General features: G+C 39.1%; 45 protein-coding genes (1 of these 45 running past the window's edge). 16 read left to right on the top strand and 29 right to left on the bottom strand.

Going from position 1 to position 57671, the window contains the following annotated elements; genetic code table 11:
- The 8 genes from L659_RS0110210 to L659_RS0110175 form a co-directional block, all read left to right on the top strand.
- Positions 1-887, top strand: the 3' portion of a protein-coding gene (locus tag L659_RS0110210) for an alkaline phosphatase family protein (RefSeq protein WP_024590473.1). The gene continues 241 nt to the left of window position 1, outside the view; only the last 887 of its 1128 coding nucleotides appear in the window; the start codon falls outside the window, past its left edge; its stop codon occupies positions 885-887.
- Positions 884-1945 carry an alkaline phosphatase D family protein gene (locus L659_RS0110205; protein ID WP_024590472.1) on the top strand — a complete coding sequence of 354 codons (1062 nt, stop codon included), beginning with the start codon at positions 884-886 and terminating at the stop codon, positions 1943-1945. Before L659_RS0110210 ends, L659_RS0110205 begins: the two co-directional genes overlap by 4 nt.
- 160 nt (positions 1946-2105) lie before the next feature.
- Positions 2106-5405, top strand: a complete 3300-nt coding sequence (gene recC / locus L659_RS0110200) for an exodeoxyribonuclease V subunit gamma (protein WP_024590471.1) — start codon at positions 2106-2108, stop codon at positions 5403-5405.
- A complete protein-coding gene (gene recB, locus L659_RS0110195; protein WP_024590470.1) occupies positions 5392-8970 on the top strand; it encodes an exodeoxyribonuclease V subunit beta in 3579 nt (1192 codons plus the stop codon). The genes recC and recB overlap by 14 nt, the downstream gene beginning before the upstream one ends.
- Complete coding sequence (recD, locus tag L659_RS0110190; protein WP_024590469.1) at positions 8967-11021, top strand: exodeoxyribonuclease V subunit alpha; 2055 nt, start codon at positions 8967-8969, stop codon at positions 11019-11021. The genes recB and recD overlap by 4 nt, the downstream gene beginning before the upstream one ends.
- A 188-nt stretch (positions 11022-11209) precedes the next feature.
- Positions 11210-12535, top strand: coding sequence for a methyl-accepting chemotaxis protein (locus tag L659_RS0110185; protein ID WP_007585625.1), 1326 nt, complete (start codon positions 11210-11212; stop codon positions 12533-12535).
- A 562-nt stretch (positions 12536-13097) separates the two neighbouring features.
- Positions 13098-14168 (top strand): hypothetical protein, encoded by a 1071-nt coding sequence (locus tag L659_RS0110180; RefSeq protein ID WP_024590468.1) that lies wholly within the window; start codon positions 13098-13100, stop codon positions 14166-14168.
- 55 nt (positions 14169-14223) lie between these two features.
- Entirely contained in the window at positions 14224-15285 is a 1062-nt protein-coding gene (locus L659_RS0110175) for a hypothetical protein (RefSeq protein WP_024590467.1), read from the top strand.
- 68 nt (positions 15286-15353) lie between these two features.
- Here the strand turns inward: L659_RS0110175 and ttcA are convergent, their stop codons facing one another.
- The 12 genes from ttcA to ccoN all read right to left on the bottom strand — a co-directional run bounded on the left by ttcA (position 15354) and on the right by ccoN (position 27112).
- On the bottom strand, positions 15354-16268 hold the full coding sequence (gene ttcA / locus L659_RS0110170; RefSeq protein WP_007585631.1) for a tRNA 2-thiocytidine(32) synthetase TtcA: 915 nt from the start codon (positions 16266-16268) through the stop codon (positions 15354-15356).
- A 170-nt stretch (positions 16269-16438) separates the two neighbouring features.
- Positions 16439-17365 (bottom strand): universal stress protein UspE, encoded by a 927-nt coding sequence (uspE, locus tag L659_RS0110165; protein WP_007585634.1) that lies wholly within the window; start codon positions 17363-17365, stop codon positions 16439-16441.
- A gap of 356 nt (positions 17366-17721) precedes the next feature.
- The gene (locus L659_RS0110160) at positions 17722-18873 is read right to left on the bottom strand and encodes a right-handed parallel beta-helix repeat-containing protein (RefSeq protein WP_024590466.1); all 1152 of its coding nucleotides are present in this window, start codon (positions 18871-18873) and stop codon (positions 17722-17724) included.
- A 237-nt stretch (positions 18874-19110) separates the two neighbouring features.
- Positions 19111-19848 carry an FNR family transcription factor gene (locus L659_RS0110155; protein WP_007585636.1) on the bottom strand — a complete coding sequence of 246 codons (738 nt, stop codon included), beginning with the start codon at positions 19846-19848 and terminating at the stop codon, positions 19111-19113.
- Positions 19849-19915: 67 nt separating this feature from the next.
- On the bottom strand, positions 19916-20587 hold the full coding sequence (locus L659_RS0110150) for a sulfite exporter TauE/SafE family protein (RefSeq protein WP_007585638.1): 672 nt from the start codon (positions 20585-20587) through the stop codon (positions 19916-19918).
- Positions 20580-20747, bottom strand: coding sequence for a cbb3-type cytochrome oxidase assembly protein CcoS (gene ccoS / locus L659_RS0110145; RefSeq protein WP_002963071.1), 168 nt, complete (start codon positions 20745-20747; stop codon positions 20580-20582). The genes L659_RS0110150 and ccoS overlap by 8 nt, the downstream gene beginning before the upstream one ends.
- Positions 20744-23119: a heavy metal translocating P-type ATPase gene (locus tag L659_RS0110140; RefSeq protein WP_024590465.1), complete on the bottom strand. Its 2376-nt coding sequence runs from the start codon at positions 23117-23119 to the stop codon at positions 20744-20746. Before L659_RS0110140 ends, ccoS begins: the two co-directional genes overlap by 4 nt.
- Before the next feature lie 8 nt (positions 23120-23127).
- Entirely contained in the window at positions 23128-23619 is a 492-nt protein-coding gene (locus tag L659_RS0110135; protein WP_010554059.1) for a FixH family protein, read from the bottom strand.
- A gap of 149 nt (positions 23620-23768) precedes the next feature.
- Entirely contained in the window at positions 23769-24803 is a 1035-nt protein-coding gene (ccoP, locus tag L659_RS0110130) for a cytochrome-c oxidase, cbb3-type subunit III (RefSeq protein WP_024590464.1), read from the bottom strand.
- Complete coding sequence (locus tag L659_RS0110125) at positions 24800-24985, bottom strand: cbb3-type cytochrome oxidase subunit 3 (protein WP_010554061.1); 186 nt, start codon at positions 24983-24985, stop codon at positions 24800-24802. The genes ccoP and L659_RS0110125 overlap by 4 nt, the downstream gene beginning before the upstream one ends.
- A 6-nt stretch (positions 24986-24991) precedes the next feature.
- Positions 24992-25666 (bottom strand): cytochrome-c oxidase, cbb3-type subunit II, encoded by a 675-nt coding sequence (ccoO, locus tag L659_RS0110120; RefSeq protein ID WP_010554062.1) that lies wholly within the window; start codon positions 25664-25666, stop codon positions 24992-24994.
- A 12-nt stretch (positions 25667-25678) separates the two neighbouring features.
- Positions 25679-27112, bottom strand: coding sequence for a cytochrome-c oxidase, cbb3-type subunit I (ccoN, locus tag L659_RS0110115; RefSeq protein WP_007585649.1), 1434 nt, complete (start codon positions 27110-27112; stop codon positions 25679-25681).
- A 339-nt stretch (positions 27113-27451) separates the two neighbouring features.
- Between ccoN and L659_RS0110110 the strand changes: the two genes are divergently transcribed.
- The 3 genes from L659_RS0110110 (at position 27452) to L659_RS0110100 (ending at position 32400) form a co-directional block, all read left to right on the top strand.
- Complete coding sequence (locus L659_RS0110110; protein ID WP_007585651.1) at positions 27452-27877, top strand: hypothetical protein; 426 nt, start codon at positions 27452-27454, stop codon at positions 27875-27877.
- A gap of 615 nt (positions 27878-28492) precedes the next feature.
- Positions 28493-30943, top strand: coding sequence for a TonB-dependent receptor (locus L659_RS0110105; protein WP_007585660.1), 2451 nt, complete (start codon positions 28493-28495; stop codon positions 30941-30943).
- A gap of 104 nt (positions 30944-31047) precedes the next feature.
- A complete protein-coding gene (locus L659_RS0110100) occupies positions 31048-32400 on the top strand; it encodes a hypothetical protein (protein ID WP_007585662.1) in 1353 nt (450 codons plus the stop codon).
- A 49-nt stretch (positions 32401-32449) separates the two neighbouring features.
- On the opposite strand, the gene L659_RS0110095 is transcribed toward L659_RS0110100, so the two are convergent.
- The 8 genes from L659_RS0110095 to L659_RS0110060 form a co-directional block, all read right to left on the bottom strand.
- Positions 32450-32704, bottom strand: a complete 255-nt coding sequence (locus L659_RS0110095; RefSeq protein ID WP_007585664.1) for a hypothetical protein — start codon at positions 32702-32704, stop codon at positions 32450-32452.
- Between the two features lie 19 nt (positions 32705-32723).
- Positions 32724-33560 (bottom strand): peptidoglycan binding protein CsiV, encoded by an 837-nt coding sequence (locus L659_RS0110090; RefSeq protein WP_024590463.1) that lies wholly within the window; start codon positions 33558-33560, stop codon positions 32724-32726.
- Entirely contained in the window at positions 33560-37033 is a 3474-nt protein-coding gene (gene mfd, locus L659_RS0110085; RefSeq protein ID WP_024590462.1) for a transcription-repair coupling factor, read from the bottom strand. The genes L659_RS0110090 and mfd overlap by 1 nt, the downstream gene beginning before the upstream one ends.
- 59 nt (positions 37034-37092) lie before the next feature.
- The gene (locus L659_RS0110080) at positions 37093-37986 is read right to left on the bottom strand and encodes a carbon-nitrogen hydrolase (protein WP_024590461.1); all 894 of its coding nucleotides are present in this window, start codon (positions 37984-37986) and stop codon (positions 37093-37095) included.
- Positions 37983-39038, bottom strand: a complete 1056-nt coding sequence (locus tag L659_RS0110075; RefSeq protein WP_024590460.1) for an agmatine deiminase family protein — start codon at positions 39036-39038, stop codon at positions 37983-37985. The genes L659_RS0110080 and L659_RS0110075 overlap by 4 nt, the downstream gene beginning before the upstream one ends.
- A gap of 57 nt (positions 39039-39095) precedes the next feature.
- On the bottom strand, positions 39096-39704 hold the full coding sequence (locus L659_RS0110070) for a PilZ domain-containing protein (RefSeq protein WP_024590459.1): 609 nt from the start codon (positions 39702-39704) through the stop codon (positions 39096-39098).
- 220 nt (positions 39705-39924) lie between these two features.
- Positions 39925-40692: a haloacid dehalogenase type II gene (locus L659_RS0110065; protein ID WP_024590458.1), complete on the bottom strand. Its 768-nt coding sequence runs from the start codon at positions 40690-40692 to the stop codon at positions 39925-39927.
- On the bottom strand, positions 40692-41342 hold the full coding sequence (locus L659_RS0110060; RefSeq protein ID WP_007585680.1) for a peroxiredoxin-like family protein: 651 nt from the start codon (positions 41340-41342) through the stop codon (positions 40692-40694). Before L659_RS0110060 ends, L659_RS0110065 begins: the two co-directional genes overlap by 1 nt.
- 122 nt (positions 41343-41464) lie before the next feature.
- Between L659_RS0110060 and L659_RS0110055 the strand changes: the two genes are divergently transcribed.
- Positions 41465-42352: a LysR family transcriptional regulator gene (locus tag L659_RS0110055; protein WP_007585683.1), complete on the top strand. Its 888-nt coding sequence runs from the start codon at positions 41465-41467 to the stop codon at positions 42350-42352.
- Here the strand turns inward: L659_RS0110055 and L659_RS0110050 are convergent.
- Positions 42332-42847, bottom strand: a complete 516-nt coding sequence (locus L659_RS0110050) for a DUF2937 family protein (protein ID WP_024590457.1) — start codon at positions 42845-42847, stop codon at positions 42332-42334. The genes L659_RS0110055 and L659_RS0110050 overlap by 21 nt on opposite strands.
- 108 nt (positions 42848-42955) lie before the next feature.
- On the opposite strand from L659_RS0110050, the gene L659_RS0110045 reads away from it, so the two are divergent.
- The 3 genes from L659_RS0110045 to L659_RS0110035 are packed head-to-tail and all read left to right on the top strand — an operon-like array spanning position 42956 to position 47643.
- A complete protein-coding gene (locus L659_RS0110045; protein WP_007585687.1) occupies positions 42956-43522 on the top strand; it encodes an RNA polymerase sigma factor in 567 nt (188 codons plus the stop codon).
- Complete coding sequence (locus L659_RS0110040; RefSeq protein WP_024590456.1) at positions 43519-44598, top strand: FecR family protein; 1080 nt, start codon at positions 43519-43521, stop codon at positions 44596-44598. Before L659_RS0110045 ends, L659_RS0110040 begins: the two co-directional genes overlap by 4 nt.
- Positions 44599-44607: 9 nt before the next feature.
- Positions 44608-47643, top strand: coding sequence for a TonB-dependent receptor plug domain-containing protein (locus L659_RS0110035; RefSeq protein ID WP_024590455.1), 3036 nt, complete (start codon positions 44608-44610; stop codon positions 47641-47643).
- 53 nt (positions 47644-47696) lie between these two features.
- On the opposite strand, the gene L659_RS0110030 is transcribed toward L659_RS0110035, so the two are convergent.
- From L659_RS0110030 to L659_RS0109995, 8 genes are all read right to left on the bottom strand, one after another.
- On the bottom strand, positions 47697-49025 hold the full coding sequence (locus L659_RS0110030; protein WP_010554630.1) for an IS4 family transposase: 1329 nt from the start codon (positions 49023-49025) through the stop codon (positions 47697-47699).
- Between the two features lie 128 nt (positions 49026-49153).
- Positions 49154-49549 carry an ExbD/TolR family protein gene (locus L659_RS0110025; protein WP_024590454.1) on the bottom strand — a complete coding sequence of 132 codons (396 nt, stop codon included), beginning with the start codon at positions 49547-49549 and terminating at the stop codon, positions 49154-49156.
- Between the two features lie 314 nt (positions 49550-49863).
- Entirely contained in the window at positions 49864-50307 is a 444-nt protein-coding gene (locus tag L659_RS0110020; protein ID WP_002961486.1) for a ferritin-like domain-containing protein, read from the bottom strand.
- A 177-nt stretch (positions 50308-50484) separates the two neighbouring features.
- Positions 50485-51423, bottom strand: a complete 939-nt coding sequence (locus L659_RS0110015) for a LysR family transcriptional regulator (RefSeq protein ID WP_002961484.1) — start codon at positions 51421-51423, stop codon at positions 50485-50487.
- Positions 51424-51442: 19 nt separating this feature from the next.
- Positions 51443-53161 carry a bifunctional isocitrate dehydrogenase kinase/phosphatase gene (aceK, locus tag L659_RS0110010; RefSeq protein WP_024590453.1) on the bottom strand — a complete coding sequence of 573 codons (1719 nt, stop codon included), beginning with the start codon at positions 53159-53161 and terminating at the stop codon, positions 51443-51445.
- 103 nt (positions 53162-53264) lie between these two features.
- Positions 53265-53744 carry a DUF4124 domain-containing protein gene (locus L659_RS0110005; protein ID WP_024590452.1) on the bottom strand — a complete coding sequence of 160 codons (480 nt, stop codon included), beginning with the start codon at positions 53742-53744 and terminating at the stop codon, positions 53265-53267.
- An 86-nt stretch (positions 53745-53830) separates the two neighbouring features.
- On the bottom strand, positions 53831-55327 hold the full coding sequence (locus L659_RS0110000) for a DUF3413 domain-containing protein (RefSeq protein ID WP_024590451.1): 1497 nt from the start codon (positions 55325-55327) through the stop codon (positions 53831-53833).
- Positions 55328-55332: 5 nt separating this feature from the next.
- Positions 55333-55545: a DUF1414 domain-containing protein gene (locus L659_RS0109995; RefSeq protein WP_002961475.1), complete on the bottom strand. Its 213-nt coding sequence runs from the start codon at positions 55543-55545 to the stop codon at positions 55333-55335.
- A gap of 62 nt (positions 55546-55607) precedes the next feature.
- Between L659_RS0109995 and yejK the strand changes: the two genes are divergently transcribed.
- The gene (gene yejK, locus L659_RS0109990; protein ID WP_024590450.1) at positions 55608-56624 is read left to right on the top strand and encodes a nucleoid-associated protein YejK; all 1017 of its coding nucleotides are present in this window, start codon (positions 55608-55610) and stop codon (positions 56622-56624) included.
- Positions 56625-57671: the final 1047 nt, after the last annotated feature.

The raw sequence follows: 57671 nt of genomic DNA, 5'->3' as shown, positions 1-57671 counted from the left end.
CGCAAGTAGTGGCTAAACAAGGCGTAATTATTGGCGATAGGACTAACGGCTCTACTATGTCGGTAAGTAACCCGTGGTATTTTTCATACCCTGGTTATAACGAAATACTCACCGGTGAAGTTGACGAAAATATAAATAGTAACAACAAAGTGCTCAACCCAAATAAAACTATTTTAGAGCGTTTAGATAATTTACCTGAGTTTAAAGGTAGCACAGCCTTATTTGGTAGTTGGGATGTATTCCCATACATTGTAAATACTAAGCGCAGTAACGTGTATGTAAATGCAGGTTTTATGTCAATTGAAGAGAATTTATTCACCGATGCGCCGCTGTTAAATGCGCTACAAAATGAAATTCCCAGTCCTTGGTATAACGTACGACTAGATAGTTTTACATATCGCTTTGCTAAAGCGTATATGTTGGCTAAAAAGCCTAAGTTGTTAGTAATAAGTTTAGGAGAAACCGATGACTTTGCGCATGATGGTCATTACGATCAATACCTTAAATCGGCAAGGCAAAGTGACGCCTTTATAAAAGACTTATGGGCAACCATTCAAACTACAGCGGGTTATAAAAATAACACCACACTAATTATTACTACTGATCACGGCCGTGGCAATAAGGCCAATGATTGGCAACATCACAGCTCTAAACGTGCACTTGCTGAACTAGAGTTAGGTGAAAATACCTACCCAGAAGGAATTGTTGGCTCTGAACATATTTGGCTTGCAGCCATTGGCCCCGCAATAAAAGGACGTGGCTTAATTAAAACTAAAAATGAGCTTAAACAAGCGCAAATAGCGGCTACCGTTTTAAAGGCTCTTGGGCAGAACCCAAATGAAATAAATTCAAATATGGCGCCTGCTATTAGCGAGATTTTAAAATGAAGAACCTATTAAAACCATTAACCCTATCTGCCTTGGTGCTGAGTTTGGTTATTAGCGCAAGTGTTACTGCTGCGCCATCTAAAATCCTGTTTGGTTCGTGTGGGCATCAAGATAAAAAAATACCCATATTTAATGCAATTAACAAAGAGCAGGGGGATTTGTTTATATTTTTGGGTGATAATATTTACGGCGATACCAACGATATGGATGTACTTGCCGATAAATACCAACGTTTAGGGGCAAAGGCTGGTTTTAAAACGTTGAAAGCGCAAACGCCTATTATTGCTATGTGGGATGACCACGATTATGGTCAAAACGATGCAGGTAAAGAGTATCCGCATAAAGAGCAATCACGCCAAATTATGCTCAATTTTTGGGATGAACCTGCAAACTCAGCGCGTCGCACTCGTCCTGATGGAATTTATACCTCGTACATGTATGGTGAAAATGAGCAAACCATACAAGTAATAATGCCTGATTTACGTTGGAACCGTGATGCGCTAAACCATGTAGGTGAGCTTGAATACTACACTAAGCGTAAGTTAAATAACCAAGGCCCGTATAGTCCTAGTGAAGTAAAGGGCGCATCAATGCTAGGTGAAGCCCAGTGGCAATGGCTTGAACAAGAGCTTAAAAAGCCTGCTGCAATAAAATTGATTGCCTCAAGCTTACAGCTTTTACCCGATTTTACAGGTTGGGAGTCATGGGCAAACTTTCCTGAAGATAGAAACCGTTTATTTGCATTGATTAAAAAGCATAAGGTAAATGGGGTAGTGATCATCAGCGGCGATACGCACTGGGGTGAAATATCAAAGTATCAGCAAAACCTTGATTACCCATTAATTGAGATGACCAGCTCTGGCTTAACTGAAAAGTGGAAAGATGTAAGCCCTAACAAACACCGAGTAGGGAATTTTACTCATAACGTAAATTATGGTGATTTAAGCATAGACTGGCAGCAAATTGACCCCACTATTTCACTTAAATTAAAAGGCATTGATGGCGAAGTAATAATGCAAAGTGACTTTAGTTTATCAAGTATTAGCCCTTATAAATAAACTCACTACTACGCACAGTATATAAAATAGATGCTGTGCGTATAAAATCTGTAAGTTAGTTCTTAACTCTCTGATTTATTAGAGCCAATTACCCGTTTGCGCTACCCCTAATATTGAAAATATCTTACACTGGTTTTATCTCAAGCAAGGTCAGTGCTATATGCTAAATATTATTCAATCAAACCGGATGGAAGCCCTGCAAGCGCAGTTCCACCAGCTATTAAAAATAAACCCATTGCAAAGTCCGTTCGACAAAGAGGTGGTGCTAGTGCAATCGCCGGGTATGTCGCAGTGGTTAAAAATAGGTTTGAGCGAAAACTTAGGGGTCGCAGCGCAGGTAGATTTTCCGCTGCCGTCGAGCTTTATTTGGCAGTTGTATCAGCAATTACTGCCAAATGTCCCTAAAGAGTCGGCGTTTAATAAACCTAACCTTGCTTGGAAACTGTTCGCAATTTTACCAATCTGCATTGATGAACCGCTGTATTTGCCGCTAAAAACTTATTTAGAGGGCGATATAGACGGGCAAAAAACCTTTGCACTGTGCGAAAAAATAGCCGATGTGTACGACCAATATTTAATGTACCGACCGCACTGGATAGCCACATGGGATAGCGGCAAAGATGAGCTTGATGACGTAGATGTAACCATTGCCCCATGGCAGCCTGACTTATGGCGACGCATTGTAAAACTAAGCCAAGAACTTGGGCAAAGCCAATTTCATCGCGCTAACATGCAAGGGCAATTACTTGCTGCACTTGAGACTATGGATAATAGCTTACTGCCACAACGCATTAGTTTATTTGGTATATCGGCGATTGCCAGCTCCCAGCTAGACGTATTTGAAGCGCTGAGTAAAAAAACCGAGGTTATATTATTCTTTTTTAACCCGAGTGAGCATTACTGGGGCGATATTATAGATGAAAAAACAGCAGCTAAAATAAGCGCTAAATACGCTAAAATGCCGCTGGTGGAAGCGCAACAAAAAAAACACACCAACCCAGATGAAGAATACTACTTTATAGGTAATCCGTTGTTATCGTCGTGGGGTAAATTAGGTCGCGACTATTTTGAGCAACTCGTACAGTTAGATGCCCGTTGGATTGATGGTTTTATTGATGTGTTTGACGACACCTTACTAGGGCAAGTACAAAGCGAGATTTATCAGCTTGCGTTTAAAGGTGAATCGCTGACCGATAACAAAGAGTGGTTTATAAACGACGAAGGTAAATTACCAATCAGCGCAACCGACACCAGCATTACGCTCAGCGATTGCCATACACCGCTCAGAGAAGTTGAGCGCTTGCACGACTACTTACTTAACTTATTTAATCAAAACCCAGCGCTTACCCCCAAAGACATAATTGTCATGATGCCCGATGTAGGCACTTACAGCCCTTACATTGAAGCCGTATTTGGCGGGGCACAAGGCAGCCGCTTTATTCCTTACGCATTGGCCGATTTAGCCATAGAGCAAGAAAAGCCTGTCCTTAGCTCATTTGCGAGTTTAGCTAACTTACCGTTTTCGCGCTTTGGTGTGTCGGATATTCTCGATTTATTACAAGTTACGCAAATAGCCGAAAAATTTGGGCTTGAAGCGCACGAATACGAGCAAATTCAATACTGGCTAGAACGTGTTGGGGTTAAATGGGGTATAAACGCAGCGCATAAAAGCAGCTTTGATTTACCCGCTATCGATTTAAATACCTGGCAACACGGGCTCAACCGTTTATTGCTTGGCATTGCCATGCGCGACGAACAATGCCCGTTTAACGGTATTTACAGCGCTGATGAAGTAGAAGGCATGGCGCTTGATACACTCAACAAGCTCGTGCACTTTATTGATGTACTGCAAAGCTTTAAAGAGCAGCTAACGCCTGATGACACGCTCACTAATAAAGCGCATATTTTAAGCGAGCTATTAAACGCCATATACGAAAGTGAAAGCGACGACAGCTGGGATTTATTAGTACTTCAAAACGTGCTCGAAGAGTTACAAAAACACCACGAAAACGGCGATTACAGCAAGGCGGTTTCGCAGCGTGTTGTTAGTTACTTAGTTAAACAAGGCATTCAAGAAAAAGGCGTAGGGCAGCGGTTTTTGGTTGGGCAAGTAAACTTTTGTACGCTTATGCCCATGCGCGCCGTACCATTTAAAGTGGTATGCATGCTGGGCTTAAACGATGCTGACTACCCGCGTAACGTACAACCCATTGGTTTTGACTTAGTGCCTTATTCTAAAAAGCAAAAAGGTGACCGATCACGTAAATTAGATGACCGCTACTTATTTTTAGAAGCGCTACTGAGTGCCCGCGACAACTTATACATGAGTTACATTGGTCGCTCGTGTTTTGATAACCAACCGCGCATGCCATCAACGCTTGTAAGTGAGCTGTTAGAATATATTGGCCGTAGTTTTGTATTAAACGAAAAGAGTGAAAAAACGCTGCCCGCATGTCTAATCAATCAGCAGCATTTACAGCCCTTTAATAGCCATTATTATTTAGCCGATGAGCAAGCTAATACTGTGCTGAGTAACCACAGTTACAACCCAATTTGGCTGCCAAGTGAGTCAATTAAACCAGAGCCAGTTATTGCACTTGATGTGACTGTGCCAGAGCAGCTAGATCTCGATGTGTTTATTAGAAGTGTGTGCAGCGCACAAGAGAGCTTTTATCAGCAAACATTAGGTTTACGCCTGCCACAATTTAACGAAGTAGCAAAAGACGAAGAACCATTTAGCCTAGATGCACTGCGCCGTTATTTTTACCTTGATGAAATACTTAAAGCCAATATAAACGAGCAACCACTGAGTACCGAGCAAATACTGCAGCGGGGTGAGTTACCTCAAGCCAATGTAGGCAGCCTCATATTTGAAAGTATGGAGCACCGAGTTGACGCGCTTGCAGGGCAAGTAAAAGAGCACATTAAAGGCGGGAAAAGTGAGCCGATAGAAGTTTTGCTTACCATTGAAGGCACCAAAATAGAGGGCTGGCTAAATCATGTTTATTTGCAAAAACAAGTGTTTTATCGCAGCGCCAGTATTAAAGCGAAAGATTTAATTAAAGGCTTTATTTATCACCTTGCAGCGCAAAGTATGGATCAACAAGTAGAAACATTGTTACTTGGGCTTGATAAGCAAATTACCTTTGCGCCCATAAGCAAAGCCGATGCCGATGCACTATTAGCCGATTGGTTTGAGTTATACAAAGCGCTGCGCGCAGAGCCTGTGCCGTTTTTTCCGGTAAGTGGTTATGAGTACGTTAAAAGCGGCGGCGATATAACAAAAGCAATGAGCAAATTTAGCCCGCAATACATAGGGCGAGGCGAGGGCGAAAATCCGTATATTCGCTTAACGGTGCAATCGCTAAACGATTGCCAAGACGAATTTATAAAATGGAGTGATAAATTGCTCACGCCTTTATTTGAACACGCAAAGGAGAGTGACCATGCAAGCGCTTAATCCTCTTACTATGCCGCTCATTGGTCAAAGTTTAATAGAAGCCAGTGCGGGTACTGGTAAAACTTATACAATTACGGGACTGTATTTACGTTACTTACTAGGTATGCAAATAGAAGGTGAGTTAAATACGCCGCTCAGTGTTGAGCAAATTTTGGTAGTAACCTTTACCGACGCCGCCACCCAAGAAATTAAAGACCGCGTACGCAGCCGAATTATTGCTGCGCGCGACGCATTGCTTGGGCAAGATCCAAATGACGAACTCATTGAAGGCGTAATTGCCAAAATTGACGATAAACACCGCGCGTTTGATTTACTCGATGCAGCTGCTAAATCAATGGACGAAGCCGCTATTTTTACCATTCATGGCTTTTGTCAGCGGATGCTAAAACAACATGCGTTTGAGTCGGGTGTGGCGTTTAATCTCGAATTTATTTTAGATGAGCGCGACATATTACTCGAAACCATTAAAGATTTTTGGCGTGCGTTTGTATACCCACTTAACAAAGAACGCACCGATGCTATTTTAGATGTATTTGCCGCACCCGAGGCTTTATTCGCTCAAGTGGCGAGCATTTTAAACAAAGCTAATGCGCACATTACGCCACAAATAAAATTAGACGATGTATGGAAGGCGCGTGACGAGTACATAACCCGTGTACCTGCATTTAAAAAAGCGGTGTTAGAGCAAGAGTTTATAGGTGCTATAAAAGGCTCGGGTTTAAGCGGGTCTAAAACGCCAGCACGAAAAGGCAGCCTTGGTGCGCTTGAGGCATTTTGTTTAGGCGGTGATTTGTTTTTTGAATTTGGCACTAGCAAGTATTCGTTTGAAGTGTGGAGTACAGAAAACTTAAGCGATGCAGGCAACTATAAAAAAAATCAGCCATTATTTGTGCATCCATTGCTGAGTCAATTTGACGAGCTTGCCGCCCTTAATAACACCATAAACCAAGGGCTCAAAATAGCAGTTATACAACATGCAGCACGCTGGGTAAAAGCTGCAATAGTTAAGCGCAAGCAAGAGCAAAGCGTGATCACCCCAGATGACTTACTGACCAATTTACACAGTGCGCTTAATAACGAGCAAGGCGACGTACTGGCGCAAAAAATTGCGCAGTTGTTTCCGGTTGCCATGATTGATGAGTTCCAGGATACCGATCCGATTCAGTACGGTATTTTTAGTAAAATTTATGGGCAACAAAATACCACGCTTGCCATGATAGGCGACCCTAAACAGGCTATTTATGGCTTTAGGGGCGCGGATATTTTTACGTATATTGGCGCAAAAGAGGCAGTACAGACTGATCAGCAATTTACGCTGGGTACTAACTTTCGCTCAAGCACCGATATAGTAAATAGCGTTAATAGTTTATTTGGCAAACACGCTAACAGCTTTATTTATAACGACGCCATACCGTTTAACGCAGTAGCTGCTAAAGGTAAAAAAGCGGATGACTCTTTTTTAATTGATGGCAAACCCGCTACCGCATTCGAATTTAATGTATTTGTAGATGAAGCCGCCGATGAAAAAAACAAACCAACTAACAAAGGTGTAGGGCAAGCGCATTTAGCCACTCACTTTGCTAATAAAATAGTGACCCTGCTTGAAAAAGCAAAACAAGGGGACGCGTGCATTGGCAGTACCCCTGTAAGCGCTGCCGATATTTGTATATTAGTGCGCGACCGTGTTGAAGCGCAAATAATGAAAAAAGCGCTTAGCGAAGCCAAAATAGCCAGCGTGTATTTATCGCGAGAAAGCGTTTTTAGCCAAGAGCTTAGTCATCACCTACTTAACTTTTTAACAGCGCTGCATGGACAATATGATGAGTCATTGCTGCGCGGTGTTTTAGCTGGTCCATTATTTTGTTTAAGTTATAACGAAATACATGCACTCGCCGATGATGAAAATAAATGGCAAGAGCATTTAAACTTTTTTGCTCAACTTAGCCACATTTGGAACAAGCAAGGCGCTATGGCAATGCTTGAGCGCTTAATGAGCCATAACCAGCTTAGCGCTAAATGGCAAGGATTGGGATATAACGTTGAGCGTTGGCTGACTGACTTTAGGCATTTGGGCGAAATACTTCAGCAAAAACAAATAGAGCTTGAAGGCACGCTGCGTTTACTGCGATGGTTTGCACAAAAGGTAAGCCAACAAGACGGTGAAACAGTACAAGTGCGCCTAGAAAGTGACGCCAACTTAGTTAAAATTGTCACTATGCATGCCTCAAAGGGGCTTGAATACCCACTGGTATTTATGCCGTTTGCTAGTGGCTATCGCGAAACAAAAGAAGCGCTTTATCACAATAACGGCAAGCTAGTTTACGATTTAAGTAAAGACGAAGATGCCCTTCAAAAAGCAGAGCAAGAGCGCTTAGCTGAAGATTTACGCCTGCTGTATGTAGCACTTACTCGCGCTGTGCATTTTTGTGCGCTTGGTGTTTATAACATTGGGCAAGGGCAAAGTAGCCGCTTAGCAATGCAAAGTAGTGCACTAGGGCATGTTTTATTTGCAGGGCTTGAGCTTGCCAGTAGCCAAACATGGCGCACGCATTTAAGTGAGTTTTGCGACGCTAATAGCGCGATGAGCTATCAGCAATTTACCTCGCAAACGTTATTAGAACAGGGAAAGCTTTGTTTTAGTAATAGTAAAATTGCGCAGCAAACATTAAGTGTTAATAGAGTAACGGCAAATATTGAGCGTAACTGGCGAGCAACCAGCTTTAGTGCGTTGAGCTTTAAAAAGCACAGCGACCAATTAGCCCCAGGGCGAAGTGATGAAGATCACGAAAAAGACGAGTTTGCAGTGCAAGAGGACGAACTGCCATCACCTTATAGTTTTCCTAAAGGGCCAAAGCCGGGTAGCTGTTTGCATGAAATATTTGAACAAATAGATTTTATTAGCCCAATAGTTCACCCAACTAATACCGAGCAAAACTTATCTGAGGTAGTTAAGCGCAGTCTTGAAAAGTACCACATAGGTGAGCAATGGCGAGAAGTGGCTGAAAAGTGGGTACTCGATGTTCTTGCGTGCCCCCTAGATAAAAGCTCTCTAGAAAACAGCCTTCTTTCATTGGGTGTGCTTACACCCAATGATTGCCTAGTCGAAATGGAATTTAATTTACCCCTTGAGAGCTTAAGTGCACCTAAGCTAAACGAAATGCTGGTGAAACATTTTGGCTTTACGCAAAGTAAGCTTGAATTTTCACAAGTAAAAGGCTTGTTAAAAGGCTTCGTCGATTTAATATTTTGCTACCAAGGTAAATATTATATTTTAGATTATAAGTCTAATTATTTAGGCAGTACACCAGCTGATTACGAAGGCGATATGCTTGAGCAAGCGATGAGCAGTCATCAGTATCATTTACAGTATTTAATCTACACGGTAGCGCTGCATCGTTTATTAAAACAACGTATAGCTGATTACTCGATAGAAACCCATTTAGGCGGCGTGTATTACACGTTTTTACGTGGAATGCCGACAGGGCAAGGCGTGTACTTTAAAAAGCTAACTGAAGAACAAGTGATTATTTTAGATGGCTTATTTAGCCAAGGAGCTATGCTATGAGCGATTTAAATGAGCAACCTGGCTTGTTTGACGATATAGACGAGACACTTAATAACGAAGCCGCAGAGCCTCTTACTTTAAAAAATGTAGCACAAGATGCCCCATTAGAGGACATTGTGTTAAATAATACGATTACCGAAGTCCCGTTACTTGAGTATTTATTAGCGCAAAACCGACTGCGTGTAGTTGATGTTAAACTCGCAGAATTACTGTGTGCTAATGACATTGAGAAAACTCACAATGAACTGTTTTATATTATTTTATTGCTGTGCTTATCGCAGCAAAGCCAGCATAGCTGCCTAACCTTAAGTGAAGTTGATTGGAGTAATCCTTTTAATTTGCGCAAAAGCGACTTTAATAAACTCGATGGCAATGTACCCAGTACGCTAAGCCCGTTTAGTGATGATTTTAACGTACATACGGCGCTTAATTATTTACAAAGCCATGAAAGCGTGGGCGAAAATAAACCACTGCAGCTGTTTAACGAGCGACTTTATTTTGCGCGCCTTGCCGGTTATGAGCAAACACTCGCGGATAGACTATTAAGCATGAGCGAGCGAAAGCTCAATATTAATAATGAAGTATTGGCTGAACTTTTAAATACCTATTTTCCTGCTGATTCAACAATTGAAACTGATTGGCAAAAAGTGGCGTGTGCGATTGCCGCCACCAAAGGCTTTAGTGTGATCACGGGTGGGCCTGGCACAGGTAAAACCACTACAGTGACTAAGTTGTTGGCTATTTTACAGTCACTTTATGAAACAGCACCCCTTAGCATTAAACTTGTGGCCCCTACAGGTAAAGCCGCTGCACGCTTGAGTGAGTCAGTCTTAGGTGCTAAAAATAAACTAACAATTATTCCTGATAATATTAAAACGCTGATACCACAAAACGCTCAAACTATTCATCGCTTATTGGGCGTAAAACCGTTTACTAATAAATTTAGGCATAACAAAAGCAATCCGCTGCATTTAGATGTACTAATTATTGATGAAGCCAGTATGGTCGATTTATCGCTGATGGCTAAATTAATAGAAGCACTGCCCGCGCACGCGCGATTAATACTCCTAGGTGATAAAGATCAGCTTGCCTCGGTAGATACCGGCAGTGTAATGAGCGATTTATGCCAAGGTTTAACACTTGGGCAAACGCCAAGCTACTCGCAAGCACGTTGTGATGAGCTAAATAGTTTATGTTTTAATAATAAACCTAAACTCGTATCGCAAAGCGTGAGTGAATTTAAACTTGCAGATTGCATTGCCTTTTTACAGCACAGTTATCGATTTGACGCACAAAGCGGTATTGGTCAACTAGCACTTGCGGTAAACACCAATAACACCGGTATTTTAAATTACGTAGAGCAAGAAAGTAGTGAAGGGCGTTTTAACGATGTAATTTTAGATTACGACTTTGTAGCAAAACCGATTGAAAAGCTCGTTAAAAGTGCAGCAAGTCATTATGCAAAATACCTTAACTTAATAGCCCAAGGTGCAGATGTTGCACAGGTGCATACTGCTTTTGCTAGTTATCAGCTTTTAGCTGCAGTGCGAGAGGGCGATTACGGCGTTAATAGCTTAAATCAACGAATAGAGCGCGTGTTGCAACAGCAAGGTTTAATTACCGTAAGTCCTAATACTCACCACTACACGGGTATGCCTATTATGGTGAGCCAAAACGATTATCAACTTAAGTTATTTAACGGTGATATTGGTATTTTAATGCCCGATGAAAGTAATCAGCTCAAAGCCATATTTATTGACGAGCAAGGTAATCAACGAGCATTTTCGCCAGCACGACTCCCTGCACACGATAAAGTATATGTAATGACTATTCATAAATCACAAGGCTCAGAGTTTAGCTACACAGCCATGGTACTGCCACCGCTAAAACAAGCGCGCATGGGTATTAACAGGCAATTAGTGTATACGGGAATAACCCGCGCTAAAAATAAGTTTGAGCTGGTGGCTGACAAAAAAGTACTGCAATTAGCAATGAATAAAAGCGTATCGAGAGCGTCTGGATTGTATGAAAGATTAAAGTTTGAGAATTAAAGGTTCTGCTGGGACATAGAAGTTATTTTATTGATGTATCCACATATTTGTAGATACCAGTGTTTATGTATTGGCTATTTTAAAACTTTCTGAATCTAGTAATTAAAGCTCTTATTATTTATCGCGTTATAAATAATATCTTCTATAATAAAATTAATTATATATTGAATGTATTAGTAGGGATATTAATGTTTTTTTCTAAAAATAAACAAAACGAAATAGCTTCTCTAAAAGCTGAACTTTACCCATTACAACAAGTGTGGGAAGGGCTTTACCGAGAGATGTTAGTACTAAACATTCTTTATGATGGCCGAATTTCGCACGCCAATGATAAGTTTTTAGAAAACCTAGGCTACAGTGAAGACGATCTAACTAATAATTCTTTTGACGATTTTATTACAGATTCGTCTCGTCAATCTTCAGAATTTAAAAGCCTACAGCAAGCTATTAAAAAAGAAGGGCATTGGGGCGGTGCATTGCAAGTTATGCGCAGCGATGGTAAAGCTGAATGGTTACGTTTAATAGTACATCCAGTAAAAGGGGAGCAAGATCAGTTGCTCTATTTTTCTATATTCGGAAGTGTACTTACAAAAACAATTACGGCTTCTCGCGAGCAAAGCGATACTATTAAAGCGATATATCGCTCTATGGCGGTAATTGAATTTGATTTAGAGGGCCATGTCTTAAAAGCAAATGATCAGTTTTTAGCTGCAATGGGTTATCAAGAAAGTGAAATACTAGGTAAACATCACCGTACGTTTTGTGAGGCTTCAGAGTATAACTCTCAAGAGTATCTGCAATTTTGGGCTAAATTAAGAGAAGGTAAGTTTATTGCTGAGCGTTTTAAGCGCGTAGATAAACATGGCAACATTGTTTGGCTAGAAGCGTCATATAACCCAATCTCAAATGACGCGAATGAGCTTTATAAAGTGATGAAGTTTGCAACTGTTATCACTGATCAAGTAAATCAAGAAATTGCGATATCACAAGCTGCCGAAATTGCTTATAGCACTTCAACCCAAACTGATAAAAAAGCAGAGCAAGGCGCGAGCGTTATACAAGATACAGTCGCAGTAATGACTGAGCTGGCTATTAACATGGAGCAAGCTGCAAATGAAATTTCAGCGCTTGATCAGCAGTCGCAACAAATATCGAGTATTGTACAAAGCATTAGTAGTATTGCTGAGCAAACAAATTTATTAGCATTAAATGCCGCAATTGAAGCGGCAAGAGCTGGCGAGCAGGGGCGAGGCTTTGCTGTGGTTGCAGACGAGGTCCGATTGCTTGCATCGCGTACCTCAAAAGCAACAGAAGAAATTGTAGAAGTTGTACAGCGCAACCAATCACAAACCCAAAATACGGTGGCTGTAATAGAAAAAGGTAAAGAGAAGGCAGAGCAAGGCTTGGCGTTATCTAAAGAATCTGGTGAAGTGATGCAAGAGATCCAACAAGGTGCACAAGAAGTTGTAAATGCGATTGGGCAATTTACCAGTGAACTTAAAGCTAACGGTTAGATTAGCTTCGTCCTTATTCTAAAGCGGGCACTTTCAATGGTATCCGCTTTAATCTTACTACCCTCAATATACCCCTTGAAACCCATCTAATAATTTCAAATATAACAACTATACCTCTATTAACTCATTAATCAGTATGAAATAAGTTTCTTCTCTTCTCTAAATGATAATAAGTTGTTGCATTTTTGTTCGTTGTTCCTAATACTAGAGTCTGTTGATCTTTCAAGGTTAAATTTGCAGCAGTCTGTTTGGTATTTAGGCAAGGCAGAGCCTAAGTAGTGTGGTTGTTCCCCATAAATAGGCGATAACGTAGCATTAATGCCAAACAGACGCTGCCCAAAGGATACTTCCTAGAGGCTATTTACTCTTTGTTGCTCGGTTTTTACTTAGCCCACTAGGTTACAAATCTCGCGCCGTGATTAAATAGCCTCTAGTTTGAACAAATTTTAATCCGCAAAGAACAACAGACCCTAGTGAACACCTAAGCTGACAAGCTTATGTAAACCAACATGAATACCTTAAATGATAATAAAATATTAAGTACACAACATTAAGGAATTGTATGAACAACACAAAGCGTACACACAAATTAATTAAGCCAAGCCACCTAATTGGTGCGGGGTTAGCTATGTTAATGAGCTTTTCTGCAGCGAGTAAAGACTACAAAATTATATTAATTCATGGGTTACAAACTTCGCAAATAACAAATAAGTCGGGTAGTGATGTAATCAATGATGGTGAAACATATTGGCAATCGTACTGGAATAATCGTGCAGATGAGCGAATTGATTGGCCTGCTTATGAGCGTATTGAAGGTAAAATTGCTACCGATTGGGTGTGGCCAAAGCTAAAGCAAATTTCACGCTCTAATTTATGCAGTGATGGCTGTGTATTTGTAACACATTCAACAGGAGACTTAGTTGCACGCCATATTATTGATAATCAAGAAAACTGGTTAGAAAACGAAGGCTTAGAGCCGCTTAATATTGTTGCTACGTTTGATTTAGCAGGCGCGGGTGGTGGAAGTGAGCTGGCTGACGTAGCTGTTAGTGCTTTAACTGGCGCATCATGGAACTTTGCGGTCGATGCAGCACTCAAATGGTGGCTAGGAAGTGATGTAACCGAGGCCGTTGGTGTATTACACGATTTAAAAGTGAATAATGCACGTAAAATATCTCCATTTCCTGATGCACGTACACCTCGTTTACGCTTTGTTGCCGATGGAAATGCATATTTGGGTTTAACGGGTGGTTTTTTAAAAGGCAATGATGATTCGGTTGTTGCATCGCACTCTTCATGTGGTGCCAGTTCGGCTGGCTCGTTTGGAAGTTGTAGCAGCAGTATTGATACAAATGGCCATTTAAAATCGCAAGGTGATGCAGTAAGTAGCTTTATGCCAAACCATTATCCAATGATGATGAGTGACAGTTATAGCCATAACGAAATACATAACGCGCAGCGAAAAGGTAATGTAACAATAGCCATGAATAACGTAAATGTGGAAGGTGACAATGTAGGTTTTAATACGTTTGATAAAACTACAGGTAGTTGGTTTTGGAAAAAACAATATCGTTATATTAAGGATTCAAATAATTTAAGCGCATCAGCACTTATTTATAATGTGATTCCATAACATACAAGGCGTGTAGTTAAAAACTATACGCCTTATAAAAGATTGAAATATAAAAATGAAAAAATTTTATGCCGTTGCTTTAATTATTAGCACTATTTTATTCTCGCTATGGTTTACAGGTAAAAATGATGCTCATAAAGTTGTTGAGCCAATAACACCTCAGGTTAAACACAGTGCGAGCGTAGCTGATTTATCGCCTGTAAAAGTGATCCCTATAGACGTACCTACAGCAAAAAAAACACAATCAAAAAAACAAATCGCGTTTAATGAAGACTTAACAAAAGCAGCGCAGCAAGTGGTTATGCAATATGAAAGTGCACTTAAATTTCCTCCTTATTCTCAGCCATTGAGTCCATTAGATGAAGATCGATTAAAGCCAAATCAATTCTACCCGGTATCGAGCCCTATTGATGAAAGTGGCGATGCTTTAACGTTAAGTCTTAAACAATATCGTTTTGTATACCCAGAAGAAATAACAATAAAGATAAGCGCCCAAGGGCTTGGAAAAGTGGTCGTTGAGCTTGCAAATACTGATACAAAAGAAGTGTTAAATACCCATACAGGCAATGCGCGTGACGGTGAAGCAATTATTACATTTGAAGAGGATGAAGATTACCCTCGTAGCTTACAAGTGTTTGTAGAGGGTGATGTTGCGGGTAAAAAAGTTCCCGTAGTTGCGCAAATTCAATATATGCCGCCGAGTGCAACTTTAACAGGTTTTGAAACTGCTTATGCACAAAACGAAAACATGATTTTGCCAGCTAACATAGTGGTAGTAAAAAGTGGTTTGTATCGTGTTAGGGCTAATTTATACAGTGGCGATACACCACTTGCTCATTTAGTATCTAAAGAGCGGTTAACGAAGGGAAGCCAAACTCTTAATTTGAAAGCTCATTGGTCGGTGCTACCACAAGGCATTACAGATATGCGCTTAAGCGACTTTGTTATTGAGAGAATGTCGCCAAGCCCAGGTGAGCGAAATAGCTTTGGGAATAGTGAAATAAGTCACTTTGATATTAACGATTTTTCGTACGATAGCTTGCAGCAATTACCATATCAGGCTAATGCACAAGAAAAGTTAAGTTTGGAATTTTTACAAGGCTTAGCTGAGAGTTAAAAATAGAACGCAATGCTGAATTGGTAAATTTAAGGGGGTTGTACATAAATACAACCCCCTTAAATTTGTTAGCTTAGATTTATAGTAACTACACTTGGCGCTTCTTGTTCATCAAGCTCATTAGCAACAGGCACTTTAGGAATATCTGGTTTATCAAGGGCTATATCGCCACCATCAATTACTTCACCGGTTTGTAAGTTTTTAAAATCAAACAAGTCGGCGTCAGCTAAATGTGAAGGCACTATGTTTTGCATTGCCGTAAAAATGCTTTCAATACGACCTGGGTGCTCCGCATCCCATTTAGCGAGCATTGTTTTTGTATGTTTACGCTGTAAGTTTTCTTGCGAGCCACATAGGTTACACGGAATGATAGGGTAACCTTGTACAAATGCGTATTGGCTTATGTCGCTTTCTTTACAGTATGCAAGTGGGCGAATAACCATATGCTCGCCGTTATCACTCATTAATTTAGCCGGCATACTTTTTAGCTTTCCGCCGTAAAACATATTTAAAAACAATGTTTCAATCATGTCGTCACGGTGATGACCAAGGGCTATTTTAGTAGCGCCTAGTTCTTTTGCTGTGCGGTATAAAATACCACGACGTAAGCGTGAGCAAAGTGAACACGTTGTTTTACCTTCAGGGATAATATCGGTAACAATACTGTAAGTATCTTCTTCTACAATTTTGTATTCAACATTTAATTTATCAAGATACTGGGGTAAAACATGCTCAGGAAAATCAGGTTGTTTTTGATCAAGATTTACAACAACTAGGTCAAACTTTATAGGTGCTACACGTTTTAAATGTTGAAGCATTTCAAGCATTGTGTAGCTATCTTTGCCGCCAGAAAGGCATACCATTATACGGTCACCTTCTTCAATCATATTGAAGTCCATAACGGCTTGACCAGTTTGGCGACGTAAACGCTTTTGCAGCTTATTTAAGTTAAATTGAGCTTTAGCTTGATCTGAGTGTGACAATTACGCCCCCTAGTAAAACAATACAGCAAAGTTATTTGCTAAAAATAAAGGGGCGTATTATACCCAAACCACCTGAATATGCGAGTTTAGGATGTAATTAAAATTGATTTAAACGTGCCTTATTAACACGTAAAAATAACTCGCTTATAACTTGCACATAAAGCTTAAAATTAATCCTTTGCCATAGGGCTCACGTAACCATCGGGTTTGAGTGCCAGTACATCACAGTCTAGGCTATCAATTACATGCTCTGCTGTATTACCTACAAGAGCGGCACTTAAGCCCGTGCGGCCTACAGTACCAATAACAACTAATTCGCTATTTAACCGCTTCGCTACATCAGGGATTACATCCTCCGGCAGGCCTTCTTCAATAAAACATTGCTCTGGGTTTAAATTAAACTCTGCAGCAAGTGCATTGGTTGATTCATGATGATGCTTTTTAACTGATTCGTTATAAAGTCCTGGGTTAAACTCAGGAATTTCGATGGCAATATTAATAGGAGTTGCAGGGTAGGCATTAACTAAATTAAGTTTTGCGTTGGCAAGTTCACATAAATATTGTGCGTCTTTAATAACGCGTTTATTAAGTGCTACATGTTCTTCATTTTCACTAACCGCATTTACAGCAGCTAAAATATTACCGTTTGCTGGCCATGCCATTTCTTTTACAAATAATACCGGAGCGGGGCATTTGCGTACTAAGTGCCAATCGGTCGGGGTAAAAATAACTGATTTAAGTGCACCATGTTGATGTGTGCCTTTAATTACTAAATCGTACTTTTCATCAATTACAGTATCGATTATGGCTTCGTAAGGGCGGTTATGCCAAACCACTTGGGTTTCAATATTTATATCTTTGTAAGGGGAAACTAAATCGTTTAGCCATAGCTGGCGATCTTTTAGTACGGCATCGCGCATTGCTTCGCGTTCATCGCCAGATAGCATAGTCGTCATTTCGTAAGAGAAGTCGTAAACCGTCATAAAGGCGGTAATACTTGCGCCAGATTTTTTAGCTAAATCTATTGAACGTGCTAAACCGTGTTGATCATCTTTGGTGGGGTCAATAACCGCAATAATGCGTTTAATAGTGTTCATATGCTACTCCATTTACCTAACGGGTGTACATTTAGTGTAACGTAAATATAAAACAGTTAAAGGGGTAGCATATAAATTGTTGTTCTAAATCAAAAAATATTTTCGTTCCAAGTTTTAAATATACTTGATGTTTTTTTGCTCTTTTTTAATTTATAGCGATTTAATTGCGGTGCATGTTTGCCTTTTATAGATTTCCATTTCCTATTCATTGGTAGTACGTAAGTTGCATCGACTCAGTCTCACCTAAGGCCAAAATAGACTGAAGAAGCCTTAACTCATAAGGATATCTAAAATTTAGTAACTCAAAGGCTGTGAAATATACTGAAAAGTTACTTTAAACTAAAAAATTATACTTTTTAATTATTCTTAGATTCCAGTAATATATTATTTTCTTGGGAAAATCCGTAAGTTTCTTTTACAAAGCTTACCCCTGGGAGTAGGTTATAGGTATTGTCTTTAATTGTAGAAAATAAATAATTTTTCCCACCGCGAGTAAATAAGTTAATTAGATCCCAGTATTTTTTTTCTGGGTAAACGGTCATATCAATATCAAGAAAGTGATTATTATTGATATAAATGCCTCTTACGTAATTATCGTCAATGAGCTCTCCCGTCACATCAGATTGTATTCTAATACCCCCTTTCGAACGTATAATACTGTTATGCGTAAAATAAATACTCCCCCAATTAAAAGGAATTGTCACACTTTTTGGCTTGTTTGGATAAGCATTGAGTATAAATTTTTTTGTGTCTAAAAAAGTATTCGCAATGATTTTAACATTTGAATAATAGGTCAGCTCGATAGCAGTACCTTTTGTATTTCTAAACGTATTATATCTTACTAAAGCCTTAGACACTGGCTTTACAGAGGCGAATTTTAAAGAGCCTTTCATGCCTTCGAAAGTATTATTTTCAACTCTAATATCATGCGTACCACCAAAGTTATTATTCCAAGGGTGAGTTGTCGTAACTTGCGTGATATTTTCAAAGTAATTATTACTAATCTTGATTCTGAAAGAATTAATAGGTCCTTCGAAAGAAGATAAGTGAGAAGAAGTAGCTCTAATTGCTGCATCTCCGAAGTTAAAAAATTGATTATGATGCACTGAAATATCAGAAGAACCAGCTAAAAGTAAACCTTGCTCGCCCCAAGCGTAATTAACCTTATCTTTTGTTAGCCCTTCAAAGATGAAGCCTTCAATAGTTACAAAATGTGAGTTATAGAAAGCTAAAATATATTCACCTTCAAATCTATCACACTTTCTCAGCACTACTCCCTTTTTTGCAGAGATAACAACATTACTGATGTTTTTAAAAATTATAGCTGAGCAAATATCATAAACGCCTGGTTGTTCAATAATTAATTCACCATTCTCCTCAGTGTTCAAAATTAATTCTTTTAACGATTGAGAGTCATCGGCCCCATCATCTGGAATCATGAAACTTAATGCTTGAGCACTGAATATACCTAAAGAAAAAATAAACAAGAGACATAAAATATTACGCATAATATTTCCTTTCATTTAGTGAATAAAATAGAAGTTTTTAACGATGATAAAATTGCATTATTGCTTTTGTAAAATGCGCTGCGCCAAATAATGGTACTGAGTTAAATGAAGTTCTTTATTTGTAGAACTTTAATTAAGCCCACTTCTAAAGTATTAGTCGAAGGTAAGTGTAATTGCAATAATTACACTTTATTTACATAACAATTACGAGTAAAGGATTGTTATTCGAGGCAGGTACTAACGAGGTTTTACTATTGCTGCGGTTTTAGCCAAGGCATCATTATCTAAAATTGTAATAAATTTACCCTCTACTTTAATTAAGTCAGCTTTTTGAAAACGACTTAATAAACGGCTAATGGTTTCTACTGTTAGGCCTAAGTAATTGCCTATTTCGCCACGAGTCATTGTAAATCTAAATTCTTTACGCGAAAAACCACGCTCACCAAAACGCTCTGACAGGTTATAAATGAAACTAGCTAAGCGTTCCTCTGCTGATTTTTTATTGAGTAATAGCAGCATTTCTTGATCGTATGTAATTTCACTGCTCATTAAGCGCATTATTTGTTGGCGAAGCTTTGGTAATTTTCCTGATAGTTCATCAAGAGTATCGAATGGGATTTCGCACACCATTGACGTTTCAAGTGCTTGCGAAAAACTGGGATGAGTCATTTTACTTATTGCGTCAAAACCAACTAGGTCGCCCGCTAAATGAAAGCCGGTAATTTGCTCATCACCTCGCTCCGATAGCGTGTACGATTTAAATGAACCAGAACGAACCGCATAAATAGCCTGTAAAGGTGCACCTGATTCAAATAGATAGTCGCCTTTATGGAGTGGTTTTTTTCGCTCAATAATTTCGTCAAGCTTGTCCATTTCTTGGCCATTAAGTGAAAATGGCAAACACAATTGACTAATACTGCAGTTATTACAGCTAATAGCACAATTACCTTTAGCGCGACTTTGAGAGAAATCCATAATTTAATCCGTTTAAATTTTTATACACGACTGCAAAATAACCATAAAGGTTAATAATGCGAATAGATTAATGTACCAGTTTGTCAGTTGCAATAATCAATAAGTAGATACCATACCAAATTATAACACTGCCTAATACAATTCGGGTCCATGGATGGTTAATAATAGTATTTAGTTTTTGCGCGGTAATGCCTAATGTGATCATCGCGGGAAAAGTACCCAAAGCGAAGCAAAGCATAACTAAGGCACCGTCTAGGGCACTTGGGCTAGTCATCGCCCATGTAAGCGCTGAGTATACAAGCCCACAAGGTAGCCATCCCCACAACGCACCGTAACCTAGGGCTTTAAAAGGAGAGTTAATAGGCATTAAATATTTATTTAGCTTAACAATATGTTGCCACACCAAGGTTTTACCAATTTTCTCTAACCATTGCAAAGTAGGGCCCAAGCGCATTATATACACACCAACGAGGAGCATAAAAATAGCTGCAATGAACGAAAGTACTAAAGAGAAGGAGGTGTTTTGCCTTGCAAATTGGCTGCTAATACCAGCAACAAGTGCGCCTGCTGCCATGTAGCTCAGAGCACGTCCAATATTATAAGCAAATGAATAGGTAAATGTTTTGCGTTTGTCACTTGCTAGTTGTAATGAGCTTGCAATACCGCCACACATAGCAATGCAATGACCGCTACCTATTAGCCCCATTAAAAAAGCGCTGGTATAAAGAGGGTCAATCATTACTTTTGTTATGTTGCTCTTTGTCATCTTCAAACAAAATACTATGACCTTGCTTGTTTAAGTCAGAAAACTGCTCGCTTTTCACTGCCCAAAAGAAAACACCAATAGCAATAATGACGAACAAAATGGCGATAGGGATCAAAATGTAAATTATGCTCATAACTTTAATAGCCTTAGTGAATTACTAATCACAATAATTGAGCTGGCAGACATGCCAATAACAGCCATCCAAGGAGCAACTAAGCCCAACGCTGCCAGTGGTAATATTGAAGCATTATACAATAAAGACAGCGCAAGATTTTGCTTAATAATACGTCTGGTTTGTTTTGCTACATTAAGTAAGTGACCAATGGAGGCTAAATCGCTATTAAGAAGTACTACATCGGCGCTATTTTTTGATATGTCTGCACCGGTTTCCATAGCAATAGATAAGTGCGCACTAGCAAATACCGGGCTGTCGTTTACACCATCACCTACCATTGCAACGACTTCATTTTGTGAAGACCATTGCTCAACGGCGGTTTGTTTATCTTGTGGAGAACATCCAAATTGCACACTTTCAAGTTTAAGTTGCTTAGCTACTTTTTGCCCAGCATCTGACGCGTCACCGGTTAACATGTGACACGTTAAGTTTTGCGATTGAAGTGAGTCTATAAGCTTTTTAGCATCGCTTTTCACTTTATCAACAAAGTAAAAACGTGCAACAACTTGCTTATTTATATACAAGCTCGCTTGTGCATTTGATTTTTTGCTATTAAACCAACCACTTTTACCAATTGCGTAATGATTAGTTGCATCTTGTGCGCTAATTCCCAGCCCTGGATGTACTTCAACGTTATTAAGACTGCGGTGAGCTGGCGTAAACTCATCAAATGCACTGGCGATAGGGTGCTCAGAATAACGCTCTAGCATGGCTGCCATATCTAGCACTTGCGCTTTTGTATACTGTTTATCGATTATATCTACTTCATCAAGGCTAAATTTACCTTGCGTAAGCGTGCCCGTTTTATCAAATGCAAATAAAGTAATTTGAGAGAGGGTTTCGAGCACATGCGCTTGTTTTATCAATACACCTTTGCGAGTAAGCGTTGCCACCGCACATGTAAGCGCGGTAGGTATAGCTAAGCTCAGGGCACACGGGCAGGTAGCAACTAAAACCGAAATGGTAATCCAAAATGCGTGTTCAGGATCAATTTGGTACCAGCCAATGGCTGTAAGTGAAGCAAATATAAGCAGGCACGCTATAAACCATTGCGCAACTTTATCTGTAATTTCAACCAGTTTAGGGCGTTTAGTTAATGCATTATGTTGCAAGCGTATAATTTGATTTAAAAGCGTATTTTGGCCAATTTTATTAATTTTTATTTCAATAACGCCGTCGTGGTTAACGCAGCCGGCGTAGACATTGTGGCCAATAAATTTTGTAACGGGTTGATGTTCCCCCGTCATCATTGATTCATCAACCGTAGTTTTACCTTTAATTAATTCGCCATCGGCAGGAATTGTTTCGCCGGCTTTAATGAGTACTACGTCATTAAGTTTTAGTTTTTTGGCTGCTATTATAAGCTCTTCGCCACTTTCGTTAATAGTGCGGGCTGTTAATGGCAATAATTTTTGTAAGTTGGCAGTAAATTCGCTCGCTTTTAAACGCGCTCTAAATTCAAGGTACTTACCTAATAAAAGTAAAAAGGTAAACATGCACACAGATTCAAAATACACTTCGCCGACTTGCATAAATGTGGCGTAACAACTTGCGCCAAACGCACCAAAAATAGCCAGCGATACGGGTAAATCCATATTGAGCTGTTTTGCTTTTAAGCCATTTATAGCATTGGTTAAAAAGGGCAGTGCGCTATATAAAATAACCGGAGAGGCCAGTACCAAGCTGATCCATCTAAAATACTGCTCAAAGTTACTGTCCATGCCTGAAAACATGCCAAAGTACATGGCGAACGCAAACATCATTACTTGCATGGTCATTAAGCCTGCAACACCTAAACGGCGAATATAGGCTTTGGCAGTTTGTTGTTTTTGCTTAGCTTCAATATCTGATTGAAATGGGTAGGCTTTATAACCAATTTTAGCTAAGGAAGTAATAACCTCACTCAACGGGGTGCTGGTTTTATCCCATTGAATCATCGCGCGGTTGGTAGATGTATTTACATCAACACGCTTAACTGAGGTTAAATTTAAGAGTTGTTTTTCGATAAGCCATGCACAAGCGGCGCAGGTTATACCTTCAACGCTTAATAATACCTCTGAGATATTATCGCTAGTGGCTATAAATTCGTCTTGAATGTCTTCGTTGTCATAACTTTTTATAAATGCGAGTTGCTCAGGTACCAGCTGTTCGACCTTTCCAGCACGAACCGTTCGGTATTTATAATAATCGGTCATACCTTGAACAACAATATTTTGCGCAACAGCTTGGCAGCCAATGCAACACATTGGCTGGGCAATATCGTCAATTATAACGTTTGCGCTAAATCCGTTTGGCACACTTTCAAGGCAATGAAAGCAAGAGTTAGACATAGTTATTACTACTTATAATTAGGAGTAACTAAAACGGTTTGTTCAGTTGGTAACGTTATATTTTCTTTCATTTTCCAACTGCCATCTATTGGCTCAATAAATACTGAGTAGGCGCCTTGTGTATACTCATTAAGTAATGCAGTAAATTCCTGATTGGCATTAGGAGTAAGTGTTGCTTCAAAGTCATGCGCTTTAATGGTGCGATGGTAAAACGAGAGCTTTAATACATGCACGTTACTGCTGTCGCCTTTTGTAAACTTAAAGCTTACACGCTCGTTGGTTACATTCAATTCGCCATGTAAATAAAGTGCTTTTGCTTTTTCAAACTTAGTCAGTTCTAAGTTTATTGCTTTACCTTTTTTGTAGTAGTCGTCAACAACCATATCTGGACCGTTACCTATTGCCGTAATAAATAAGCTAATACAGCCAATAATGGCAACTAACGGAAAAAAGATTAAAAACCAAGGCCAAAAATTTTTATACCACGGAGTAGGTTGCATAGTGTCTCTAAAATTAGTTTAGGAAGCGTTATTTTATAGGAATTATACGTAAAAGACTAAAAAAAAGCCTCACAGTGGAGGCTTTTTTGATCTGGATTAATCTATTGAATTAAATAAATTAATTTATAAACATTTTATTAACCGCGTGCTTATTTATCTTGCGATAAACTGTAAACATAGGCAGTTAATAAGTGAATCTTATCTTCACCTAAAATGTCTTTCCATGCAGGCATTACACCGGCACGGCCGTGGTTAAGAGTTTCTTCAACAGCACGTTGAGAACCACCATATAACCAAATGTTATCAGTCAGGTTAGGCGCGCCAAATGGTAGGTTATGTGCAACCGACCCTTTACCGTCAGCACCATGACATGCGGCACACATTGCAAACTTAGCGGCACCTGCGTCTGCGTCTTTTTGGTTAACAGTACGACCAGAAAGGCTCAGCACATGTGCTGTCATTTCTTTAACGCCTTGTTCGCCAAGAGCAGGACCCCAAGCTGGCATTGCTGCAATACGACCATAAAGAAGTGTTTCTTTAATTTTGTCAGGTGTTCCGCCATATAACCAATCTTTATCAGTTAGGTTAGGGAAGCCAGTACCACCACGTGCATCAGAGCCATGGCATTGCGCGCAGTTTTGTGAGAATAAACGCTGACCAATTTCAATGGCGACTTGGCCATCTGTTTGCTCATGTTTATTATCATTATCAAGTGCTATTTGCTGCGCTGCATCACCTTCAAATTTAGAACTAACTAAATCTAAAACGGGTACTTGTGCAAGTTTATTAAAAATAGGACCAAAGCGCTCTTCTGCAGCTTCGTACTCTTTATCAAGTTTTACAAAGCGACCATCCGCTTTTGCCTCTGCAACTGCTTTTTTAGATTCAGCTAAAGACGTAATACCTTGGTTAGAGCTAGTCCATTTACCAAAACCTTCCCAGTTACCTAAACCTGGGAAAGCTGCAAGGTAATATACCGACCAAGCAAAAGTTGCGAAAAACATGTAAGTCCACCATTTTGGTAGTGGATTATTTAGCTCTTCAATACCGTCAAATTCATGTCCACAGCTTTCACCTTCTTCTACGCCTGCATAGTTTTTTAAGTTCCAAACTAATAAGCCAAAGATGATGCATAAGCATGCAAGGGTTAATACAATAACCCAAATACTCCAAAAGCTAGTCATTTTTCAGACTCCTTTTCCTCGTTAGAGAGCGTGTTGTCATGTTTTTTTTCATCTTCAAAAATGGCATTAGCTGCGCTGTCGAAACGAGTTTTGCTTCGCTTGCTATATGCCCATGCAACAATCACAATAAACAATACTAAAATTACCAGAGTCAAAATACCTCTGTATGTTCCGTAATCCATAATTTTTTACTTCAAGTGGGTACCAAGTTGCTGTAAATACGCGATGAGAGCTTGGATTTCTGTTGCGCCTTTGCCATCATTCATAGCATTAACTTTATCAACATCTGCTTGAAGCTCTGCATCATCGCCATAACCTAAACCCGGATGTTTTGGGTTTTCTGGGTTAATAGCAAAAGTATCACGGAAAAGTTGTAGTTTTTTCAGAGTAAGGCTTGTATCAACCGTATTCTCTGCTAACCAAGGAAAGCCTGGCATGTTTGACTCAGGAACCACAGCACGTGGATCAACTAAGTGAGCATAATGCCAATCGTCCGAGTAGCGCTTACCAACACGAGCCAAGTCAGGACCAGTACGTTTAGAACCCCATAAAAACGGATGATCCCATACTGATTCGCCTGCTACAGAGTAGTGACCATAACGCTCAACTTCATCACGAAAAGGACGAATCATTTGTGAGTGACAGTTAGAACAACCTTCACGCACGTAAAGGTCGCGGCCTTCCATTTCTAAAGCGTTAAGAGGGCGTAAACCCTCCACTGGTTTAGTTGTATCGTCTTGAAACATTAGCGGAGTGATCTCAACTAACGCGCCAAAGCTAATAGCAAAAACAGTCAGAATAGCCATAAGGCCAACGTTCTTTTCTACTATCTCATGTTTGTTTTGTGAATTTTTCTTGCTCATCATCTCACTCCGTTATGCTAATTGTGCTTGCGCGTCTAGTTTCAGAGATTCTTTCTCAGCTGAAATAGTGCGGTAAACGTTATAAGCCATAACTAACATACCCGTTACGATGAATACACCGCCTACAAAGCGCATGATATAGAAAGGATGCGACGCTTCTAAAGACTGCACAAAGCTGTACATTAATGTACCGTCAGCATTTACTGCACGCCACATTAGACCTTGCATTACACCTGAAATCCACATTGCAACAATGTATAAAACAACACCTACAGTGTGTAACCAGAAGTGGGTATTAACCAATTTAACGCTATACATACGACCTTGCGCGAATAACGCAGGAATTAAGTGGTAAATAGCACCAATTGAAATCATAGCAACCCAACCTAGTGCACCTGAGTGTACGTGGCCGATTGTCCAATCTGTGTAGTGAGATAACGCATTTACAGATTTAATTGCCATCATTGGACCTTCAAACGTAGACATACCGTAGAAAGACAACGAAACAACTAAGAAGCGTAGTACTGGATCAGTACGTAGTTTATGCCACGCGCCAGATAGCGTCATAATACCGTTAATCATACCACCCCAAGACGGTACGAATAGGATAATAGACATAACCATACCTAAACTTTGCGTCCAATCAGGAAGCGCTGTGTAGTGAAGGTGATGAGGACCAGCCCAGATATATAATGAAATTAGAGCCCAAAAGTGAACTACCGATAAACGGTATGAGTACACTGGACGACCTGCTTGTTTAGGTACAAAGTAATACATCATACCCAAGAAACCAGCAGTAAGTAGGAAACCTACAGCGTTATGACCGTACCACCACTGAACCATAGCATCTACCGCACCAGCGTAGATTGAATATGATTTAGTTAACGATACAGGCACTGCCATGCTGTTTACAATGTGTAGTACTGCAACAGTAATAATAAAGCCAGCATAGAACCAGTTAGCAACATAAATGTGCGACACTTTACGCTTGATTAAAGTACCAAAGAATACAATAGCGTAAACAATCCAAACCACAGCGATTAAAATATCGATTGGCCATTCAAGTTCTGCGTATTCTTTTGAGCTAGTAATACCAAGTGGTAATGTAATTACTGCTAATACAATAACTAGCTGCCAGCCCCAAAAAGAAAAGGCGGCGAGTTTGTCTGAGAAAAGACGCGTTTGACAAGTACGTTGTACGACGTAATAAGACGTCGCAAAAAGTGCACTGGTACCAAATGCGAAAATTACTGCGTTCGTGTGTAACGGACGTAGTCGAGAGTAAGTTAACCATGGTGTATCAAAGTTAAGTGCTGGCCAAGCTAATTGGGCAGCAATCAGAACCCCAATACTCATGCCAACGATGCCCCAAATCACTGTCATAATAGCGAATTGGCGTACAACCTTATAGTTATACTCAGTTTGTGATGCTACTGTTTGGCTCATTTTCTGGCTTCCGCTGCAATAAATGCGTTTAGAAATGAATTACCCACCTTTAAAAGTGGGGCCTACTATTTTCTCAAGCGTGTTATCTAAAACTTTCAATACATGAAAGCTTCAGAAAAAAAACTTGAGAAACCCTTATTTTTTGCGGGTGAAATGATAAATTTTTTGGCCTAAAAAAGATAGGTCAATTACATAAAATTATGACATCAATCAATGTTTGTGAGCTTGTTGTTTATTTTTTGATACAGTTTGTGCCTAATTTGGCTTAATAGTAACACTCGCACTTGTTATTTGCAGTCGCGATTATTAGTATTTGTTTTTCTTTAGTGCGAAATTGTTATGCTTATATATAGATTAAGTTTATTCACGGCGGTATTTTTTTTATTAACAGCATGTGATTTTTCCAAAAATACAGATGAAAAGTTTCTAGAAAATGCCACATGCACAGCCAATTTGCCTTGTACTTTTTCAAATGATGTTAAAGTATGGTTAAGCGAGAAAACTCTTTCTCCCGAAACTCCATTTACTATTTTTAGTGATTTGCCAACAAACCTTACAATTGAAGATGCCAAGCTTAAAGGCATTACTATGTATATGGGTTACATTCCTCAGCAATTTAAAAAACATAATGGCCTGTGGCAGAGTAATACCATGGTTGGCATTTGTTCTGAGCAAAATATGCTCTGGAATTTAGAGCTAACAGTCAAAGATAATACAACCTCTTTAATACAAACACTAAATTACTCTTTTTATGTAACGTATTAGGCTTAATACCTAACTTTCATGCAATCCATTTACCATTAGCAATTTGCATTGTTATCCATACGATTATTTAAGCGAGAAGATCACTAAAACTGCTATTTGAATCAAGTAGCCAATATAAGTTTTTATAATATGAAACTAATTCAATAAAGACACAGTTTTAATTGTGGCTGAACAAAAAGTCTAATCAAAAAAACCGCAAAGTAGTCAGATAAAGCTATTTAAGCACCAAACATGCGTAAATTCGGTTAGTAATTAACATTTAGTTTTGCGGTTTTAATAATTTGCTGTGATTAACTTGTTAATTTATCTGAATTTGGTACACAATTCGATTAGTTACATTGAATTACAAAGTTGACCAGTTTGGTTTCAACTGTGTTATTTAAGTATCTTAAATTGTTTATGCTATTGATATTTAAGTGTATTTATTCGTTAACAATGAAACAAGTTGTAACGTATGTCCCCAAAAGAGTTGTTCTATTTTGTTGGTTGATAAAAAGCGTACTGGCGTTAAGTTTTCGTTCAGTTAAAAGCGCCTAAGTTGCCCATCTGACTCACTATTCTTATAACAAGTGAGCATTACCAATAAAGGTAAACTTCAACAAGTAGGGTTCTTTCATGAAAAAATCAACTCTTGGCTTAGCTGTAATTGCAGCAATACCAATGTTCTCAAGTGTGCAAGTTTTAGCGGCTGACGAAGCAGCTACATCAATTGAAAAAATTCAGGTGACGGGCTCTCGTATTAACCGTACTGATATGGAAACAGCAAGCCCAATCACAGTTATCGGTGATGACTTCATTGCAAAAAGTGGTTTCACATCTGTTGCTGACATACTTTCTACTCAGCCATCAGCTGCTGGTATTAGCTTAGGCGCTTCAAGTAATAATGGTTCAGGTGGTTCTGCGACAGTTAACTTACGTGGTATGGGTTCGCAACGTACACTGGTATTATTAAATGGTCGTCGTATGGTTTCTTCAGGTACCGGCGCAGATTCTTCTGTTGATTTAAATACCATTCCTGTAGCAATGATCAAATCTATCGAAATCTTAAAAGACGGCGCGTCTGCAGTATATGGCTCTGATGCTATTGCTGGTGTTGTTAACATTATAACAAAGAAAGATTTTGAAGGTTCAGAGCTAAACGTTGAAGGAAGCCGCACTACAAAAGGTGATGGCAATAACTACGGTGTTAGTTTATTACACGGAATGAATATTGCCGATGGCAACTTAGTTGTTGGTGCTCAATACTCAAACCGTGGTGAAGTAATTCAGTCGGATCGTCGTTTTGTAGAGCCTGGCGAGTCTTCATTTATCCCTGAAGGAACACTGGGCGGCAGAACTTACCAGGGTAATGGTGTTTTTGCAGATAGAACTACTTCATACGACTTCACAACATCAAGCTATGCTCAAACACCTAATGAGCTATACAGCTTATTTACTAGTTTTGACAAAGAGCTAGACTCAGACACTACATTTAATGTTGATTTGATGTATACACGTCGTGAATCTAATCAACAACTTGCACCACAACCAGCAAGTATTGATTTAAGTACTTCTAGCTTGGATTCAACTTACACAGATAGCTTCCGTGACGCAGATACAGGCGATCTTGCTGACTCTTTAGAGTACAGAAGAAGAATGGTTGATGCTGGTCCTCGTATTTATGAGCAAGAAACTGACACTTACCGTGTATCTGTTGCATTACAAGGTTTATTAGATAACGATGCAAGCTGGGATGTAAGTGCAACTTACGGTCGTAATGACTCAAAAGATAAAGTTCAAAACTCAATTAATGCAAGTCGAGTTGAAGAAAGCATTTATGCAAACCAAGCTCTTTGGTTCAGCGGTGATTCTTTAGATCGTAGCTTATTAACATCTAACGATTCAATTTATACTGAGTCAAACGAAGGTGGTAACGAGCAATTTATTCTTTCAGCTGGTTACAGCGCAGTAACAGAAAGTGATATTGGTTACGCAATCGGTGTAGAAAACCGCTTTGAAAGTGGTTACTACACACCAGATCTAATTACTCAGCTTGGTGAGAGCACAGCTGCACAACAAGATCCAACTGAAGGTGATTTCTCAGTACAGTCTATCTACTTTGAAACATCTATGCCGGTATTAGAGACTGTTACCCTTGAAGGTGCTGCTCGCTACGATAACTACTCTACCTTTGGTGGCGAAACAACGTGGAAACTTGGTGCAACGTGGAATGTAACTGAAGAGTTTATGGTTCGTTCTGTATTAGCTACTGGCTTTAGAGCACCAAACGTATCAGAACTGTTTGGTGGTAACTCAGGTTCGTACGATTACCTAGCTGATCCATGGGGCAACGAACAAGATGCTCAAATACTTGTAAACTACACAAGTGATAACGATCTTAAAGCCGAAGAAAGTCGCTCTTTCACTTTTGGTATGGTTTGGGAAGTAGCTGACGGTTTATCAACAACTCTAGATTACTGGAAGTTTGATATTACTAATGCGATTACTCGCTTAGATGTTCAAAACGAAATGAATAGCTGTTTTGCAGGTGACTCAGAATCATGTTCATCAGTAAACATTACACAATCTGGTGACTTATCTAACCTAAGTTCAGCACTAACTAACGTAGGTTCTCAAGAAACGTCAGGTGTTGATTGGAATATTAGCTACTCTGCAGATAACTACCGTATAAACCTTGATACAACTTATTTAATTAAGTTTGAAGAAGATGACATTAATTACACAGGTACTATTGATGGCAACATCGGTGGTTACTCTAAAATAAAGTCTAACCTTTCAGTTAATTACGATCTAACTGATTCATTAAATATCCTTTATAACGCAAGATTCCTTCGTGGAATGGATGGTGACTACTACGGTGAAAACTTTAGTACTGACAACGTTATTTACCACGATATTTCAATGAGCTACAACTTGAATGATGCATTACGATTTACTGGTGGCATGAACAACATTTTCGATAAAGAGCCTGAGAAAGTATTAGGTGGTAACGATATGGGTACTGTTCCAGAAGTTTATGATGTAATTGGTTCACGTGTTTTTGCAAGTGTAAACTACAAGTTTTAACTAGCACATTAATCGTATTAAGGCTCAGTATTTACTGAGCCTTTTTTATTGAACAAAACAAAGGAGACAAGTACACTAAAAAGATATTTTAGAAGGAGAACTGATTGTTAAAACAAGATGAAAACTTATCTTTTGTCATTGAACCAGAGCTAACTCCTCGTTCTGAACAGCGCATAGATCTGTATTTTTCTATCCCTAATGAAATGGGGATTAATCCGCAAACGCTTACCGAAGAATCTTACTTTAATAACCACTTTAAATCACATTTAGCATACAACGCTAACAATATACACTTGCCATTAGTACGAAGCCGTTTTGTTAGTAAAAACAAAGGTGAGCAGCAAGATTACCGTCAAAACCTTAATTTATTTTGTTACCAAGTGCGTTTAGCCCTTGATGCCGACATTAAAGACGCGTTAAAAATTGATGAAGCAGAAGACTTTTATAAACGCGCTAACGAAGTATATGAACAAAGTGAAGGGCTTTTAAAAAAGCTGCGTCGCTACACACCAGATGACGAAAAACTACTTCCATTTTTTACCAATGCTGACAACTATTTAAGTTGGCATGTTGAGCAATCATTTTTAAAGCTTTTAGATGAAGGCCCACGTAGTAGCGATTATGCAAAAGAGCGTAACGATTTACTGCAGTTTTGTAAAAACGAAAATACGTACCGAGCAGAGAAAAGCTACAATTCTGAAACCACCATGCAAGACGCAAATCGAATAACAAATAAAATGCGCTTGTTACAACGTTTAATTGAGCATGGCGTTATATTACAGCGCCAAACGCGTTTTCTTAACAGCTACCTTAAACGATTAGTTAAAGGCACTGTAACAGCTGTTATCATGGCATTTGTGATGGTTGTGATACTTAATGCCCGCTCAACGTTTACTGAAGTCACCGCGACGCTTATTTTAATTTTAGGGGTCATTTACGGGCTACGTGAAATATTCAAAGAAGACATTACACGTATGATCTGGCGAGCTATTGTACAAGGGCGACCTAAGTGGCGATTTAGTTTTAAAAATAGTATTACCAAAGACAAAATAGCGAGTCAGCTAATTTGGCTTGAATACACACGCTTTAAAAAAATACCTAAAGAAGTTAGATCTATTTTTTCAAAGCGTCGTCAGCAAAATAAACAAGCCGCGCAGTGGTTACACTTTGCAAGTGAGACACGTGTTAGTGCAAAAGAATTTTTACCCGGTTACGATACACTGCAACAAACACTGCAATTTAGTCTTGCACCATTTGCGCGTTATTTAAAGCGTGGTGAAGGGAAGTTATATCATTTAGATAGTAATAAAATTTCTAAGCAGGCGGTTGAACGGCGCTATCAACTTAACATGGTGCTTGTGCTAACTGAGGAAGATAGAACACTCTACCAACGCTATAAAATAACGTTAAATCGTAGTAAAATCGTTAATATTGAGCTTATCTACTCCAAAAAATGAATTTTAGTAATTAAAAAAGGGACTGATAAAATCAGTCCCTTTTTTAAATTTATTTATTAGCTAAACCATGTTTACTATATAAAGTTACTTTGTTTGATACTAGCGTGATCTCGATATTTTTTGCTTCGTCGCCCCACACACAATTAGTATGCAGTGTTTTTTCAACACAATTATCTGCACTTCCCAAAATGGTTTCAACTTCAGTCTTGTCCATACCTACTTTGATTTTTTCGTAACTCTCAAGACTTACCTTAGAACAAGCCGCAAGGCTTAGTGTAGCTGCGATGATAAGGAGTTTTTTCATTGTTATATCCTACTTAGTATTAATGTTTGAATTTTCTGATTTGGACGATCATGCCCATTCGTGGGTGGTCAAAGTAATGTACTTCACCACTTATTACACGTCTAAACTGAGAAAAGCGGGCTGACTCTATATCGCCATTTTCTAGTTTTTGGCTAATATCAAAATTAGCTGTAATGTATAAATAATGTCGTAAGTGTATTTTGAATAAACCGTCTAGTTCCCATTCTGCTTTTGATTGGTTTGGGTCGTTAAATAATTCAGGTTGTGAATTTAATAAACTCATAAGATCAGGATTTGAATAGCTAGGGGTTACGTTGGAATCACTTTTAAGGTGTTTACCTGCTATTAAATGCATACTTGGAGCACGCGACTTACTTGCGCCTTCAAAGCGCCACCCAGTATGTAGAATAGGTGTTAATCCTTTGCGATCTAGCTGTCGGTACTGCGCTTTAAATTGCAGTTGTTCTGGCGCTAATAAATAAGTTTGCTGCATATCATCTTTAGCGGGTGCTAGAGGTGTTACAGGTAGCTCATCATAGCTTTGTAGGTAGTTTGTACTGTCACCGCATACACCCGATTGCGGGTTTGAATTAACTAATGAATCGGTAAAAGAGCGTTTTTGAAAACGCTCATCACCATCTATACAGGCTTGCATTGCTTGCTCTGTATAAAGAGGGGTCATTAAATCTAGAGAGTTTTTATCCTCAATAGCTTTGTGCTTAAGTGTAAAATCTTCTTGCAAATACGGAGCAGGGCGCTGCTTAAATACAAGCACCTCAACCTCAAACCAGCGTTCTGCAAATGCAGTGCTGCTAAACAAGCAGCATAAAATAACTAGCGATTTTTTTAGCAACATTAATGGCTAACCTTTTTTTCGAAATCTGCAATCATTGCAGTGACCATTTTTAAGCGTTCGCGAGCGTTAGCTTCACTAATTGCAAAGCGCAGTTTATTTGCGCCATCCATTTTGTACACCTTAGGCGCACTTTGTATCAAACCAATGATGAAGCTAGGGTTAACCTTAGTATCTTGGCTAAACTCAAAGTAACCACCTTTTGGATTTGCCTCAATTTTTGTTATCCCTAAATTACTTGCCTGCATTTTTAATAATTGTAGGCTAAATAGGTTTTTAGCGGCATCAGGCAGTAAACCAAAGCGGTCTATAAGTTCTACCTGTAGTTCATCCATATCATCAAGGTTAGCACAACTAGCAACTCGCTTGTACATACCTAAGCGTGCATTGACATCGTGTATGTAATCATCAGGTAATAGTGCAGCCAGTTTTAAATCTACTTCGGTTTGTTTTTTAAGTAGATTTTCAAGCGTTGGCTCTTTTCCTTCACGTAGCGCATTTACGGCTTGCTCAAGCATTTCCATGTACAAACTAAAGCCTATAGTTTGCATTTGACCTGATTGATCGTCGCCAAGTAACTCACCAGCGCCACGAATTTCTAAATCGTGTGTAGCGAGGGCAAAACCCGCGCCTAAATCTTCCAACGATTCAATTGCTTGTAAGCGTTTACTCGCGTCTTTAGACAGTGCTTTAGGGTCACCTGTGAGTAAATAGGCATACGCTTGATGATGGCTTCGACCAACTCGTCCACGTAATTGGTGTAATTGCGCAAGGCCAAGTTTATCTGCTCTATCCATAATAATGGTGTTGGCTGTCGGTACATCAATACCCGTTTCGATAATCGTGGTACATACCAGCACGTTGTATTTTTGATGATAAAAGTCAGTCATTATTTGCTCAAGCTCTTGCTCGCGCATTTGACCATGGGCTGAGGTGACGCTTGCTTCAGGCACCCATTCACTAATTTCTTGCGCAACACGGTCAATAGTTTCCACATTGTTATGCAAAAAGTAAACTTGGCCACCGCGTTTAATTTCACGCAGTACCGCTTCGCGTATTAGTTCTACATCGCGTTGGCGTACAAAGGTTTTTACCGCTAAACGTTTAGCCGGTGGCGTTGCGATTATTGATAAATCGCGCATGCCGCTCATGGCCATGTTAAGTGTACGCGGTATTGGCGTTGCAGTTAGTGTGAGTATGTCTACATCGGCACGCAGGGCTTTAATTTTCTCTTTTTGACGAACACCAAAGCGATGCTCTTCATCAACAATGAGTAAGCCTAAATCGTTAAATTTAATGTCATGCTGAATAAGTTTATGTGTGCCAATAACTATATCGAGTTTACCATTGGCCATTTTTTCAAGTGTGTCTTTTTGCTCTTTAGTGGAGTTAAAGCGCGAAAGTACACCAACTTCAATAGGAAAATCAGCAAAACGGTCTTTAAAATTTTCATAGTGCTGCTGAGCCAGCAAGGTAGTCGGCACTAAAATGGCTACCTGTTTATCATCGTTAACCGCTACAAAAGCAGCACGCATGGCCACTTCTGTTTTACCAAAGCCTACGTCACCACACACTAAGCGGTCCATGGCTTGTTTTGATTGCATATCGCCTAACACTGCTTCTATGGCGTTGCGCTGATCGTCAGTTTCTTCAAACGGGAAGCTATCGCTAAATTGGCGATATGCAGGGGCGTCTAGAGTAAACTTATTACCGGGTTTTGCTTGGCGCTGAGCATAAATATCGAGTAATTCGGCTGCTACATCGCGAACTTTTTCAGCCGCACGTTTTTTTGCTTTTTCCCATGCATCTGAGCCAAGCTTATGCAGAGGGGCGCTAGCTTCTTCACCGCCAGAGTAACGACTCAGCATATGCAGTGCAGACACTGGCACGTAAAGTTTAGCTTCACTTGCGTAAGTAATCGTAACAAACTCAGTAATTACACCTGCGGCATCAATTGTTTGCAAACCTTGGTAACGCCCAACACCATGGTCGAGATGCACAACAGGTTGGCCTTCTTTAAGCTCAGCTAAATTACGGATTAGCGCATCTTGGCTGGCTTCGTACTTGTGCTTGCGGCGTCTGCGCTGAGATACTTTTATACCTAGCAGTTCTTGCTCGGTAATAATAGAAAGGCTTGGTTTAGTACCAAGTACTACACTTTGCTCAAGCGGGCTTACTATTAAACCTACATCACTCGCGCTTTTTGTAAATTGTTCGAGTGTTTCAAATTCTTTAAATTTTAAACCGCTTGGTTTTAGAATGCTCAGTAATGATTCGCGACGACCATCGGATTCAACACTGAGTAATATGCGGCCTTTTTTCTTTTTTTGCTCTGCTACATAATTTATAAACGCGGCATAAGGTTCATGCTGTTTATGATCAATTCTAATCGCTGGTAGCTCGCTAACGCTTAAGTTTTTATTGCCCGCTTTAGTACCAAGCTTTGCAAGAGATAAACGAATACGTGCAAAATTGCCTAAATTAGAAAACAGCTCTTCAATAGGCTGATAAAGCGCATTGGGTTCAAGTAATGGACGAAGTGGGTCAACTCTGCGGTTCTCATAGCGTACATTTACATCGTGCCAAAAGGTGTCTGCCGCGTGCTCTAAATCACCCAGCTGCATAACAGTTGTCGTATCTGGCAAGTAGTCAAAAATAGTCGCTAGCTTTTCAAAAAACAACGGCATGTAGTATTCAACACCTGCAGGCCAGTTACCTTTGCTTACTTGCATGTATACAGAGTCTTGCTGCGAGCTTGCACCAAATTTTTCGCGGTAGCTTATTCTAAAACGTTCAATATCAGCGTCGTTAGTAGGAAATTCATGCGCTGGAAGTAGCTCAATTTTATCTACTTTTTCATCAGAACGCTGCGTTTCTACATCAAATAAGCGAATTGTGTCGAGTTCGTCATCAAAAAAATCGAGTCTAAATGGATGCGGGCTACCCATTGGATATAAGTCAACGATAGAGCCGCGTATAGCGTATTCGCCGTGCTCCATTACTTGTTGAACATTTAAATAACCAGCTTGCTCTAAGTTGTCACGAAAGTTATGTGTGTCTAGCTTGTCGCCCACTTTAAAGTTTATTGTTGAACCGTAAATAAACGAGGCCGGGGCTGTGCGCAACATTAAGGTAGATACAGGCACAATTAACACACTTTGTTGTTCTTTTTTTAAGGTGTTTAAAGTGGCTAAACGGGCTGAAATAATATCTTGATGGGGAGAAAAGTGATCGTATGGCAGAGTTTCCCAATCAGGAAATACCATTACTGGGTTATCGGGTAATAAATATTCTAATTCTGTTTCAAGGCGTAGTGCGCTTGGTGTATCAGGAGTAACAATCAAGACTAAGTTGTCTTGTTGTTTAACGCCTTCAGCAATGGCAATACTTAAACCACTTCCGCTTAGCTGGCCCCATTGAATTTTATCTTTTTGAGATTTTACCCAAGGCAAGGCTGCCCATTGCTCAAACGCCATTTATTACTCCATTTATAGTTGGCTCTTAGCAAGTAAGAGCCATCTTGAGTTAAGATTTCTTAGTCTCGGTATATTTTTGTTAGGTCTTTATAGTGATCAATTCTACGGTCACGCAAGAACGGCCAGATACGTCTTACGTTTTCTGAGCGTTTTTGATCAATATCTACCACTAAAATTTGCTCATCAGTATTATTAGCCTCTGCTAATAATTCACCTTGTGGGCCTGCAATGAACGAATTTCCCCAAAACGCAATGCCATCGCTTTGCGCACTTGGGTCACTTTCATGGCCGACACGGTTACAGCTAATTACTGGTACACCATTGGCAACAGCATGGGCACGCTGACTAATAACCCACGCATCTTTTTGACGAGTTTGCTCAGCAATGTCGTCGTTAGGATCCCAACCAATAGCGGTTGGGTAAATTAACACTTCAGCGCCTGCCATTGCCATTAAGCGGGCAGCTTCAGGAAACCATTGATCCCAACATACTAGCACGCCTAATTTACCCACCGAGGTTTGAATAGGCTCAAAACCGATATCACCTGGGGTAAAGTAAAATTTTTCGTAAAAACCTGGGTCATCAGGAATATGCATTTTACGGTATTTACCTGCAATACTGCCATCTTGTTCTAATACAACTGCGGTGTTGTGATAAAGGCCCGTAGCGCGTTTTTCAAATAAAGAGGCCACAATAACAATGCTTAACTCTTTAGCAAGCTCACCTAAGGCGTTACTGCTAGGGCCTGGAATGGTTTCGGCTAAATCAAATACGTCAACATTTTCGGTTTGGCAAAAATAGAGGCTTCGGTGTAGCTCTTGAAGTACAACCAGTTTTGCACCTTTTTGAGCGGCTTCACGAATGGCACTCATTGATTTTGCCATATTGTGCTGAGCGTTATCGGTATTGCTTTGTTGCACTAACGCAACGGTTAATTTTGCAGGGCTTGTCATTGTGCTGCTCCAGCTAAAAATCCACGAGGTAATTGCATTGTAATACAGTGCAGGCTGCCAAATTGTTCAATTATTGGTTGGCAATTAACGCCAATAATAGTGTGTTGTGGGTATGCTTTTTGAACTTGTGCAAGAGCACGTTCATCATTGGCATCATTATACGTTGGCACAAGCACAGCATTATTAATAATTAAGTAGTTAGCGTAGGTAGCCGGTAAGCGTGTTTGCTCATCGTCATAAGCGGCTTTTGGCCACGGTAACTCAATTAAGTTATATGGGGTGTTATCGGCAGTTTTAAAGGTTTTTAGTTGTTTTTCCATTGCATCAAGTGCGCTAAAGTGCTCATCAGTTTTATCGTCACACCGCACATATACAAGGGTATTATTTGGAGCAAAGCGCACTAAGGTATCAATGTGGCTGTCGGTGTCATCACCGGCTAAATAGCCATGATCAACCCATAAAAAACGTGTTGCGCCCAAGTGCTCTTTTAAAAGTACTTCTATGTCAGCAGGGTTTAAATCTGGGTTACGGTTTTTGTTAAGCAAACATTCGCTGGTTGTTAGCAACACACCATGCTCGTTTATTTCAATACCGCCACCTTCAAGTACCATATCGAGCGCTTGATATTGGTTGTTTATGCTACTTAGCTCTTTTACCAAAGTACGATTAATTTGATTGTCTAATGCGCTTTCAAATTTATTGCCCCAACCATTAAAAGTAAAATCATATACTTTTAGTTGTTCTGGTGAATCAATAGCGGCGCAAGTAAGCGGGCCATGATCGCGCGCCCAGGTATCGTTGGTAGGCGTTACTACAAAATGAACACGATTAAGAGAGATGTTAGCGCTATTTAGCAATGCTGTAATATGCATTTTTAAGGCACTGTTATGCGCCACAATAACAAGCTGTTGCTGCATTGTTATATGCTTAGCAAGCTCAATATATACAGGTTCTACACGTGCTAAATTATCAGCCCAATCTGTGTCTTTATGAGGCCATGTAAGCATAACAGCGTCTTGCTCGGCCCATTCTGGTAAAAGTCTAAAGTTCATGAAGTTTATATACTAATTAAGATGACGCTAGTTTAGCATTTTACATAAAGATGTCAGCTAATTATCACTGTTTAGGTTGGCTTGGTTTTGATCAAGTTCCTGACGTTTTTTAAGTTGGCGGGTTTGAGCATGTAAACTCGCTCTAACAATAAGTTCTTGGTCAGTGGTTCTAATTGCAGTAAAGAGCATGGTGTATTGATAATGTTCGCTATCTTGTTTTTCTACTGCCACAACTTCGGTGTAACAATAAACCGCAGAGGCTTCGTGGTGCAAAAACAGTTTTGTTCTAAACGCTTGGCCAATTGAGTGTGCTTCGGGTGATGTAAAGCTAATACCGCCACCGCCGTAGCTATCACATTGTATTGCATTATCTTGGGCTTGTTCTGAGGCCAAAATATGGCTCATTATTAAATCTATTTTACGTGACTGCGCTTGTAAAAATGTAGCTAGCTCTTGTGCTATATCGCCCAAGTTACGCAGTGGTCGTAACGAGCTTTGCTCAAGTTCACTTACTTCATTTGCTAATCTAAATAGTGGGGGGATATCGTCTTCTAGCTCAAGCTGCGATTTAGGAACTTGTCCGTTCGATACGGCGAATAAATTCACTCTTATACTTTCATTAATTTGAAAGTACTGTTCAAACTCACCTAATCTTTCACTATTCATTATGTTCTCCACCACGTATTTATTTAATAGTAGCGTTGTGAGTACTAAATTGCTAGCAGATAAAATAACTCATAGTGGGCTAAATGCTTTGTTTACATTCAATTTTTAACATACTGATTATGAAAATAAATACACTAAGACATATTTAGGGGTAGTTATAAAAAAGCGGCCAATGTCATCCTAACATTGGCCGCTTGGGTATTGATTCATCAGCGCATACTTATTTAAGTAGAGCGGCTAATTCATGTAAATCTTTCACAACGTGATCTGGTTTTTTAGCTAATGGGTAAAGTGCTTTACCTGGGCGTGCAATGAAAGTGGTTTGTAAGCCTGCTTCTTTTGCGCCAGCAACATCCCAGCCATGGGCTGCAACCATCATAGCTTCATTTGGTGCTACATTTAGCTTTTTAAGTACCCATTCATAAGCACGTAAGTCTGGTTTGTAAATTTTAATATCTTCAATGCTGTAACGTGCATCAAAGTAAGACATTAAACCAGCGCTTTCAAACTGTGCCTTTACACCTTTGTTTGAAGAATTTGTAAGGCTTACTAATTTATAGCCCTGAGCTCTAAGTTTTGCCAGTCCTTCTTTAACATCGCTGTGTGGAGGAAGCGTTAAAAGAGGCGTAACAATAGCTGTTTTAGCTTGTTCACTTGTAATATCAATATTGTTGTTTTGAGCAACCATAAGAAGTGATGCCACCCCAATTTGCCCAAAGTCGTGATAACTACCGCTTACTGTATCTACTAATGAATGGTGCAGCATAGTCGAAAACCATAGTGGTAATAAATCTTCACGCCCGCCTAGTGCTTTACCAATAGAGGTACGCATTGACGTTAAATCAAGTAGGGTTTCGTTTACATCAAAAATAAGCACTTTGGGCTTTACTTGTTCTTTTGGTTCATCAGCGACTGCATAACCAGATACAAGGCTTGTGCCTACAAGTAGTGAAAGAGTAAGTGTTTTTAACGATTTTAAAATAGACATTAGTTATTCTCCGATTCAAGTGCTGCCATAATATCAGTAGGTTCTGCGCGTAGGGTGTAGTCTTCGTTTAAAAATGCGTATGTAATAACACCTTCTTGGTTTATCACATAAGTAGCCGGTAGCGGCAATTTAAAGCTTTTATCGCCGTAGTAGTGTTCAAAATCAATACCAAATTGTGTGTATAACGCTTGAATACGCTCATCAAGTGTAAACAATAAACCAAATTGCTCAGCTACTTTATTACTAACATCTGAAAGCACGTCAAACTCAAGATCGTTTTTTTGTGCAGTTGAGAGAGTTTCATCAGGCAGTTGTGGTGATATTGCGACTAACTGAGCATTTTGAGTTTTAAATTGCGGTAAGTAGTCATTAAGTGCTTTTAGCTCTAAATTACAATATGGGCACCAGCCACCACGATAAAAGCTAATAATTACCGGGCCTTTTTTTAATAAATCCGCAAGCTCAATGTTTTCGCCGTTATGGTTGGCTAGGCTGAAGTTTTCTACCTTTTGACCAATTTGCAACGCATTGTCTTTAATATGCTGTGCAATAAGCTCTTCGTTTGTAGTGTTCATTAATGCTAAAACGTCAGCCGGTAACTTGGCATCTTTTTGTACGTTATAGGCATCTATTTGCGCTTTTAAACTCATGATTGAACCTCAATAATTAGACTATTTGCAATTATAGTGTTTTACATATTTAAATAAACATTGCAAAACTGAAAGCTTCATTCGAAAATGTTAAACATTGAAAAGTGCACAATGGCATCTTTATGTATAATTTAAGCGACCTAGAAACATTTATAGCAGTAGTTGAAAATAAAGGGGTGCTTGCTGCTGCGCGCGAGCAGCGTTTATCGCCTGCAACGGTAAGCCATCGCTTAAGTAAATTAGAACGTGAGCTTGCAACAGTACTTGTTTTTAGAGATAGCCGACGAGTACGGTTATCTCCCGCAGGTGAAATATTTTATACGCGAGTTGGCGCTATAATGGAGGCGCTGCACGACGCTGAGCATAGTATTGGTGCGCGTAGTTCATCTGTGAGTGGTTTATTACGCGTGACTATGCCCCCTTGGATTTTTTCAAAATACGTAATGCCAAGACTTAATGAGTTAGAGCAGGCCTATCCTGAACTAAAACTTGATTTTTTAATTACTGATCATTTTGTAAATGTGGTTGATGACGCACAAGATGTGGCAATTCGTGTAGGACAATTAAATGATTCCGGTTTACTGTCACGAAAAATAGTAAACAACAAACGTATACTTTGCGCAGCTCCTAGCTACATAAAAAAATATGGCATGCCTAAAAGCTTAGCTCAATTGAGCGAACACTATTGGGTTTGCCTGCCGTGGCAGCGCCAATTAAAGCTTTTTGATGAACAAGGTAAAACACATACTTTTAATGCAAGAACACGCTTTACTATTTCTAATTCCGATAATATGACTCAAGCAGCCATTGCAGGTCATGGCATTGCAATTAAATCAATGATAGCTATTCATGAAGATATTAAAAATGGCATTTTAGTTGAAGTTATGCCCGGTGTCATGGCACAAGATGATGCACCAGTTTGGTTTTTGCGTCCGCAAAATAGCTTAACTACCCGCAAAACCGATGTATTTTATGACTTTATGAAATCACTATTTTTGAGCTGCGAATAAGCGTTTAAATGAGCGTTTTACTCCAGTTAAAAACAAATAACCAGTAAGTTCGGCAAGTAAGGCAACTATAATAGCTGCAACAATGGCGGCTATAATAGAGTCTTTTTTTAAAATGATTTGACCTTCGAAGCGTTGCCACACTTGTTGCTTTACATCACTCATGCCACTGATCATAGTAAAAATATATGGAGATTGCGCAAACCTATTTACAGCGATTTGTAAGTCTTGTTGTCGTGTGTAAAGTGTACTGATATTACTTGCACCTTTATTCACAATCCCATCATCAATATTTTTATAGTGTTTAATTAGCTTATTTAAATCATTATTAAAATACTTAGCTGCATCGCTTTTAAAAGGCGCAATAGCATTATTAGCTTCAATTAATTGGGCTGATAATGCTTGGCCAAAATCGCTTACAAATGCAGGAATTTGCACTCCAAGTAGTAAACCGAATGCAAAGAAACTAAGCCGGATGTAATCTAAAAATTTACTCATTTATCTTTCTATCCATTTAAATAACCCAGAATTAACATTTGAGCTTGTTTTTATATCAAAAACTCGTAACCTGTCGGTAATAAAAATAACAACAGGTGGATGTTAAGGATGACGAAAAAAGTAAAATTCACGTCAACATTTGTTGATATATCTAAACAGCTCAAACGTTTTGTATCGCGCATTGTTCAACCCGACGATGTAGAAGATATTGTGCAAGAAACCTTTGTAAAAAGCTACGAAGCTGATTTAAAGCAAGATATACAGTTTACCCGCAGTTACATGCTTAAAACAGCAAAACACTTAGCACTTAACCATATAGCTAAGTGGGACAACAAATTTAATGATTCGTTAGAAAACGATAACGAATTACCGGTATTACTCAAATCAATGAAGCTTGAGGATGAATACACATCTAAAGAGCGCTTTTTACTTTTTTGTAGAGCTACTGAGCAACTAAGCTCATCGATTCGTAAATGCTTTATATTAAAAAAAGTTTACGGCATGAGCCAAAAAGAGATCGCAGACCAAATGCAGTTAAGCCAAAGCACTGTTGAAAAACACATTGCCAAAGGGTTGTTACAAACCATGTCGTACATGCGTGAACATGAGCAAAGCCCTCAAACAAACCCTAAAGCTCAAGCACACCCTATCTCAGTTAAGAGGGTCGCAGAATGAGTAATGTTCATCAATTTAATTCAAAAGATTTAATTTTAGAAAAGTCATGTGATTGGATAAGCGCGATTGATCGTGGTTTAACTGATGATGAAAAAGAGCAATTTAAATTATGGATGATGCAAAGCATCGCCCATCAAGACTCTATATACGAGCTTGCTCAGCTTTGGGATGAGCTTTCGGTGTTAAATGAATTAAGTCATTTATTTCCTCAGCGTAACAATACTAAAGCATCAAAAAATAAGTGGATGTTTTCTTACTCAATTGCAGCGAGTTTATTTGCAGCACTAATGGTATGCAGCTACTTATTAATTAATTTAGAAAACGGCTATAACAAAGAGCTTGCAAAAGTTAACTACACTAAAATTTACAAAACAAAAGTAGGCGAGCAAGCAACGTATGTATTGCCAGACGGCACTATAGTGCAGCTTAATACTAATAGCTTACTAGAAGTTGCTTATAGCAAAGGCCGCAGGCAGTTGTTACTTAGTCGAGGAGAAGGGCGTTTTAATGTAGCAAAAGATGCCACGCGTCCGTTTAGTGTTATGGCCGGCGACAAAAGCTTTACCGCACTCGGTACCGTGTTTAATGTACAGCGTAATACCTCATCAGATTTAGAGCTTGTTGTTACCGAAGGCAAAGTGATGATCACCGACCCTAGTGTAGCGGTTGATGCAAATGACTTTAAAGATTATCAGCTTGCAGATAACAGCACGCAAAAAATTCGTCTAATTAATGCCAATATTGTTACCTCAGGCGAAAAAGTAATTATAGAGCAGAGTGTTACAAAGCCAATTACCCAGCTTTCAATGAACGACGTACAACGCGATTTGGCATGGCAAAATGGCATGCTTATTTTTAATGGAGAAGAGCTAAGCGATGCTTTAAATGAAGTAAGTCGCTATACCGCCACACGTTTTGAGCTTTCATCAGCTGAGCTTGCCAGTATTAAAGTAGCTGGGGTATTTAAAGCGGGTGACGTTGAAGGTTTACTAGAAAGTTTACAAACTAATTTTTCGATTGATCATGAGCGTTTAGGTGAGCATGTAGTAACGCTAAAACACCATACAGAATCATAAGTAGACGTTATGCAAATCAAACTAATGTTAGATAAAGTTGCATCAATAAAGATTGAAGGTAAAAAAAATATTAAAAAAAAGAAACAAAACCATGGAGGATTTTTGTTTGTCAGCTGTTTATATAAGTTGCGCAGTAACCAAACGCATTTATTGAGTGGATTTAGTGTGCTTGTACCGGCTATTTTTAGCTTGAGTGTACAAGCAGCAACTCAAACCACTGGGCAAATGGTGCAATTTGATATAAAAGCGCAGCGAGCAGACAAAGCCTTAATTGAATATGCTAAACAAACAGAGCAAACCGTGGTGTTTTCTTATGAGTTGGCAAAGCAGTATGACGCAAATTCAGTTTATGGATTTTACACTCAGCTAGATGCTCTAGAGGCATTATTAGGTGGGACTGAACTCGATGCGGTTGTTGATCAAAATGGTTTACTGAGTATAAAACTCAAACAAATCAACAGGAATGATAACAACATGATGAAGCTTTCAGCGGTCAGTGCAGCAGTATTACCAGCTTTACTTGCAGTAAATTCGCAAGGTGTAAACGCAGCAGAAGAAGTCGCTCAAGAAAAAATTGAAAAAATTGCTATTGTCGGTAGCCGTGTAGCAGGACGTTCAGTTGAAGATTTACCCGTTCCAGTAGATATCTTAAGTGCAGAAGCGCTTGAAAATACAGGCCAAACAGAAGTTGGTCGTATGCTACAGTCTATCGCCCCTTCATTTAACTTTTCAAGCTCTGCAATTAGTGACGGTACTGATGCTTTAAGACCTGCGACACTTCGCGGTTTGGGCCCCGATCAAACATTGGTGTTAATTAACGGCAAACGTCGTCATCAAGCAAGTATTATTCATATTAATGGCTCTGTTGGGCGTGGTACCGCAGGTACTGATATGAATGCAATTCCAGCTTCTGCAATTAAACGCATTGAAGTATTACGTGATGGCGCTGCTGCTCAGTATGGTTCTGATGCAATTGCAGGTGTTATTAATATTGTGCTTAAAGATGGTAGCGAAGGTGGCAAAGCGGCTATTAACTACGGTCAATATTCTGAAGGCGATGGCGAAACCATTAACCTTGATTTTAATAAAGGCTTTGCGCTAGGTGATGACGGTTATTTAAATACAACTATCAATTACCGTGACCGTGCACCGACTAACCGCGCTGGTTTACATGGCTCTTGTCAGTTTTATGGTTGTACAGAACTAAGTGACGGCACTTTACTTGCTGGCGATCCGCGTGAGCTGACAGCCGATCGTGATACATTCAGAATTGGTGATGCTGATTCTCAGCAGTTTGGTTTAACAATTAATACCGGTTACGAGTTAGGTGATGGCGAGCTTTACGGCTTTATTACTTACTCAACACGTGAAAATGAGTCGGCTGCATTTTTCCGTCATAATGCAAATGCAGGTGGTAACCCAGTACTACAAGATAATGATGCGACGATTCCGCTAGGTTTCTTACCAAAAATTAATACAACTATCGACGATATCTCGTACAACTTTGGTTATAAAACTGAGTTTGATAACGATGCAAGCCTTGATTTATCATACACCTATGGTGAAAACAGCATTGATTACACGACAAGTGACACTATCAATGCCTCATACGCTAACTTTTTACGTTATGACCAAGGTTTAAGTGCTGCTGATATTCGTACAACAATCCCACGTGAAGCGTACGCTTACGGCATGGAATTATCACTGCAAACAATCAATATTGATTTTACGCAAAACTTTGATGATTATTCTTTAGCAATGGGCGCTGAAATCCGTACTGACGAATATCGCATTTTAGAAGGTAATGAGTACGCATACCGCGATTACGATACAACCAACGGTGTAAGTATTTACAACGGCTTAAGTGGTGGTGTTGGTTCTGAAGATGCATCAGGTGGTTCACAAGGTTTTGGTGGTTCAGCTCCTGCGTCATCAGTTGATGAATCGCGTGATGTAATTTCATTTTACATAGATGCAGAAGCTTATGTGATTGAAGATGTAATTTTATCGGGTGCACTTCGCTACGATAACTACAAAGGCTTTGGTGATACAGTAAACTTTAAGCTTGCTGGTAACTGGTCTGTAACCGACGATATTTCACTACGTGGTGCATTAAGCTCAGGTTTTAGAGCGCCTTCAATGCAGCAGCTTTACTTTAATAACGTAAGTACGCAATTTGTTGTTGGTACTAATGGTAATTTAGTTGCAGAAGAGGTTGGTACATTTAGAAATGATTCAACACTTGCGCAAAGCTTAGGTATTCCAAAGCTTAAAGAAGAAAAATCACAAAACCGTAGTTTAGGTATTGTATATAACGTTACAGATAATATTAATGTAACCGTTGATTACTACTCAATTGATATTGACGACCGTATTGTAATTAGTGACCGCTTAGGTAAAGGTTTATCTACAAGCCTTGATGCTGCACTAAATAGTGCGGGTGCTGGCGTAGGTCAGTTCTTCTTAAATGGTGCTGATACAGAAACTCGTGGTGTTGATTTTGTAGCAACGTGGAACACTGAAGGTTTAGGCGGCACGCTTGATTTTACACTTGCAGCTAACTTTACTAAAACAGATGTTGTATCGTTATTTTCGCCTGCTGGCTCAAGCCTTGAGACAGTAAACGTAGAAGATATATTTTCAGCTGAAGACATCTCTATTATTGAAGAGTGGCAACCAGAGGATCGTATTAACTTAAGTGCACTTTATCAACGTGATGATTGGACAGTTAACCTGTCACTTAATCGCTTTGGTGAGTACACAGTAGAAGATGGTGGTCGTCAAACGTATGGCGCAGAAATTTTAACTGACGTTAAAGTTAACTACTTCGTTACTGAAGATTTATCGGTAAATATTGGTGCAAATAACTTGTTTGATGTTTACCCAGATAAAAACGAAATAGGTAACTCTCGCTCAGGTACTATTGTGGATGCTAGTGGCAACACAGTAATAAGCAGCTCAGGTGTGTTTGACTACTCACGTCGTTCTGCTCCATTTGGATTTAACGGTGCTTACTACTACGTAGGCGCAGAATACCGTTTTTAATTAATAACCTCCCTTTCGTTATTTAACTCAAAGGGCCGTAAGGCTAATGCCAGTCAGTTAAGCTGACTGGCATTTTTCTTTTTATGGGGATACTTAGATGGTTTTGGCTTAACCCATCGGGGGTATCTTCTATCCTCTCGTCTAGCTGGAAGCTTAAATAAGACCAGTGTATTGAGTAAGTGCTGCCAGTGTATTGGAATGTTCCCTGGACTCATTATAGATACTGACGAGAAATACTGAATGACAGCCATCGAACTGCTAGAGAAACTAAGCTGGTTAGGCCATATCCCTGTAACTGTCGCCGCCATCGTCATTATTCTTCGTATTAAATTATAGGCGAGTAACACGCCCCATAGCTCCTGACGCACCATGTCTGGACGCTTGCTTCTTAAATGGTATGCGCTATCAAGCATGGTTTGTTTGATTTCTCTAAACCCAAGTTCTATCTCCCAACGATGACAATATAATTCAACAATTTCATTACCTGGATAACGCAATCTATCCGTCATCGAGGTTAATATACGGTAGCTTTTGCCCTTTATTGTTTTACTGATTAATCTCGCTTTAATCGTTTCAGGAACATCGGGAAAGTTTTTTTGTGCATGCTTTGTTGTTTTCAATTCAATGATATGGTCATTTTTACCCGCGCTGGAGATGATTTCATACTGTAAGTCGGGCCTTGCTGGTATCAGCCAGTGCCTCATCTTCCCAGTTTGGTGCCAACGATTTAACAGGCCTAAAGAATAATATCCTTTATCAAACATAGTCAGTGAATTATCTGGTGTACGTTCAATTAAACGCTCAGCTAATTTCATCTCGTTGGTTTTATAGTTATCAAACTCGCTACTGAGCAGTTGATGGCTGGTCAATTCCATATGACAGACCATGCGTATTTGAGGAAAGGCTGTATCACCGTATTGGTTGCTACCAGAAGAGAAGGCTTTACGATTATCAGGCGTGTCGGCTGTTCGCCACACAACACCGTCAACAGCTAATAGGTTCAAGCCATTCCATGTTTCGAATGACTGTTGCTTATACATTGATTGAGCAGATTTATTGAAAACGTGTTTAACGGAATCATCACCTAACCTTTGTCTCGCTTGTACCATCGCACTTGGAGCAACGAGTTGGTTCTTGCCAGGTAACATGATATCTAGCTTATTAGCGATATTCCAAACCGATTCTTTTCGAAACAATGCCATGCCAATAACTGACCACAAAACGGCCTCAAGCGGTAACCTTCGCTTACGAACGGTTGCAATCCCAGCTTGTTGAAAACCTTGTTCAATGATTTCAGGGTCAAGAATTTCTGATAATTTTTCAAAGGTATGGTATCGGCTGCTTTCTTCAAGTGTTGCTTGCAGTGCTTGTTCTATATTCACAAAAAAATCCGTAGTTAGTTTCCTAACTACGGATTTTGCATGATCGTTTGGATCGGTCAATCGGTCATTTTCTTAACTGATCGGCATTAGGCCGTAAGGCCCTTTTTTTGGTTTTATATTGGGCTGTTTTATTTAGAAATCAAACTTATTGAATAATCATCGTATTGCTTAATATTATTCATTACACTCATTAAAGTATTATGTGTACTGTTTTCGTCTGCGGTTATAAGTACCGAACTTATTTCATATTTAGCCGCGAACATCGCTAAATTAGTCGCAACTTGCTCTAAATCAATTAACCTCCCCGAAAAATATATTCCGTTACTTTCATCAATTCTAAATAAAGCATTTTTAACAGGCTTATCTATTTGAGGGCTGTCGAGTGGTCGGTTTAATTCAATAGCCACAGGTTTTACAAAAGATGTAGTTACAATAAAGAAAATTAGTAAAATGAACACTATGTCTAACATCGGGGTCATATCTACATCAGCATTATTTTGTAGTTTGGTTAGTTTGTTTTTTATATTGGACCTTACTTTTAATTAAATGCTGCGGCGCCACAGCAAGGTTTTAGGTACATATTAACAAAATTAGCACAGCAAAAATAAAGCGTGGTTAAATAAATATTCTAATAACATTAAATATTTGTATTAATTATGTATTTAAAATGTGGTGAAATAAGGTGGTGTTTATACCGTTCTGCTTATATATGGGGTCTATTTAGTATCGTTATAATGTAATGCAATTTGTTAAATTGCTTAAAAAACTATGTAGATTGGTATTAGAGGCAATAAAAAACCCAGCTCGAGGCTGGGTTCTAGTTATGCACTATGTCAGCTTAATGCTTTTGCATACGGCTCATTTCTGCATGGCAGCTTTGCATTGTTAATAATGTTTTAGCCAGTGCAGCTTCGCAGTCAGCTGGTTGCGGTTTATCCATTGCTGCTTTAATTTCTTCAAGGGTTTTATCTTCTACCTCTTCAAGCTCTTTTACATACGTGCTGTCGTTGTGTGAGGTGAAAGTAGTCAATAGGGCTGTGTACGCACGTCGTGCTTCAACTGCGAAAGATGAGCCATCTTCGCGTTCGCCTTTTTCATTAATTGCATATGGCTGCAAGCGCTCAACACTCACTTTTCGGGCATCTATCATACGCTGAAAAAGTGCACCAATAGCAGGGTCTTCAACTTTTTCCTGTGCTTTTTGATAAAAATCGATGCCGCTGTTCATAACTTGAATGATGTCAGTAATATGATTTACTTCTGATCCTTGATGGGTGTTCATAATGACCTCTTTAATTAAATGAATGTATAGTTCAATTTAATAAAAGCAATGTATGTTCCACGTTTCAATGGTTGTGTAGTTATTTGATTTTATTGGTTTAATTTTGTTTCAGTAAGATGCTAAGTTAACAGGCAAAAAATTAACCTAGCAATTTTTACATTATATTGTGTAATAAAGTTATTTTAGCTCTTCAGCTACTTCAGCTACTTTTTGACGTAACCAAATGTGACTCGCATCGCGATGTAACAGTGGGCTCCAAATCATATCAAGCTCAAAAGGAGGGATTGGAAATGGTGGCTCTAAAATTTTAAGCCCCGGATCATCTAAATATATATTTGCGGCTTTTGAAGGAAGGGTCGCAATTAAATTTTTCTCTTTAGCTAAATGAATTGCCACATGGTAGTTACGCGTAAAAGTGGCAATATTACGATGCTTACCAAAGTGCGCAAGTGCTTCGTCAACCCAGCCAAGTTTTTGCACATCTTTAGGGTCCATGCCTACACCTACACCAAAACCTGTTTTGCTTACCCATATATGGCGCGCTTTTAAATAGCTGTCGAGACTAAAGTTTTCAATTATAGGATTATCGGCTTTTACTAAGCAGCAAAAACTATCTTTCCAAATACGTTTATGATGAAAAGACTGCGGTAAGTTTTCAAAACGGTTGATTGCCATATCTACTTTACCGTTTTCTACATCATGAAAGGTGACATCACTTGGTGTGAGTATATCTAAAGTAGTATCGGGGGCTTCTTCGTGCAATTTACTTAAAAGCTTTGGTGCTAATGTACTTGCAGCGTAATCACTGGCCATTATTCTAAACACACGCTTACTCTGGCTTGCCTCAAATTCTCGATTAGGAGCTAGAGTTTCTTCAAGGGTCATTAATATGCCACGAATAACGGGTTGTAACTCCAAAGCACGCTCGGTAGGCACCATACCATCGCTGGTACGAACTAAAATAGGGTCGTTAAATAAGTTACGAAGACGTTTAAGGCCATTACTCATTGCAGGTTGAGTTATACTCAATTGATTAGCAGCGCGTGTTACGTTGCATTCTCGAAGCAATGTATCGAGGTAAACGAGTAAATTTAAATCTATTTTACTTATATTCATTGTGTGTGTCCTTTAGCGCTTACCAGTGGTGAATAAAGCGCTGTGCTGTCGGGTATGGGTAAATATGACTTACCTGACCATTTTTTATATTTTGTTGTGCCTGCTTCCAAAAGCTAACATCTATAAGCTCAGGATGAGTGCTGAGTAAAAACTTCTTATACATAGGGTTTGGCATTACAAATGTACAAAGTTGCTCAGGAAATACGTCCTGTGGTGCAACAGAGTAACTTTGTTCATCCATTAAATAGTCGTCATAGCTCTTTGCTTTTGGTAATGCTCTAAAGTTCATATCGGTTAGATATTGAACTTCATCGTAATCGTAAAAAATAATACGTTTGTGCTTACTTACACCAAAGTTTTTTAAGAGCATATCACCAGGGAATATATTAACAGCAATCATTTCTTTTAGGGCTTGCCCATATTCTTCAATCGCGTCGGCGACACTTTCTTCATCAGCATTTTCTAAAAACAAGTTAAGAGGTGTCATTCGCCGTTCAATATACAAATGCTTGATGATCAACCAATCGCCCTCAATTACCATTGATGAGCCAATTGTTTTATGTAATTGCGCAAGTAAATTACTATCAAAACGCGCCAAAGGAAATACGACGTTAGAATACTCTATGGTATCGGCCATTCTCCCAACGCGATCATGGTTTTTTACCAGTTGATAGCGCTTTAATACGGTATCACGGCCGAAGGGTTTACTCTCACCAAATTTGTCTTTTATTACTTTAAAAACATAACCAAATGAGGGGAGAGTAAATACCATCATCACCATACCGGGAGTCCCCGGTGCAATTGTAAACTCATCACTAGAGTGAGATAAGTGATTTAAAAACTCTCGGTAAAACTCAGTTTTCCCCTGCTTATGAAAACCCACTGCGTTATAGAGCTCAGCAAGTGTTTTGTTTGGCATAAGTTGATTTAAAAACCGGACAAGTGCTGACGGTGCGTGAGTTTCTACCATAAAATAAGCGCGGGCAAAGCCAAAAATAACACGCATTTGAGATGACTTAGTTAAAAGTGCGTCTAAATATAATCCGTTATCTTCATCGTGTAATACAGCGATTATAAAGGGCTGAACCCCACTTTTTGAAACAACACGACCAACAATATAGGCTGCTTTATTTCGATAAAAAGGCGTGTGTAAAATATCAAAGCGCATTTGCCAAGGTTGGTGATGTGTATCGGGGGCTTGTTTATAAAAAGCTTTAACAAGGAGGCGAATATCACGCTCTAAATTTACAAATGGGGCCTTAAAATCAAAATGACTAATAATGCGTTTTATTGTTGGTTTGAGGCCATCAACTACTGGAAAGTATGTTCTATATTCGGCCTCAACAGGCACTGAAGGAGCATCTTTTAAGGTTGCTTCTACAAATATAAAGTCATTATGAAAATAGCGCCTATGGTACAGCCGGCAAAATACAGAGTTATAAAAAGTTTCGGCGAGCTCTGCTTGGGGATGAAAACATAAAAAATGCTGATATATCTTTTTAACTTCAAGCCATATGCTTTCATCGAGTTGTTCGGTTGGGGTTTCTTTTTTTAGCGCTTGCGTGGTTTCGTTAACACGATCATCATAATAGCTGATACGCAAACGGCTGATATCATTAATTGCTTGCCAATCTTTTTTTGCAAAGGCAAGAGGGGCTTTGGCTGTTGTTTTTTGAAATAACTGATAGTGCCTTTTAAAACCCGTTAAAATTAATTCAGCAATATGGCGAGGTTGCATTTGCACTCCTTAAAAGTCCCTAGAGTTTATACTCTATTGTGTTAAGGGTATGTTATTTTAAGTTTAAAACCAAGATAAATGTTACTTACTAACTAAGAGTAACTTATTGGAATTGAGCTATCTTTTTTTCGAGAATTTTAATTTGTTTAGTCACAGCCGATACGTTTTTCTTATATGTTTTATTGATTATTTTTAGTTTCTTAGTAATGTCTTTAGTAATACGCTTTTTATCATCAATGGCTAAGATATGATTTAACCGCTCTTGTTGTTTGTATTCAGCACGCTCTTTATTACGATCAAGTATTGTTAGTTTATGGTTATTACTGCGAAGCTCTGCCTCTAAGCCAGATAGAAGCCTTTCACGCTCAAGTTCGTTTAGTTGTTTAGTGTAGTCAACCTTAGGACCAGAATACTGATTACCCGTTGTGTTAACTTTATAAGTCGTTGCTTCGTCGTCACAGGGGAGTTGAGAAAAGACAGTGCCTTTTTCTGTTACACATTTGTAGTAAGTGGTATCGCTAAAGCTAAAAAAACTGATAAGTAAAAAGCTAGAATGGAGAATATAACGAGAAGTTTTAAACATACATGTCATCCTTGGTTTTTATATCTAACAACAATATAAAACTATAACCTAGCTTGGTGGTATATCAAGCTAGGTTAGGATAACTGTTATTGGGTAAAGGTTTTGAGCTTTTTAATACTCTGTACTAAAAATGGTATATCTAAACCTTGTTCAATAGAAAAACCTTCAGCGGCGGAAATGTTTTTAAAGTTACCATCTGAATCTATTAAGGTAATCCTATCTTTTTTATAGGCTATAACAACACCCTGAGAGTAGTTCACGCCCATATCGTCTTTTTTCTTGTATAGATTAACGCCTAGCATTGTTTGCTTGGCAATAGCTTTGCAATTTAAATATTGCCCAACGCTTGTTGCAATTAAATCGCTAGGTTGAATTAGCCCATCTACTTTAGAAATACGTTTGTCAGAGCTGTATAAAGTTGAGGTGGTTACTACTTCTTGCTTGTTATTGGCAAGACTAAAAGCAAAAACCTGTGTTTCATCATCTCGAACAGTAGGGGTATCACTCGCTTTAATTACTCGAATAGCACTAGAGCTATGTGCTTGATCATTAATAAAGCTTAGTTCTTCAATGCCAGTTACTTCAATGCTACGGCGCTGACTTTGCCAAACTGGGAGTGTCTGCTCGGTTAAAATTGCTGCTTTATAAAAAGCGGGTAAACCATACACTAAGCTAAATAACGTATCGTCATGATTTGTTGGCTGTAAAAACTGCTCTGTTTTGTGCATGTTTTTATTCTCGGCAACAAACTTTTCGAGTTGTTGTTGGGTTTCAAATACAAATATATCTACATTGGCTTGTGTGTAGTCCTCGCATTTTTCAAGCGGGCTTGGCATTTGATAACTAATATTTTGGTTGTTAATTTTTACGTTGTGTGCTTGCTCGTAGCTTTCTATATCTAGCAGATCATTTTTAGCTAACAAGCTTTTAGCGGTAGTAGGGTATGAAAGTGGCAAAACATTATCTTGTTTTGTTACGTCAAAGTTTAAATTGGCGTCAGCCCAAATATGAATACTGTGGCTAAGCGAAAAACACACGATTAAGAAAGAAATTGCGTAACGTGCAAATTTATATTGCTTTAAACGCTCAAGGTGGTGCCATGTGTAATTACTGACAAGTAGCTGAAAGCCTAAAATAACAATAACAATCCCACTGGCTAAAATGGTTGTTAAAGCAGGAGAGCTTGTTAAACGATGCCACAACAATGAAATGATTTCAGGTAAGGCAGATATACTTAGGTGATAACCTAAATTAACATAAACATAAGCATCAAGAGTAAGCAATGAAGCACCTACAGTGGCTATAACAGCGGCCATGCCACGAATGTGCCGTGGGTAGGGAAATATTAAACTAAGCGGAAATACCGTCAGCACAAACGCTAAAAAGGCTATAAAACTAGTGTGGCTTAGCCAAGTAACTAGCATATAAGTAATGCCTAAAAAGCTTGTAGGTGGCGAGTCTGCAAATAAATAACTTAAGCTAATAAGTAGGGCTAAGCCGATATTGGCAAAGGTAAACCAATGCCCCCAACTTAGCAGCTGACTCGCTTTTGATGAAAATTGATTGTGCTGCGATAAATTCATAAATTTTACTTAACCGACTGCGCGAGCGCTTTTGCAAAGTTCTCGGTTACAGCTTGTCTTTTCCCTGTTGGTACATGCTCTTTTAAGATATGCGTGATAGAATTTCCTAAACACATAAGACTTAAATCAACCGGCGCATTGTGTTTAGTTAGCACATCAATAAGCTGATCGACGATTTGTTCTACTTCTTCATTAGAGTATTTTGATAAGATTGGCATTAGTTGGTTCAATAGAATAGTTATATTCTCGTATTTTAACACTAGAGGCGTGAAAAACAAAGATGACAACAGACGTTAAAAAATTAGTCGTTCATTATGTAGACAAAAAAGACGGCGATACGCAAATTCACCTTCGAAATGATGAGATGGTAATTAACGATAAAGTAGCCGTTTTTATCGAACAATTACATCATGCATACAATGGTAAGCCAGGTAAAGGTTACTGTGCTTTCAGTGGTGATAAAAACAGTGTTGTAGCATCTGCAATGCAAAGCTACCGTAACGATGAGCTAGGCTTTTGGCATATGACCGAGCAAGCCTCAACGGTTTTAAAAGAAGAACTTGATAAGTATGCATTTAGTGAAACAGGCTATTTAGTATTTTGTCATTATCAGTATGTTGCTACCGATTACATGTTAATTGCGATGATTAACATTAAAGAGCATTACTCTATGACGTCTGAGCTTGATTTAGCGGCTTCTCGCCATTTAGACATATCTCGCATGCAACTCGCTGCTCGTATCGATTTAACAGCGTGGGATACGCAAGCAGAAGATAATCGTTATATTTCGTTTATCAAAGGACGTGCGGGTCGTAAAGTTGCTGACTTTTTCTTAGACTTTTTAGGCTGTGAAGAGGGTATTGATTCAAAACAGCAAAGCCAAGTAATGCTTAGCGCAGTAGAGGATTATTTATCAGAGCAACAGTTTGATAAATCAGAAAAAGACGATTTACGTAAACAAGTATTTGATTACTGTAATGATTGCGTAACCACAGGCGAAGATGCAAGTGTGAGCGATCTATCTGCAACGCTTACAAAAGGCGATGACAGCCCGTTTGATAGTTTTTGCAAAGAGCAAAGCTATGACTTGGAAGAAACTTTCCCCGTTGATAAGAAAACCGTAACCAGTATGGTTAAGTTTTCAGGCCTTGGTGGGGGTGTAAGTGTCAGTTTTGAACGTAAACACTTAGGTGAGCGCGTAACGTACAACGAAGCAACCGATACACTAGTGATTAAAGGCATTCCGCCAAACTTAAAAGATCAGCTACAACGTTTTATGGAAAGTGAAAGCGAGTAAATTTAACAAGTGAAGTTAAAAAGCTGATTTAATAGCGCGGTATCTATATTGCGCTTTTTTTTACTGGTATCGAAATTCATTGAATCGGAACAGAGCCACTAAAATATCTATTGAACAAAGAGAAGTGAAAGAAGAGTAAGTGAGAAAACATAAGCCATGGTTTATTAGCAAAACTTAATCTTATTACCACCTCTAAAAGCGCAGCGTCTCTTAACCTCTTTGTGAATAAATCGTTTATTATGGGCGTTACCCGTCACGCCAACAAGTTGTGGGTCTGCAGGTTAATTTGTACTGGATATTTAATTTTGGTTGAAGACGTGAAGCACCGCATCTAGTTATTTAATTTCTTTGCTAACAAAACCACTTAAAGATCTATTGAACAAAGAGAACTGAAAGAGGAGTAAATGAGAAAACACAAGCGATGGTTTATTAGCGGAGCTTTTTCAATTTAGCTTTATTGTTACCTCTAAAAGCGCAGCGTCTTTTAACCTCTTTGTGAACAAATTACTTTTTACGGGCTTTGCCCGTCACGCCAACAAGTTGTGCGTCTACTCGTTAATCTTATTCACGGTGTTAAATTTCGGCTGTAGGCGTGAAGCTTGCTTACGCGAGAAGCAACGCTTCTGTTTATTTAATTTATTTGCTAGCAAAGCCACTAAAAGATCTATTTCACAAAGAGAAGTGAAAGAGGAGTAAATGAGAAAACACAAGCGATGGTTTATTAGCGGAGCTTTTTCAATTTAGCTTTATTGTTACCTCTAAAAGCGCAGCGTCTTTTAACCTCTTTGTGAACAAATTACTTTTTACGGGCTTTGCCCGTCACGCCAACAAGTTGTGCGTCTACTCGTTAATCTTATTCACGGTGTTAAATTTCGGCTGTAGGCGTGAAGCTTGCTTACGCGAGAAGCAACGCTTCTGTTTATTTAATTTATTTGCTAGCAAAGCCACTAAAAGATCTATTTCACAAAGAGAAGTGAAAGAGGAGTAAATGAGAAAACACAAGCGATGGTTTATTAGCGGAGCTTTTTCAATTTAGCTTTATTGTTA

It is taken from the genome of Pseudoalteromonas sp. S8-8, assembly GCF_000497875.1.
GTDB classification, from domain to species: Bacteria; Pseudomonadota; Gammaproteobacteria; order Enterobacterales; family Alteromonadaceae; genus Pseudoalteromonas; species Pseudoalteromonas arctica.
This window is presented reverse-complemented; position numbering and strand designations above follow the sequence as displayed.

What these genes read in the sequence shown, in the direction of transcription:
- ccoS (WP_002963071.1), bottom strand. Translation starts at nt 20,747, where the DNA reads ATGAGCATAATTTACATTTTGATCCCTATCGCCATTTTGTTCGTCATT.
- L659_RS0110105 (WP_007585660.1), top strand. Translation starts at nt 28,493, where the DNA reads ATGAAAAAATCAACTCTTGGCTTAGCTGTAATTGCAGCAATACCAATG.
- L659_RS0110155 (WP_007585636.1), bottom strand. Translation starts at nt 19,848, where the DNA reads ATGGATTTCTCTCAAAGTCGCGCTAAAGGTAATTGTGCTATTAGCTGT.
- L659_RS0110055 (WP_007585683.1), top strand. Translation starts at nt 41,465, where the DNA reads ATGTATAATTTAAGCGACCTAGAAACATTTATAGCAGTAGTTGAAAAT.
- L659_RS0110185 (WP_007585625.1), top strand. Translation starts at nt 11,210, where the DNA reads ATGTTTTTTTCTAAAAATAAACAAAACGAAATAGCTTCTCTAAAAGCT.
- yejK (WP_024590450.1), top strand. Translation starts at nt 55,608, where the DNA reads ATGACAACAGACGTTAAAAAATTAGTCGTTCATTATGTAGACAAAAAA.
- L659_RS0110150 (WP_007585638.1), bottom strand. Translation starts at nt 20,587, where the DNA reads ATGATTGACCCTCTTTATACCAGCGCTTTTTTAATGGGGCTAATAGGT.
- L659_RS0110095 (WP_007585664.1), bottom strand. Translation starts at nt 32,704, where the DNA reads ATGAAAAAACTCCTTATCATCGCAGCTACACTAAGCCTTGCGGCTTGT.
- L659_RS0110205 (WP_024590472.1), top strand. Translation starts at nt 884, where the DNA reads ATGAAGAACCTATTAAAACCATTAACCCTATCTGCCTTGGTGCTGAGT.
- L659_RS0110090 (WP_024590463.1), bottom strand. Translation starts at nt 33,560, where the DNA reads ATGTTGCTAAAAAAATCGCTAGTTATTTTATGCTGCTTGTTTAGCAGC.
- L659_RS0110175 (WP_024590467.1), top strand. Translation starts at nt 14,224, where the DNA reads ATGAAAAAATTTTATGCCGTTGCTTTAATTATTAGCACTATTTTATTC.
- L659_RS0110070 (WP_024590459.1), bottom strand. Translation starts at nt 39,704, where the DNA reads ATGAATAGTGAAAGATTAGGTGAGTTTGAACAGTACTTTCAAATTAAT.
- L659_RS0110045 (WP_007585687.1), top strand. Translation starts at nt 42,956, where the DNA reads ATGACGAAAAAAGTAAAATTCACGTCAACATTTGTTGATATATCTAAA.
- uspE (WP_007585634.1), bottom strand. Translation starts at nt 17,365, where the DNA reads ATGAACACTATTAAACGCATTATTGCGGTTATTGACCCCACCAAAGAT.
- L659_RS0110180 (WP_024590468.1), top strand. Translation starts at nt 13,098, where the DNA reads ATGAACAACACAAAGCGTACACACAAATTAATTAAGCCAAGCCACCTA.
- L659_RS0110110 (WP_007585651.1), top strand. Translation starts at nt 27,452, where the DNA reads ATGCTTATATATAGATTAAGTTTATTCACGGCGGTATTTTTTTTATTA.
- L659_RS0110000 (WP_024590451.1), bottom strand. Translation starts at nt 55,327, where the DNA reads ATGAATTTATCGCAGCACAATCAATTTTCATCAAAAGCGAGTCAGCTG.
- L659_RS0110060 (WP_007585680.1), bottom strand. Translation starts at nt 41,342, where the DNA reads ATGAGTTTAAAAGCGCAAATAGATGCCTATAACGTACAAAAAGATGCC.
- L659_RS0110160 (WP_024590466.1), bottom strand. Translation starts at nt 18,873, where the DNA reads ATGCGTAATATTTTATGTCTCTTGTTTATTTTTTCTTTAGGTATATTC.
- L659_RS0110125 (WP_010554061.1), bottom strand. Translation starts at nt 24,985, where the DNA reads ATGGATTACGGAACATACAGAGGTATTTTGACTCTGGTAATTTTAGTA.
- L659_RS0110005 (WP_024590452.1), bottom strand. Translation starts at nt 53,744, where the DNA reads ATGTTTAAAACTTCTCGTTATATTCTCCATTCTAGCTTTTTACTTATC.
- L659_RS0110140 (WP_024590465.1), bottom strand. Translation starts at nt 23,119, where the DNA reads ATGTCTAACTCTTGCTTTCATTGCCTTGAAAGTGTGCCAAACGGATTT.
- L659_RS0109995 (WP_002961475.1), bottom strand. Translation starts at nt 55,545, where the DNA reads ATGCCAATCTTATCAAAATACTCTAATGAAGAAGTAGAACAAATCGTC.
- mfd (WP_024590462.1), bottom strand. Translation starts at nt 37,033, where the DNA reads ATGGCGTTTGAGCAATGGGCAGCCTTGCCTTGGGTAAAATCTCAAAAA.
- aceK (WP_024590453.1), bottom strand. Translation starts at nt 53,161, where the DNA reads ATGCAACCTCGCCATATTGCTGAATTAATTTTAACGGGTTTTAAAAGG.
- recC (WP_024590471.1), top strand. Translation starts at nt 2,106, where the DNA reads ATGCTAAATATTATTCAATCAAACCGGATGGAAGCCCTGCAAGCGCAG.
- L659_RS0110135 (WP_010554059.1), bottom strand. Translation starts at nt 23,619, where the DNA reads ATGCAACCTACTCCGTGGTATAAAAATTTTTGGCCTTGGTTTTTAATC.
- L659_RS0110080 (WP_024590461.1), bottom strand. Translation starts at nt 37,986, where the DNA reads ATGACAAGCCCTGCAAAATTAACCGTTGCGTTAGTGCAACAAAGCAAT.
- ccoO (WP_010554062.1), bottom strand. Translation starts at nt 25,666, where the DNA reads ATGAGCAAGAAAAATTCACAAAACAAACATGAGATAGTAGAAAAGAAC.
- L659_RS0110015 (WP_002961484.1), bottom strand. Translation starts at nt 51,423, where the DNA reads ATGAATATAAGTAAAATAGATTTAAATTTACTCGTTTACCTCGATACA.
- L659_RS0110050 (WP_024590457.1), bottom strand. Translation starts at nt 42,847, where the DNA reads ATGAGTAAATTTTTAGATTACATCCGGCTTAGTTTCTTTGCATTCGGT.
- ccoN (WP_007585649.1), bottom strand. Translation starts at nt 27,112, where the DNA reads ATGAGCCAAACAGTAGCATCACAAACTGAGTATAACTATAAGGTTGTA.
- recD (WP_024590469.1), top strand. Translation starts at nt 8,967, where the DNA reads ATGAGCGATTTAAATGAGCAACCTGGCTTGTTTGACGATATAGACGAG.
- L659_RS0110065 (WP_024590458.1), bottom strand. Translation starts at nt 40,692, where the DNA reads ATGTCTATTTTAAAATCGTTAAAAACACTTACTCTTTCACTACTTGTA.
- L659_RS0110035 (WP_024590455.1), top strand. Translation starts at nt 44,608, where the DNA reads ATGCAAATCAAACTAATGTTAGATAAAGTTGCATCAATAAAGATTGAA.
- ccoP (WP_024590464.1), bottom strand. Translation starts at nt 24,803, where the DNA reads ATGACTAGCTTTTGGAGTATTTGGGTTATTGTATTAACCCTTGCATGC.
- L659_RS0110040 (WP_024590456.1), top strand. Translation starts at nt 43,519, where the DNA reads ATGAGTAATGTTCATCAATTTAATTCAAAAGATTTAATTTTAGAAAAG.
- L659_RS0110075 (WP_024590460.1), bottom strand. Translation starts at nt 39,038, where the DNA reads ATGAACTTTAGACTTTTACCAGAATGGGCCGAGCAAGACGCTGTTATG.
- recB (WP_024590470.1), top strand. Translation starts at nt 5,392, where the DNA reads ATGCAAGCGCTTAATCCTCTTACTATGCCGCTCATTGGTCAAAGTTTA.
- L659_RS0110020 (WP_002961486.1), bottom strand. Translation starts at nt 50,307, where the DNA reads ATGAACACCCATCAAGGATCAGAAGTAAATCATATTACTGACATCATT.